The organism is Rhizobium sp. AB2/73 (assembly GCF_020871915.1).
GTDB classification, from domain to species: Bacteria; Pseudomonadota; Alphaproteobacteria; order Rhizobiales; family Rhizobiaceae; genus Rhizobium; species Rhizobium dioscoreae.
This window is the reverse complement of sequence record NZ_CP067071.1, coordinates 507,100-562,078: the sequence shown is the minus strand read 5'-3', so window position 1 is coordinate 562,078 and position 54,979 is coordinate 507,100. Positions and strand designations below refer to the sequence as shown.

62 protein-coding genes (2 of these 62 running past the window's edge) are annotated in these 54,979 nt (G+C 60.2%); 26 read left to right on the top strand and 36 right to left on the bottom strand.

Features of this window, described 5'->3' with window-relative positions; all coding sequences use genetic code 11:
* A protein-coding gene (locus I8E17_RS02840) for a DUF1499 domain-containing protein (protein ID WP_069613796.1) crosses the window boundary here: on the bottom strand, positions 1–172 show its 5' end (the start). 761 nt of this gene lie to the left of the window's left edge; the window shows 172 of its 933 coding nt (coding positions 1–172); it begins with the start codon at positions 170–172; the stop codon falls past the left edge of the window.
* Positions 173–517: 345 nt separating this feature from the next.
* Here I8E17_RS02840 and I8E17_RS02835 point away from each other — a divergent pair, with 345 nt between their 5' ends.
* Together I8E17_RS02835 and I8E17_RS02830 are read left to right on the top strand one after the other, a co-directional pair.
* Positions 518–934: a hypothetical protein gene (locus I8E17_RS02835; RefSeq protein ID WP_069613873.1), complete on the top strand. Its 417-nt coding sequence runs from the start codon at positions 518–520 to the stop codon at positions 932–934.
* A gap of 89 nt (positions 935–1,023) precedes the next feature.
* Positions 1,024–1,305 carry a hypothetical protein gene (locus tag I8E17_RS02830; protein WP_069613795.1) on the top strand — a complete coding sequence of 94 codons (282 nt, stop codon included), beginning with the start codon at positions 1,024–1,026 and terminating at the stop codon, positions 1,303–1,305.
* A gap of 24 nt (positions 1,306–1,329) precedes the next feature.
* Here I8E17_RS02830 and ppdK read toward each other — a convergent pair whose 3' ends face one another.
* The 7 genes from ppdK to I8E17_RS02795 form a co-directional block, all read right to left on the bottom strand.
* A complete protein-coding gene (ppdK, locus tag I8E17_RS02825) occupies positions 1,330–3,996 on the bottom strand; it encodes a pyruvate, phosphate dikinase (RefSeq protein ID WP_069613794.1) in 2,667 nt (888 codons plus the stop codon).
* A 168-nt stretch (positions 3,997–4,164) separates the two neighbouring features.
* Positions 4,165–5,490 (bottom strand): hemolysin family protein, encoded by a 1,326-nt coding sequence (locus I8E17_RS02820; protein WP_069613793.1) that lies wholly within the window; start codon positions 5,488–5,490, stop codon positions 4,165–4,167.
* Positions 5,491–5,615: 125 nt separating this feature from the next.
* Positions 5,616–9,077 (bottom strand): chromosome segregation SMC family protein, encoded by a 3,462-nt coding sequence (locus I8E17_RS02815; protein ID WP_069613792.1) that lies wholly within the window; start codon positions 9,075–9,077, stop codon positions 5,616–5,618.
* A gap of 186 nt (positions 9,078–9,263) precedes the next feature.
* Positions 9,264–9,953: a DsbA family protein gene (locus I8E17_RS02810; RefSeq protein ID WP_069613791.1), complete on the bottom strand. Its 690-nt coding sequence runs from the start codon at positions 9,951–9,953 to the stop codon at positions 9,264–9,266.
* A gap of 181 nt (positions 9,954–10,134) precedes the next feature.
* On the bottom strand, positions 10,135–10,407 hold the full coding sequence (locus I8E17_RS02805) for a type II toxin-antitoxin system RelE/ParE family toxin (protein WP_083258227.1): 273 nt from the start codon (positions 10,405–10,407) through the stop codon (positions 10,135–10,137).
* Entirely contained in the window at positions 10,391–10,615 is a 225-nt protein-coding gene (locus tag I8E17_RS02800; RefSeq protein ID WP_069613789.1) for a DUF6290 family protein, read from the bottom strand. The genes I8E17_RS02805 and I8E17_RS02800 overlap by 17 nt, the downstream gene beginning before the upstream one ends.
* A gap of 84 nt (positions 10,616–10,699) precedes the next feature.
* Positions 10,700–11,194 (bottom strand): DUF721 domain-containing protein, encoded by a 495-nt coding sequence (locus tag I8E17_RS02795; RefSeq protein WP_069613788.1) that lies wholly within the window; start codon positions 11,192–11,194, stop codon positions 10,700–10,702.
* Positions 11,195–11,289: 95 nt separating this feature from the next.
* Here I8E17_RS02795 and mutY point away from each other — a divergent pair, with 95 nt between their 5' ends.
* From mutY to I8E17_RS02780, 3 genes are read left to right on the top strand one after another with little or no spacing between them, the layout of a single operon-like run.
* Entirely contained in the window at positions 11,290–12,405 is a 1,116-nt protein-coding gene (gene mutY / locus I8E17_RS02790) for an A/G-specific adenine glycosylase (RefSeq protein WP_176728026.1), read from the top strand.
* Positions 12,402–13,016, top strand: a complete 615-nt coding sequence (locus I8E17_RS02785; protein ID WP_069613786.1) for an HAD family phosphatase — start codon at positions 12,402–12,404, stop codon at positions 13,014–13,016. Before mutY ends, I8E17_RS02785 begins: the two co-directional genes overlap by 4 nt.
* A 4-nt stretch (positions 13,017–13,020) precedes the next feature.
* Complete coding sequence (locus tag I8E17_RS02780; protein WP_069613785.1) at positions 13,021–13,386, top strand: nuclear transport factor 2 family protein; 366 nt, start codon at positions 13,021–13,023, stop codon at positions 13,384–13,386.
* Between the two features lie 131 nt (positions 13,387–13,517).
* Here the strand turns inward: I8E17_RS02780 and I8E17_RS02775 are convergent, their stop codons facing one another.
* The 3 genes from I8E17_RS02775 to I8E17_RS02765 all read right to left on the bottom strand — a co-directional run bounded on the left by I8E17_RS02775 (position 13,518) and on the right by I8E17_RS02765 (position 15,478).
* Positions 13,518–14,648: a site-specific DNA-methyltransferase gene (locus I8E17_RS02775; RefSeq protein WP_069613784.1), complete on the bottom strand. Its 1,131-nt coding sequence runs from the start codon at positions 14,646–14,648 to the stop codon at positions 13,518–13,520.
* A 156-nt stretch (positions 14,649–14,804) separates the two neighbouring features.
* Positions 14,805–15,152 carry an antibiotic biosynthesis monooxygenase gene (locus I8E17_RS02770; protein WP_069613783.1) on the bottom strand — a complete coding sequence of 116 codons (348 nt, stop codon included), beginning with the start codon at positions 15,150–15,152 and terminating at the stop codon, positions 14,805–14,807.
* The gene (locus tag I8E17_RS02765; protein WP_069613782.1) at positions 15,149–15,478 is read right to left on the bottom strand and encodes an NIPSNAP family protein; all 330 of its coding nucleotides are present in this window, start codon (positions 15,476–15,478) and stop codon (positions 15,149–15,151) included. The genes I8E17_RS02770 and I8E17_RS02765 overlap by 4 nt, the downstream gene beginning before the upstream one ends.
* Positions 15,479–15,550: 72 nt before the next feature.
* On the opposite strand from I8E17_RS02765, the gene I8E17_RS02760 reads away from it, so the two are divergent.
* Positions 15,551–16,288: a helix-turn-helix transcriptional regulator gene (locus tag I8E17_RS02760; protein ID WP_069613781.1), complete on the top strand. Its 738-nt coding sequence runs from the start codon at positions 15,551–15,553 to the stop codon at positions 16,286–16,288.
* Here the strand turns inward: I8E17_RS02760 and I8E17_RS02755 are convergent.
* The 3 genes from I8E17_RS02755 to I8E17_RS02745 form a co-directional block, all read right to left on the bottom strand.
* On the bottom strand, positions 16,285–16,710 hold the full coding sequence (locus tag I8E17_RS02755) for a DUF1284 domain-containing protein (protein ID WP_069613780.1): 426 nt from the start codon (positions 16,708–16,710) through the stop codon (positions 16,285–16,287). The two genes, I8E17_RS02760 and I8E17_RS02755, sit on opposite strands and share 4 nt — an antisense overlap.
* Positions 16,707–17,297, bottom strand: coding sequence for a biotin transporter BioY (locus tag I8E17_RS02750; RefSeq protein WP_069613779.1), 591 nt, complete (start codon positions 17,295–17,297; stop codon positions 16,707–16,709). Before I8E17_RS02750 ends, I8E17_RS02755 begins: the two co-directional genes overlap by 4 nt.
* Before the next feature lie 263 nt (positions 17,298–17,560).
* Complete coding sequence (locus I8E17_RS02745) at positions 17,561–18,229, bottom strand: GntR family transcriptional regulator (protein ID WP_069613778.1); 669 nt, start codon at positions 18,227–18,229, stop codon at positions 17,561–17,563.
* A gap of 230 nt (positions 18,230–18,459) precedes the next feature.
* Between I8E17_RS02745 and I8E17_RS02740 the strand changes: the two genes are divergently transcribed.
* Positions 18,460–19,152 (top strand): HAD family hydrolase, encoded by a 693-nt coding sequence (locus I8E17_RS02740; RefSeq protein ID WP_069613872.1) that lies wholly within the window; start codon positions 18,460–18,462, stop codon positions 19,150–19,152.
* A 104-nt stretch (positions 19,153–19,256) separates the two neighbouring features.
* On the opposite strand, the gene I8E17_RS02735 is transcribed toward I8E17_RS02740, so the two are convergent.
* A complete protein-coding gene (locus tag I8E17_RS02735; RefSeq protein WP_069613777.1) occupies positions 19,257–19,877 on the bottom strand; it encodes a hypothetical protein in 621 nt (206 codons plus the stop codon).
* A 313-nt stretch (positions 19,878–20,190) separates the two neighbouring features.
* Here I8E17_RS02735 and thrC point away from each other — a divergent pair, with 313 nt between their 5' ends.
* The 4 genes from thrC to I8E17_RS02715 are packed head-to-tail and all read left to right on the top strand — an operon-like array spanning position 20,191 to position 26,481.
* A complete protein-coding gene (gene thrC / locus I8E17_RS02730; protein ID WP_069613776.1) occupies positions 20,191–21,588 on the top strand; it encodes a threonine synthase in 1,398 nt (465 codons plus the stop codon).
* Between the two features lie 20 nt (positions 21,589–21,608).
* A complete protein-coding gene (locus I8E17_RS02725; protein WP_069613775.1) occupies positions 21,609–22,907 on the top strand; it encodes a pitrilysin family protein in 1,299 nt (432 codons plus the stop codon).
* A 50-nt stretch (positions 22,908–22,957) separates the two neighbouring features.
* The gene (locus I8E17_RS02720) at positions 22,958–23,572 is read left to right on the top strand and encodes a GNAT family protein (protein ID WP_069613774.1); all 615 of its coding nucleotides are present in this window, start codon (positions 22,958–22,960) and stop codon (positions 23,570–23,572) included.
* Between the two features lie 8 nt (positions 23,573–23,580).
* Positions 23,581–26,481, top strand: coding sequence for an EAL domain-containing protein (locus tag I8E17_RS02715; protein ID WP_113366906.1), 2,901 nt, complete (start codon positions 23,581–23,583; stop codon positions 26,479–26,481).
* Between the two features lie 24 nt (positions 26,482–26,505).
* Here I8E17_RS02715 and I8E17_RS02710 read toward each other — a convergent pair whose 3' ends face one another.
* The 3 genes from I8E17_RS02710 to I8E17_RS02700 all read right to left on the bottom strand — a co-directional run bounded on the left by I8E17_RS02710 (position 26,506) and on the right by I8E17_RS02700 (position 28,592).
* Positions 26,506–27,561 (bottom strand): putative zinc-binding metallopeptidase, encoded by a 1,056-nt coding sequence (locus I8E17_RS02710; RefSeq protein ID WP_069613772.1) that lies wholly within the window; start codon positions 27,559–27,561, stop codon positions 26,506–26,508.
* Positions 27,562–27,699: 138 nt separating this feature from the next.
* Positions 27,700–27,891, bottom strand: coding sequence for a CsbD family protein (locus tag I8E17_RS02705; protein WP_069613771.1), 192 nt, complete (start codon positions 27,889–27,891; stop codon positions 27,700–27,702).
* A gap of 95 nt (positions 27,892–27,986) precedes the next feature.
* Entirely contained in the window at positions 27,987–28,592 is a 606-nt protein-coding gene (locus tag I8E17_RS02700; protein WP_069613770.1) for a YqgE/AlgH family protein, read from the bottom strand.
* A gap of 140 nt (positions 28,593–28,732) precedes the next feature.
* Here I8E17_RS02700 and I8E17_RS02695 point away from each other — a divergent pair, with 140 nt between their 5' ends.
* Together I8E17_RS02695 and I8E17_RS02690 are read left to right on the top strand one after the other, a co-directional pair.
* Positions 28,733–29,560: a protein-disulfide reductase DsbD domain-containing protein gene (locus I8E17_RS02695; RefSeq protein WP_069613769.1), complete on the top strand. Its 828-nt coding sequence runs from the start codon at positions 28,733–28,735 to the stop codon at positions 29,558–29,560.
* Between the two features lie 78 nt (positions 29,561–29,638).
* Positions 29,639–30,124, top strand: a complete 486-nt coding sequence (locus I8E17_RS02690) for a peroxiredoxin (RefSeq protein WP_069613768.1) — start codon at positions 29,639–29,641, stop codon at positions 30,122–30,124.
* 49 nt (positions 30,125–30,173) lie between these two features.
* On the opposite strand, the gene I8E17_RS02685 is transcribed toward I8E17_RS02690, so the two are convergent.
* Positions 30,174–30,482, bottom strand: coding sequence for a type II toxin-antitoxin system RelE/ParE family toxin (locus tag I8E17_RS02685; protein WP_069613767.1), 309 nt, complete (start codon positions 30,480–30,482; stop codon positions 30,174–30,176).
* Positions 30,483–30,728 (bottom strand): type II toxin-antitoxin system ParD family antitoxin, encoded by a 246-nt coding sequence (locus tag I8E17_RS02680; RefSeq protein WP_069613766.1) that lies wholly within the window; start codon positions 30,726–30,728, stop codon positions 30,483–30,485. It abuts the gene before it with no gap.
* Between the two features lie 178 nt (positions 30,729–30,906).
* Here I8E17_RS02680 and I8E17_RS35270 point away from each other — a divergent pair, with 178 nt between their 5' ends.
* The 4 genes from I8E17_RS35270 to I8E17_RS02665 are packed head-to-tail and all read left to right on the top strand — an operon-like array spanning position 30,907 to position 33,605.
* Positions 30,907–31,035 carry a hypothetical protein gene (locus I8E17_RS35270; protein ID WP_257714000.1) on the top strand — a complete coding sequence of 43 codons (129 nt, stop codon included), beginning with the start codon at positions 30,907–30,909 and terminating at the stop codon, positions 31,033–31,035.
* Positions 31,032–31,814, top strand: coding sequence for an ABC transporter ATP-binding protein (locus tag I8E17_RS02675; RefSeq protein ID WP_069613765.1), 783 nt, complete (start codon positions 31,032–31,034; stop codon positions 31,812–31,814). The genes I8E17_RS35270 and I8E17_RS02675 overlap by 4 nt, the downstream gene beginning before the upstream one ends.
* Positions 31,811–32,683, top strand: a complete 873-nt coding sequence (locus I8E17_RS02670; protein ID WP_069613764.1) for a metal ABC transporter permease — start codon at positions 31,811–31,813, stop codon at positions 32,681–32,683. Before I8E17_RS02675 ends, I8E17_RS02670 begins: the two co-directional genes overlap by 4 nt.
* A gap of 19 nt (positions 32,684–32,702) precedes the next feature.
* A complete protein-coding gene (locus I8E17_RS02665) occupies positions 32,703–33,605 on the top strand; it encodes a zinc ABC transporter substrate-binding protein (protein ID WP_069613763.1) in 903 nt (300 codons plus the stop codon).
* Positions 33,606–33,661: 56 nt separating this feature from the next.
* Here the strand turns inward: I8E17_RS02665 and I8E17_RS02660 are convergent, their stop codons facing one another.
* Positions 33,662–33,970, bottom strand: coding sequence for a Dabb family protein (locus I8E17_RS02660; RefSeq protein WP_069613762.1), 309 nt, complete (start codon positions 33,968–33,970; stop codon positions 33,662–33,664).
* Positions 33,971–34,090: 120 nt separating this feature from the next.
* Positions 34,091–34,990 (bottom strand): LysR family transcriptional regulator ArgP, encoded by a 900-nt coding sequence (locus I8E17_RS02655; RefSeq protein ID WP_069613761.1) that lies wholly within the window; start codon positions 34,988–34,990, stop codon positions 34,091–34,093.
* A gap of 100 nt (positions 34,991–35,090) precedes the next feature.
* On the opposite strand from I8E17_RS02655, the gene I8E17_RS02650 reads away from it, so the two are divergent.
* Both I8E17_RS02650 and I8E17_RS02645 read left to right on the top strand, forming a co-directional pair.
* Complete coding sequence (locus tag I8E17_RS02650) at positions 35,091–35,699, top strand: LysE/ArgO family amino acid transporter (RefSeq protein ID WP_069613760.1); 609 nt, start codon at positions 35,091–35,093, stop codon at positions 35,697–35,699.
* A 111-nt stretch (positions 35,700–35,810) separates the two neighbouring features.
* A complete protein-coding gene (locus tag I8E17_RS02645) occupies positions 35,811–36,701 on the top strand; it encodes a dihydrodipicolinate synthase family protein (protein WP_069613759.1) in 891 nt (296 codons plus the stop codon).
* Positions 36,702–36,745: 44 nt separating this feature from the next.
* On the opposite strand, the gene rnhA is transcribed toward I8E17_RS02645, so the two are convergent.
* The 5 genes from rnhA to I8E17_RS02620 all read right to left on the bottom strand — a co-directional run bounded on the left by rnhA (position 36,746) and on the right by I8E17_RS02620 (position 40,539).
* Entirely contained in the window at positions 36,746–37,186 is a 441-nt protein-coding gene (rnhA, locus tag I8E17_RS02640; RefSeq protein WP_069613758.1) for a ribonuclease HI, read from the bottom strand.
* Complete coding sequence (locus tag I8E17_RS02635; RefSeq protein WP_069613757.1) at positions 37,183–38,148, bottom strand: homoserine kinase; 966 nt, start codon at positions 38,146–38,148, stop codon at positions 37,183–37,185. Before I8E17_RS02635 ends, rnhA begins: the two co-directional genes overlap by 4 nt.
* 33 nt (positions 38,149–38,181) lie before the next feature.
* Complete coding sequence (ispH, locus tag I8E17_RS02630) at positions 38,182–39,189, bottom strand: 4-hydroxy-3-methylbut-2-enyl diphosphate reductase (protein WP_069613756.1); 1,008 nt, start codon at positions 39,187–39,189, stop codon at positions 38,182–38,184.
* Positions 39,190–39,365: 176 nt separating this feature from the next.
* A complete protein-coding gene (locus I8E17_RS02625) occupies positions 39,366–40,127 on the bottom strand; it encodes an SURF1 family protein (protein ID WP_083258226.1) in 762 nt (253 codons plus the stop codon).
* On the bottom strand, positions 40,120–40,539 hold the full coding sequence (locus tag I8E17_RS02620; RefSeq protein ID WP_069613871.1) for a DUF983 domain-containing protein: 420 nt from the start codon (positions 40,537–40,539) through the stop codon (positions 40,120–40,122). The genes I8E17_RS02625 and I8E17_RS02620 overlap by 8 nt, the downstream gene beginning before the upstream one ends.
* A gap of 152 nt (positions 40,540–40,691) precedes the next feature.
* Between I8E17_RS02620 and I8E17_RS02615 the strand changes: the two genes are divergently transcribed.
* Complete coding sequence (locus tag I8E17_RS02615; RefSeq protein ID WP_069613754.1) at positions 40,692–41,342, top strand: chloramphenicol phosphotransferase; 651 nt, start codon at positions 40,692–40,694, stop codon at positions 41,340–41,342.
* A gap of 62 nt (positions 41,343–41,404) precedes the next feature.
* Here the strand turns inward: I8E17_RS02615 and I8E17_RS02610 are convergent, their stop codons facing one another.
* From I8E17_RS02610 to coxB, 6 genes are all read right to left on the bottom strand, one after another.
* Positions 41,405–42,283 carry a cytochrome c oxidase subunit 3 gene (locus I8E17_RS02610; RefSeq protein WP_069613753.1) on the bottom strand — a complete coding sequence of 293 codons (879 nt, stop codon included), beginning with the start codon at positions 42,281–42,283 and terminating at the stop codon, positions 41,405–41,407.
* Positions 42,284–42,346: 63 nt separating this feature from the next.
* The gene (locus I8E17_RS02605; RefSeq protein WP_069613752.1) at positions 42,347–42,958 is read right to left on the bottom strand and encodes a cytochrome c oxidase assembly protein; all 612 of its coding nucleotides are present in this window, start codon (positions 42,956–42,958) and stop codon (positions 42,347–42,349) included.
* A 9-nt stretch (positions 42,959–42,967) separates the two neighbouring features.
* Entirely contained in the window at positions 42,968–43,108 is a 141-nt protein-coding gene (locus I8E17_RS02600; RefSeq protein ID WP_015339051.1) for a hypothetical protein, read from the bottom strand.
* A complete protein-coding gene (locus I8E17_RS02595; RefSeq protein ID WP_069613751.1) occupies positions 43,105–44,064 on the bottom strand; it encodes a heme o synthase in 960 nt (319 codons plus the stop codon). Before I8E17_RS02595 ends, I8E17_RS02600 begins: the two co-directional genes overlap by 4 nt.
* Positions 44,065–44,122: 58 nt before the next feature.
* On the bottom strand, positions 44,123–45,817 hold the full coding sequence (gene ctaD, locus I8E17_RS02590) for a cytochrome c oxidase subunit I (protein WP_069613750.1): 1,695 nt from the start codon (positions 45,815–45,817) through the stop codon (positions 44,123–44,125).
* A gap of 13 nt (positions 45,818–45,830) precedes the next feature.
* Entirely contained in the window at positions 45,831–46,721 is an 891-nt protein-coding gene (coxB, locus tag I8E17_RS02585; protein WP_069613749.1) for a cytochrome c oxidase subunit II, read from the bottom strand.
* A gap of 337 nt (positions 46,722–47,058) precedes the next feature.
* Between coxB and I8E17_RS02580 the strand changes: the two genes are divergently transcribed.
* Positions 47,059–47,682 carry an invasion associated locus B family protein gene (locus tag I8E17_RS02580; RefSeq protein WP_069613870.1) on the top strand — a complete coding sequence of 208 codons (624 nt, stop codon included), beginning with the start codon at positions 47,059–47,061 and terminating at the stop codon, positions 47,680–47,682.
* Between the two features lie 62 nt (positions 47,683–47,744).
* Positions 47,745–49,160: a metalloprotease TldD gene (tldD, locus tag I8E17_RS02575; RefSeq protein ID WP_069613748.1), complete on the top strand. Its 1,416-nt coding sequence runs from the start codon at positions 47,745–47,747 to the stop codon at positions 49,158–49,160.
* A 12-nt stretch (positions 49,161–49,172) separates the two neighbouring features.
* Here tldD and I8E17_RS02570 read toward each other — a convergent pair whose 3' ends face one another.
* Together I8E17_RS02570 and I8E17_RS02565 are read right to left on the bottom strand one after the other, a co-directional pair.
* Positions 49,173–49,478 carry a pyrophosphatase gene (locus I8E17_RS02570; RefSeq protein ID WP_069613747.1) on the bottom strand — a complete coding sequence of 102 codons (306 nt, stop codon included), beginning with the start codon at positions 49,476–49,478 and terminating at the stop codon, positions 49,173–49,175.
* 107 nt (positions 49,479–49,585) lie between these two features.
* On the bottom strand, positions 49,586–50,905 hold the full coding sequence (locus tag I8E17_RS02565; protein ID WP_069613746.1) for a D-alanyl-D-alanine carboxypeptidase family protein: 1,320 nt from the start codon (positions 50,903–50,905) through the stop codon (positions 49,586–49,588).
* 227 nt (positions 50,906–51,132) lie between these two features.
* Here I8E17_RS02565 and I8E17_RS02560 point away from each other — a divergent pair, with 227 nt between their 5' ends.
* A complete protein-coding gene (locus I8E17_RS02560; RefSeq protein WP_069613745.1) occupies positions 51,133–52,188 on the top strand; it encodes a polysaccharide deacetylase family protein in 1,056 nt (351 codons plus the stop codon).
* Positions 52,189–52,191: 3 nt separating this feature from the next.
* On the opposite strand, the gene pdxH is transcribed toward I8E17_RS02560, so the two are convergent.
* Positions 52,192–52,812, bottom strand: a complete 621-nt coding sequence (gene pdxH / locus I8E17_RS02555; protein ID WP_069613744.1) for a pyridoxamine 5'-phosphate oxidase — start codon at positions 52,810–52,812, stop codon at positions 52,192–52,194.
* A 124-nt stretch (positions 52,813–52,936) separates the two neighbouring features.
* On the opposite strand from pdxH, the gene I8E17_RS02550 reads away from it, so the two are divergent.
* The 3 genes from I8E17_RS02550 to fabI all read left to right on the top strand — a co-directional run.
* Entirely contained in the window at positions 52,937–53,335 is a 399-nt protein-coding gene (locus I8E17_RS02550) for an RT0821/Lpp0805 family surface protein (protein ID WP_229002100.1), read from the top strand.
* A 316-nt stretch (positions 53,336–53,651) separates the two neighbouring features.
* The gene (locus tag I8E17_RS02545) at positions 53,652–54,806 is read left to right on the top strand and encodes a DnaJ domain-containing protein (protein ID WP_069613742.1); all 1,155 of its coding nucleotides are present in this window, start codon (positions 53,652–53,654) and stop codon (positions 54,804–54,806) included.
* Between the two features lie 121 nt (positions 54,807–54,927).
* Positions 54,928–54,979, top strand: the 5' end (the start) of a protein-coding gene (gene fabI / locus I8E17_RS02540) for an enoyl-ACP reductase FabI (protein WP_069613741.1). 767 nt of this gene lie beyond the right edge of the window; 52 of the gene's 819 nt are visible here — the first part of the coding sequence; the start codon lies at positions 54,928–54,930; its stop codon lies beyond the right edge, outside the window.

Below are 54,979 nucleotides of genomic sequence, written 5' to 3'. Positions count from 1 at the left end.
CCAGGATGGCGCAGCCGGCAGAAATCAAGAGCAGCAGAACGAAGTAAGGCGTTTCCAGCGGCCCGAAGCGGTGGCCGATCAGCGTCACTCCGCAGAGAACCAATGCAAACGATGCAATCAGACGCGCGGCGCGGGCGGCATGTGAAACAGGACGGTCGAAGCGAATGGTCATCAGGGGCTCGTCGGCGCGTCGGATCGGAAGCCGGACGCACCGAATCCCGGAAAGCGACTTATGTGTAGATCAAGAAACGACGAAAATAAATCGAATGTCACGGCACCAACACGTAATGTTCTCTCAAGGCTGAAACCAGTAACGCCTAAAGTGCGTCGCGATCTCTGAAATTCGCCCTTCGCGCTTCAGGCCCTCGTTTCTTCGCATGACGTTATCGCAAAACCGCTACGCACTTTTGCGCGCCACGCTTTAGACCAAAAACGTGAGCGCTTGCTTAAATTCCTAAAAAAGGCCATTCTTTAGCGTTTTATCGAGGCGTTGAAAGGACTTGATGAGATGGAACCGATGCTTTCTCAAGATGTCGCTGCCAAGGCCCCGCCGGGCGCGGCGATTGCCGGAGCCGATACGGTCGACCCTATTCTGCCGTTGGAGCTCCTGGAGCTGGAGCTTTCGCTCGAAGGTTTTTCCGGCGGGGAACCGGGCTTTTGCGAGGCTGTACGGCATGCCGCCTCGGCGGTGCACGGCGATTTCCTTTTCGATCTTCCCGCAGCAGGACTGATCTCCGATTGCCGCAGACTGGCCGTCATCCGGATTCCGGAAAGCGATGCGACGATGCGCACGCTCTTTGCCGCACTGGACGAAGACGGCGCGGAAATCCGTTTACTGCAGCCGGATGAAGAGACCGAGCACCTATTGCGCTTCGCCGATGCCTTCGTCGATCTCTTGCAAAGGCTGCCGGCAAAGCCCAAGGAAGCAGCGTAAGCTACCGGACTGCGGCGGTAATACGTCTTTCGCGCCATCAAGCGCGGCGCTATAATTCGTGCCGCACACCTGTATCAGGACATCAAGTCATGCGTATCGCTACTTCCGCCCTCTCTCTTCTCGCCATTATGCTTGTGCTCTCCTCCTGCCAGACGGCCGAGGAAATACGCGCGGCCGACGAGGCCAGATGCAGCGGATATGGCTTTAAGCCAGGCACCCAGAACTTCGCCAATTGCCTGATGAACCAAGACCTTAGCCGGCGGGCGGATCAGCGGGCTTTCATGGAAAGCAATGACGACTTCTTCTGGGGTCCGACCGTCATCGTCGGCGGTCCGGGATATTACTACCATCGCGGCTACTGGCGCCACTGACCTGCATATTTCAGAATTAGAGAATCAGGCTCGCCCCTTGATCGCGGCTTGCGCCGCCGCAAGCCGCGCGATCGGCACGCGGAACGGCGAACAGGATACGTAATCCAATCCGATATCCTCGCAGAAATGGATAGACGCGGGATCGCCGCCATGCTCGCCGCAGATGCCGAGCTTCATGTCGTTGCGCGTGCGGCGGCCGCGCTCCGACGCGATACGGATGAGTTCGCCGACCCCGTCGAAATCGAGCGATATGAAGGGGTCATGCTCGATGATGCCCTTGCGCTGATAGGTCGGGATGAAGGCGGCAGCGTCATCGCGTGACATGCCGAATGTCGTCTGCGTCAGGTCGTTCGTACCGAAGGAGAAAAATTCGGCGGCCTCCGCGATGATATGGGCACGCAAGGCCGCGCGCGGCAGCTCGATCATCGTGCCGACGAGGTAGTCGATCTTCATTTTCGCTTCGGTCATCACGGCGCGCGCCACCTCGTCGATGCGGGCCTTGACGTAATCCAGTTCCGAGCGCAGGCCGACGAGCGGCACCATGATCTCGGGCACAACGGCAGCCCCCGTCTCGCGTGCAGCGAGGACCGCCGCCTCGAAGATGGCGCGGGCCTGCATCTCGACGATCTCCGGATAGGAAATCGCCAGACGACAACCGCGATGGCCAAGCATGGGATTGAACTCGTGCAGCGCATCCACCCGCTGGCGCAGCGCGGCCGGCTCCATGCTCATGATGCCGGCAACCTCGGCAATCTCCTCATCCGTTTTCGGCAGGAATTCGTGCAGCGGCGGATCGAGCAGGCGGATCGTCACCGGCAAGCCGTGCATGATGGTGAACAGGCCGGTGAAATCGAGCCGTTGCATCGGCATGAGCTTGGCGAGGGCGGCACGGCGTCCCGCTTCGTCCTCTGCAAGGATCATCTCGCGCATCACATGGATACGGTCGCCTTCGAAGAACATATGCTCTGTGCGGCAAAGGCCGATGCCTTCGGCGCCGAAGGAACGGGCCGCGCGCGCATCGGCAGGTGTGTCGGCGTTGGTGCGCACCGTCATGCGGCGCGAGCGATCCGCCCAGGCCATGATGCGCCCGAAATCACCTGACAACTCCGGCTGGATCATCGGCACTTCGCCCTTCAGGACCTGGCCGGTAGAGCCGTCTATCGTAACGATATCGCCCTTCTTCAAGGTGACGCCAATGCCGATCAGCTTCTCATTGCGCATATCGATGCGCATGGTGCCGGCGCCGACGACGCAAGGAATGCCCATGCCGCGGGCAACGACGGCGGCATGACTGGTCATGCCGCCGCGCGTGGTCAGGATCGCCTCGGCGGCATGCATGCCGTGAATATCTTCGGGGCTCGTCTCGATCCGTACGAGAATGGCTTTGCGGCCTTCTTCCTCGGCAATAATCGCCTCTTCCGCGGTGAAGACGATTTCGCCCGTCGCAGCACCCGGCGATGCCGGAAGACCGGAGCCGATGACCTCGCGGCGGACACGCGGGTCGATCGTCGGATGCAAAAGCTGATCCAGCGACGTCGGATCGATGCGCGAAACCGCCTCGTCCTCCGTGATCAACCCTTCGTCGACCATGTCGACGGCGATCTTCATCGCCGCCTTGGTGGTGCGCTTGGCATTGCGCGTCTGCAGCATCCAAAGCTTGCCGCGCTCGATGGTGAATTCCAGGTCCTGCACGTCGCGGTAATGCGCTTCCAGCTGAGCGCAGATGTTCCGGAACTCGGCAAAGGCTTCCGGCATCAGCTTTTCCATCGACGGCTTGTCATAGCCGGAGGCGATGCGGGCAATTTCCGTGATGCTTTGCGGGGTGCGGATGCCGGCAACGACATCCTCGCCCTGCGCATTGACGAGGAACTCGCCGTAAAGCTCCTTCTCGCCGGTCGATGGATTGCGCGTGAAGGCGACCCCCGTCGCGGACGAATTGCCGAGATTGCCGAACACCATCGCCTGAATATTGACGGCGGTTCCCCAACCTTCAGGAATATTGTGCAATTGACGATAGGTGACGGCGCGCGCATTCATCCAACTGGCAAAAACGGCACCGACAGCACCCCAGAGCTGAACCTCCGGCTCCTGCGGGAAGGCCTCGCCCAATTCTTCCTCGATGACCGCCTTATAGATCGAGACGACATGCTGCCATTCGACGGCGGTGAGATCGGTATCGAACTCATGGCCGAAACGCGCCTTCTCATCCTCCAGGATCTCTTCGAAGACCTCATTGTCGAGACCCATGACGACATCGGCATACATCTGGATGAAGCGGCGGTAGCTGTCCCAGGCGAAACGAGCATCGCCGGCATCGTGGCCGAGCGCCTGCACTGTAGCGTCGTTGAGACCGAGATTGAGGACGGTATCCATCATGCCCGGCATGGAAGCGCGGCCGCCGGAGCGCACAGACACCAGCAGCGGTCGTTCCGTATCGCCGAACTTGCGTCCGGTAATGGTCTCCATCTGCTGCAACCCACGCATGACCTGCGGCTTCAGCTCTTCGGGAATCTTGCGGCCGTTCTTGTAATAGAAGGTGCAGACATCGCTGACGATCGTCAATCCCGGCGGAACCGGCAGGCCGAGATTGCACATTTCAGCAAGATTTGCGCCCTTGCCGCCGAGCCGTTCAAAATCGCCGGCGCCCCCCTCGGCCTTGCCGTCGCCGAATGTATAGACCCAATTCGTCATTGTCCCCGTCCAACTCCTCCGGTTGAACTTAATTCACTGCAGCACAAATGAAAATCGACAAATATGGCAAAATGTTGCAGTGCACAATAAATATGGCCAAGAGGCTCGGGATTTCAATCGATTGATCGAAATCGGGAGCCTCCGGGTCCATCCAGAGCGACTTGGCGGCTAAGCTTGCGGCTCGCGCTTGGCGAGAATCTTGTCGATGCGCATACCATCGAGATCGACAATCTCGAAATGCCAGCCGCCGAAGGAGAAACTTTCGCCCACTTCGGGCAGATGGCCGAGCTGGTAGAGCGCAAAGCCCGCGAGAGTATGGAAATTGACCTCCTCCTCGCTGAAACGCAGTCCCAGCCGCGCGAAGGCATCATAGACGGGCATCATGCCCTCCATCAGCAGCGATCCATCGGCGCGCTCAACGACATCGGGCGTTTCGTTTTCCATATCGGGCAGATCGCCGGCGATCGCCTCCAGCAGGTCCGTCTGCGTGACGATGCCTTCGAGACTGCCATATTCGTCGATGACCATGGCGAGGCGGACTGGCGCACGCTTGAAGTTTTCCAGCACTTTGAAGACGGCCGTGGATTCATGAACGACCAGCGGCTGGCGGATGACGGCCATCGGGTTCAGCGGCTCGCCGTTCAAAAGCTGATCGAGGAGATCCTTCTTCAGGATCATGCCGATCGGCTCGTCGATCGAGCCGCGGCCGACGAGAAGCTGCTCGAAGCGGCTTTCGCGGATGGTCTTCTGCATTTCCTCCGGCGGATCGTCGGCGTCAATCCACTCGACCTCGAGCCGCGGCGTCATGATGTCGGAGACGTCGCGATCACCGATATTGAAGACGCGTTCGACCAAATCCTGCTGTGCCTGTTCCAACAGGCCGGCCTCCTGGCTTTCGGCGATCAGGAGCTTGATCTCCGCCGGCGAATGCAGCGAACCCTCGCCGGCACCGGGACGCAGCCCGAAAAGACGAAGCACGAGATTGCCGAGGCCGTTCAGCACGGTGATGGCCGGGCGCAGCAAGAAGAGGAACAGGCCGAGCGGGCGCACGACACCAAGCGCAGTGCCTTCGCTGCGCTGCAACGCCAGGCTCTTCGGCGCAAGCTCGCCAAGGACGATATGAAGCGCCGTGATGATGATGAAGGAAATGGCGACGGCGATCGCATGCGACCCAGCCGCAGCCCATGTTCCGGGGAGAAAATCGAGCAGCGGCTCGAGCAGATGAGCAAGAGCGGGTTCGCCGACCCAGCCAAGCGCCAGAGATGAAATGGTGATGCCGAGCTGCGTGGCGGCAAGGTTGGCATCGAGATTGTCAACCGCCTTCTGCAGCGCCTTGGCGTTCATCCGTCCTTCGGCAACAAGCTCCGTCACGCGGCTGCGGCGGACGGACACCAGAGAGAACTCCGCCGCAACGAAAAAGCCGTTGGCGGCGACGAGCAGCAATACGGCAAGTATTCCGAGGATATCGAAAACACCGCCAGTCGAGTCAGACATACTTCCCTTCCGGGCGGATCAACGCCCATGTTGTTGATTTAAAGACGACGCTAGCACGCTTTAGGGCTGTGCGGCAGACGACGGAGCAATTTCTTGTCGAAACGGGAACAGTTTTATCATCGCGCTCAAGCGATTTCGCGCAGCCGTTCGGCGGTCTGCAGGTCGACGGAGACGAGCTGCGAGACGCCCTGCTCAGCCATCGTGACGCCGAAGAGCCGGTTCATGCGGGCCATGGTGATCGGATTATGAGTGATGACCACGAAGCGGGTCTCGGTGGAAGCAGCCATCTCGTCCATGAGGTTGCAGTAGCGCTCGACATTGTGGTCATCGAGCGGTGCATCCACTTCGTCCAGAACGCAGATCGGCGCGGGATTGGTGAGGAACACCGCAAAAATCAGCGCCATGGCCGTCAGGGCCTGCTCGCCGCCGGAAAGCAGCGTCATTGTCTGCGGCTTCTTGCCTGGCGGGCGAGCAAGGATTTCGAGGCCCGCCTCCAGCGGATCGTCCGACTCGATCAGCTGCAGCTCGGCCGTGCCGCCGCCGAAGAGATGAGTGAACAGGCGCTGGAACTGCGCATTGACGATGTCGAAGGCGACGATCAGGCGTTCGCGGCCCTCGCGGTTGAGGCTCTGAATCGCGCCGCGCAGCTTTCGGATGGCGTCGATGACGTCATCGCGTTCCTTGATCAGCGCCTGCAGCCGCTCCGTCAGCTCCTTGCTCTCCTCCTCGGCGCGCAGATTGACGGCACCGAGACGCTCGCGCTCGATCTTTAGCCGCTCCAGCTCGCGTTCGACTTCGCGGAGGTCAGGCATGCTTTGCGATACTGAAAGGCCGGTCAGGCGCATCGCCTCATGCGGCTCGACGTTCAGGGCTTGGCGGATGCGCAATTCGCTTTCCTGCCGACGCTCACGCGCCGACACCAGCCGCTCCTCGACGCGGCCGCGCTTTTCCCGGCTTTCGGCTAGCTCGGAGAGTGCCGTCGCCGCATGACGATCGGCTTCGCGCTGGATGCCTTCAGCTTCGGCAAGACGGTCTGCGGCCTGCCGGCGGGCATCCTCAGCCTTCTGCAACTCGTTCATCAAGGCGCGGCGCTTGTCATCGAATTCATCGGGTGCCAGATCGAGCTCGGCCGCCTCTTCGCGCGCTTCCTCTTCACGGTCGCGCAGCGTCTGAATGTGCTCCTCGGCGCTGGCGGCGCGCTGATGCCAGGTATCGCGCTCCTGCCGGATCGCCAGGATACGACGTTGACGTGCCTCGTTTTCGCGGTTCAAGCCCTCGTGGCGGGCGCGTGCTTCAGCCAGCACGCCACGATCCGTTGCGACTTCGGCCTGCTGGTCGCGCAACTTCAGATCGATAGCGTCGAGATTCGGCGCATCTTCCAGTTCGATGCGGGCATTCTCATCCTGCATGACAATGTCTTCCAGCTGCTCCTGCAGCCGGCTGACAGCCTCGACGATGACGTCGCGGCGGCGGATAAGATCGCCGGAAGCGCGCTCTGCGGCAGCGAGCGCTTCGCGCGCCTCGACCAGATGCCGCACGGCAAGGCGGCTGGCGTCACGGGCGGTCGCGAGATGTCCTTCTTCTGCGCGGATCGCATCGGCGGCTGCCGACAGGCGCTCCTCGGCTTCGGCTAGCACGTCGCGCGCAAGCTCCGCTTCAGCTTCCAGCTCGGAAAGACGGTTCTTCTGGGCGAGCCGCAGGGCAGCCGCACTCGGCGCATCCGCTCCGGTCACGTGACCATCCCAGCGAAACACGGCGCCATCCCTGGTCACCAGCCGCTGTCCCGGCTTCAGCTCGGGCATCAGCCGCAGCGCGTCTTCCACCGAGACAATGCCGATCTGGCGCAGACGCCGCGTCAATGCCGCCGGCGCGCCGACATGGGCAATCAGCGGCGCGGCACCTTCCGGCAAGGCCGGGTCATTCGCACCGCTGCCATTATCCGACCAATAGACGGGTGCCTCGGAGCTGAGCGAGGATTCCAGATCATCGCCAAGGGCTGCGCCAAGCGCCGTTTCGAAGCCACGGTCGACACGCAGCTCTTCGGCGACAGGGGAAAAGGCACCGGACGTGTCGCCGGCCGCCAGCATCTTGGAAATGGTCCGCGCCTCGGTTTCCAGCGCATTCACACGCGCCCGCGCCTGCTCGACCGGGCCACGCGACAGCGCCTCGGTTTCACGCGCCTTGGCAAGAACGGCTTCGACACGCTGGATCTCGCTTTCCGCATCCGCAACGACGTTTTCCGCCGCCTCGACCATGTCGCGCTTTTCACTCGGGTCGGGCAGATCGGCCATCTTTTCGTCAATGGCGGCAAGCTCGCGGTTCGCTTCATCGGCCTGACGCTCCAGCCGCATCTTGCGATCGGCCAGATCGCGAATGGCACGCTCCAGCTGATGACGGGCAGCGGCAGCTTCGGCGCGTTCTGCGGTCAGCATCGTAAATATCCGCTCGCTTTCGGCGAGCTTGGTGGCCGCTTCCTCGAAGGCTAAGCGCGTTTCTTCGGCAAGCCTGCCGGAATCGGCAAGAATATCGGCGAGATCGGCTTCTTCTGCGTCGAGTTTTGCCAAAATAGCAGCGTTGTCGGCAACAAGCCGCTGCTCGCGGCTGATGTCCTCCGCCAGCTGTGCCAGCCGACGAATCAATTCATCCCGCCGGCGGAGGATGCGGTTGACATCTTCCTCCAGCTGGGAGCGGGCGATCTGCAGACGCTGCAAAGCGGCGGCGGCTTTCGCCTCTTCGTCGCGCAGTTCCGGCAGCTTGAAGCTGGCGATGCCCTGTGCTTTTGCCGCTTCCATCTGGATCTGCGCCTTTTCGGCGACGAGCACTGTTGCCTGGTTGAGCGCACTATCGGCTTCGGCTTCGGCTTCCTTCGCCTGTACCCAGCGAATATGCAGCAGCATCGCCTCGCGGGCACGGATATCGGCCGAGAGCATCTTGAAACGGTTGGCCTGTCGTGCCTGGCGCTTCAGGCTCTCGATCTGGCTTTCGAGCTGCGAGGTCACATCGTCAAGCCGCTCGAGATTGCTTTCGGCGGCGCGCAGACGCAGCTCAGCTTCATGGCGGCGCGAATGCAGGCCGGAAATGCCCGCCGCCTCTTCCAGCAACTGGCGACGCGCCTGGGGCTTTGCCTGGATCAGCTCGCCGATGCGCCCCTGCCCGACCATGGAAGGCGAACGGGCACCGGTGGAAGCATCGGCAAACAGCAGCTGCACATCCTTGGCACGCGCTTCCTTGCCGTTGATACGATAGACCGAGCCCTGCTCGCGTTCGATGCGGCGCGTGACCTGGATTTCGTCGCTATCGTTGAAAGCGGCGGGCGCGGTGCGATCGCTATTGTCGAGGTAGAGGCCGACTTCGGCGGTGTTGCGAGCCGGGCGATTGCCGGATCCGGAGAAGATCACGTCGTCCATGCCGGAGGCGCGCATGTTCTTGTAGGAATTCTCGCCCATCACCCAGCGCAGGGCTTCGACAAGATTGGATTTGCCGCAGCCGTTCGGGCCGACGACACCGGTCAGTCCGCGCTCGATGACGAATTCCGCCGGTTCGACGAAGGATTTGAAGCCGACAAGTCTCAGCCTGTTGAATTTCATCGGCTGATCTCCGCCCTCCCCTTGAAGGGGAGAGTCGGACCGGAGGTCCGGGGCGGGGTAATCATGCGTTCACCTCGGAAATCACCCCCACCCGCGCGTTTCACGCGACCTCCCCCCTCGAGAGGGAGGTAATGGAAAACAGGCGTGCGATCCCGGCCGCCCGCCTGTGATGTAAAAAGGCGCGGATCAGAGCAGGCTGTCGATAAGCTTCGACATGGCAGCAACAGACATGTCCCCTGCATAGCGCTTGCCATTGATCAGGAAGGTCGGCGTGGCATTGACGCCGAAATCCTTGGCTGCGCGTTCCCGTACGGAATTGACATCATCCAGAAGCTTCTGGTTCGTCAAGCATTTCGTGAAGCTATCCTCAGTAAAACCAGCGAGTTTCGACATCTGGAGCAATGCGGCACGGCCGTCGACATCTGGAGAAGCCCAGGCGATCTGCTGCTTGAAGAGCATTTCGACCATCGGCATGTACTGTTCCTGCGGGGCGCAGCGGGCCAGCATGAAGGCTGCGGCAGCACGCGGATCGAACGGGAATTCGCGGATGATGAAGCGAACCTTGCCGGTATCGACATATTTCTGCTTGATCGTGTCGAAGGTCGTGACGGCAAAATGCGCGCAGTGCGGGCAGGTCAGCGACATGTATTCCACGATCTTCACCGGCGCATCTTCCTTGCCGAGTGCGATCTCCGGCAGCGGGCCGGGCTTCAGCACTTCATTCATGTCGACATTGCCGTCCGACGGCGGCACTTCGTCTTCTGCAGTTGCGGCGGATGCGGTACCTGCAACGGCAGAAAACGCCACGGAAAGGGCTGCAACGGCAGAACCGCCCAGCAGGTGGCGTTTGGTCAAGAGCATGTCGGACATCGGCATTGAGTCACCCGTCGTTAAAGAGGCTTCGAATATTTCATGCGATATAACGGCAGCTTGCCGCTAACAAGGCACGGTTGGCCAACTTTCTTCAAAGAATTGTGACCGGGGAAAGACAAAGAGCCAAAATTGCTGCTGGAATCGCAACGAGACAATTAGCTGTATCGAATACAGCATGGTCGGATTATTTTCGATAGACTTCACGTCCGTTGCCGATTCGAACGATCAGTATCCGCACGGCTCTATCTTCTATGTGCGCGATAATACGATAATCCCCTACTCTGTATTTCCAGAAATCGCCGAGTTCCGAGCCCTTCAGCGCCTCTCCGATGGCACGCGGATCATCCAGCTTGGCAACACGGTCGTAAAGAAACTTCAAGATTCGGCGGGAAACCTCATGTCCGAGTTTGTCTAGTTCGCGCTCGGCGGCTCGTTGAAATTCAATCCGCCACGCCATAACGCGCCATCAGTTCGGCCAGCGAAACGGTGTCACTCTCACCACGGCGAAGCTCTTCGAGACGCTTTTCCGCCAAATAGATATCCTCAAGATCATCAAGATGCTCGAGAATTGCTTCGCGCGCATAAAAACTCTTGCTACGCCCCGTACGCTTGGCGAGCTCATCGAGCCTTGCTTCAATTTCCGGCGGAAGCCTCAGGGCCAGCATAACATTGAACTCCGTTTGCTATACAAATATAGCAATTCGGGAACGGATATCCAACCGGATTTCGAAATTCAGCTTCGCTATCTTCTAGCGCCGCTTCCAAGCCATGGCCGTTCCTAAACGCTGGACGGCGGCCCTGATCTTCTCATCTTCAATGCCGTCCATCATGTCAGCCAGCTTGCGCGCGGCCTCGCCCTTCAAAGGCGGCGGAGTGCGGGAGCGTTTCGAGGCGATCGATACCGGCTTCTGCACGATGCGGATCTGGTTGACGGCATAGAAACCGAAGAAGCTGTTGATGCGCTGGATGAGTTCACCCTGGGCATGGGTCAGGAAGAGCGCGCGGGCGCCCTCGCAGGCGATCGTCAGCACGCCGGGCTGATAGCGATCGTCCATGCCGGGACCGGTTCGCTTCGCCCACGCGATCTTCTCCGGCCGTGTGCAATCGGCAAAATCCTCACCGGCGATCTCGTCCCAGCAGCCGAGCAGCGTCGTATTGATGCCGGCCCGCTTTGCCAGCACCGGATCGACGATGCCGTTGGTCAGCTCGGAAATCTGCTTTTCGCCTTTTCGGGGATAACTCATTTCAACCGGGTCTCTACACAGGCTTTATGCGTCCGGCACCTTGATCGTCCGACGCAGCTTGGCCAAGTATAGAGCACTTCCCTTCGACGCGGCAAATCATGACGACGACTTTAGAATCCCCCACGGCCGCATCGCTGCTTGCCTGGTACGACCGCCATCATCGCGACCTGCCCTGGCGGGTCTCGCCGCCGATGGCCGCGCGCGGCGTCAAACCGGACCCCTATCGCGTCTGGCTGTCGGAAGTGATGCTGCAGCAGACGACGGTGCCGGCGGTCAAAGCCTATTTCGCGAAATTCCTGGAGCGCTGGCCGACCGTCAATGATCTCGCCGCCGCTGTGAATGAAGACGTCATGGCCGCCTGGGCGGGGCTCGGCTATTATGCGCGCGCCCGCAATCTGAAGAAATGCGCCGAGGCGGTTGCCGCAGACCACGGCGGCCGCTTTCCAGACACCGAGGAAGGGCTGCGGGCGCTTCCAGGCATCGGCGATTATACATCCGCCGCCGTCGCCGCCATCGCGTTCAATCGCCAGGCAGCCGTGATGGACGGTAATGTCGAGCGGGTCATTTCCCGCCTCTACGCGATTTCGGCGCCGCTGCCCGGCGCCAAACCGCTGATGAAGCAGAAGGTAGCTCTGCTGACACCTGCCGACCGGCCGGGCGATTTCGCCCAGGCGATGATGGATCTCGGCGCGACGATTTGTACGCCCAAGCGTCCGGTCTGTTCGCTCTGTCCCTTCAACGGCGCCTGTCAGGCGCTGGCTGCACATGATCCTGAACGTTTCCCGGTCAAGGCAGCCAAGAAAGAGAAGCCGGTGCGCCAGGGCGCGGCCTTCGTCGCCGTCAATGACGAGGGGGAAATCTTCCTGCGGCGGCGTGTGGAAAGCGGGTTGCTCGGCGGCATGACCGAGGTTCCGACGACCGGCTGGACGGCCCGGATCGACGGCGAGACCGGCATCGAGGCTGCGCCCTTTCCGGCCGACTGGCAGCCGGCAGGCACGGTAACGCATGTCTTCACGCATTTCGAATTGAGATTGTCGATCTGGCGTGCCAAGTCAGTGACGCAGAATGACAACCATGACGGATGGTGGGCGCCGGTTACAAATCTTGAAGAGCAGGCACTCCCGACAGTCATGAAAAAAGCAATCGCTCAGGCTATTCCCAATGCGTTCGCAAAAATGCCTTTAGAGCAAAAATCAGGAATTCATTCATGACGACGGAAATACGGCACATCGTTTTCGATATCGGCAAGGTTCTCCTCCACTATGATCCAAACCTTCCCTACAGCCGGATCATTCCGGACGATGCCGAGCGTGAATGGTTTTTCGCCAATGTCTGCACTCATGAATGGAACCTCGAGCAGGATCGCGGTCGCACCTGGAGCGATGCCGAAGCGTTGCTGATCGCCGATCATCCAGAGCGTAAGGAGCAGATCCGCAGCTTCCGTAAATATTGGCATGAGATGGTTCCGCATGCCTATGACGACAGCGTCGCCATTCTGGAACAGTTGATCGCGGAAGGCCGCGACGTCACCATGCTGACCAATTTTGCCTCCGATACCTTTCGCGAGGCGCAGGAGCGCTATCCCTTCCTCAAAAAGCCGCGCGGCGTGACGGTTTCGGGCGATATCGGCCTGATCAAGCCGGATGTCGCGATTTATGATACCCACGCCAAGAGCTTCGGTCTCGACCCTGCCTCGACGATCTTCATCGACGATTCCTATCCGAACGTCGAAGGCGCGCGGGCTGCCGGCTGGCATGCTGTTCACTTCACCGGCGCCGAGAAGCTGCGCAGCGATCTCGCCGCCCATGGCATAAAGGTTTGAGCCGATGACCTTCGATCCCGCAGAACGCATCGATCTGTTTCATGACGCAATCAATCGTCTGGACTATGAGGCGATCGAGAATTTCTTCGCCGAGAATGCCACCTATGTTTCGAACGGCGTCGGCAGCCTTGCCGGCCGCGCGGCGATCATGGAGGCCTTTCGCGGCTATTTCGATACCTATCCGGACCAGACGGCATCCAACTCCCTGGTGGAGACGCTGACGCCGCTGTCCGGCCGCGCCGTCTGGTCGGTACGAGCCACTAACAGCAAGACGGGCAAGCCGCTGATTCGCGAGGGCGAGGAAACGATCACCTTCGATGAGGAAGGCCGCGTCGTGCGCGTCGATGTCACGGATTACCAGGACTTCTAAAATCTGAAGCTCAAGACGCGCAGGGCCTTGCCGGATAGATCGTCCGGCAAGGCCCTGCGCATTTCACCTTCTTCCCTGACTGGAGGTACACGGCGGAAGAAGGCGGATATGTTTGCCGGAAATGGCTGAGGCTACTCAACCTTCGCCAGATCGCTGCGGATGATAGCTCTGAGTTCGTCGATCGGACGCAGGGCACGGCCGTCGTCGAAGTGCCAGAACATCCACCCATTGCATGCATCAAGGCCCTGAACTTTCGCGCCAAGGCGATGAATGGAGCCGGCCTCGCCGCCGGAAGCGACCGTGCCGTCGGCACGCACGATGGCGCTATAGCGACGCTTTGCATCGGTCAGCACCTGGCCGGGTTTGATGAGGCCGCTTTCGATGAGAACGTTGAACGCAACGCGCACTTCCGCCTTCTTGCCGGTCATGACGGTCAGTTCCGCCTTGCCGAGCGGTTCGACGGCCGCAATGCGGGCGCTGGCCGCATCGATATAATCCTGCTCGCGCTCGATGCCGACGAAGTGGCGGCCGAGACGCTTGGCAACCGCGCCCGTCGTGCCCGATCCAAAGAAGGGATCGAGAATGATGTCGCCGGGCTTGGACGAGGCCATGATGACACGGGCCAGCAGCGCTTCCGGCTTCTGCGTCGGATGCACCTTCTTGCCGTCGTCGCCCTTCAGCCGCTCATTGCCGCTGCAGATCGGGAACAGCCAGTCGGAGCGCATCTGCACGTCGTCGTTGGCGGCCTTCATTGCGTCGTAATTGAAGGTATAGCCCTTCGCCTTGGCGTTCGGGCTCGCCCAGATCATCGTCTCATGCGCGTTCTGGAAGCGGCGGCCCTTGAAATTCGGCATCGGGTTGGTCTTGCGCCAGACGATGTCGTTGAGGATCCAGAAGTTCAGATCCTGCAGCGTCGCGCCGACGCGGAAGATGTTATGATAGGAGCCGATGACCCAGATCGTGCCCGTCGGCTTCAGCACGCGGCGGCAGGCGAGCAGCCAGGCGCGGGTGAAGGCGTCGTAGGCTTCGAAGGAGGCGAACTGGTCCCATTCGTCATCGACAGCGTCGACCAGCGACTGGTCCGGACGATGCAGCGTGCCGCCAAGCTGGAGATTGTACGGCGGGTCCGCGAAGATGACGTCGACGGATTGATTGGGCAGTGCCTCAAGAGCGGCCACGCAATCGCCCTTGATGATCGTGTCGATCCAGGACCCCGGAACGGCTGAAGTCCTGAGGTCGGCAAGCGGGAAAACTGACGCCATTTGATACTCGCTGTTACACTTACTCGGTGCTCTTAACTGAGTGTTATGGTTACCCAACTTGGTTACCAAAGGCTAAAGCGACGTCATATTTTCTGCATTCCCGGCGAAACCGCCGGGAATACAGGTCTCTCGAAAGGCGCTATCGCGCCGAAAGCCTTAGATGTCGTGGACTGCGTGGCTATCGTTGGGCGCTTCGGCCCGTTCCGTCATCCCGTAATCGCGAAGCACCTGAGCGACACGCAAACGATAGTCGGCAAAGACAGTCTTGCGCCCCGCTTTCTGGGCGGCGCGATGCGCTTCGCGGTTTCGCCATTCGCGAACTGCGGTCTCGTCGCGCCAGAAGGACAGCGACAAGATCTTGCCCGGCTGGGTCAGGCTTTCGAAGCGTTCGATGGAGACGAAACCGTCGATCGCTTCCAGTTCCGACCGCAGCCCTGCGGCAATATCGAGGTAGTGCTGGCGTTCGTCGGGATGGGGAATGACTTCGAAAATGACTGCGATCACGGCGATATCCTCAGAGCATGCGGCAGCGAGACATTCTTCAGGAAAATGCGGTCTTCCTGCAAGATGAAGCGCTCGCGGCGGGCAAAATCGAGATTGGCCTGCGCCAGGGGATCGGCGGCGAGGCTCTTGCGATAGGCCTCGTAGGCGGCGAGATTTTCGATGTTGTAGATGCCATAGGCCGTTGTCAGCGAGCCTTCATGCGGAGCGAAATAGCCGATCAGGTCCGCGCCATTGCGTGGGATGACCTGGCCCCAGGCTTTGCCATACTCTGCGAAGGCGTCGTGCTTGAACGGGTCGATCTGGTAGCGGATGAGACAGGTAATCATGGATTTTCTCCTTTGCTGATGCCGCTGTTTTCGCACATTGCAGCACGGAGATGGTTCGGTTACGATCGAAGTATGAAGGAAGGTCCAGACATAGCACAGATCGGCTCGCTGATCGGCGATCCCGCGCGAGCGAACATTTTGACAGCGCTGATGGGCGGCCGGGCGTTGACGGCAACGGAACTGGCGGCGGCTGCCGGCGTGACGTTGCAGACCGCCAGCGCCCATCTTGCCAAACTTGAAGCGGGAGGCCTGCTGACACAGCGCAAGCAGGGCCGCCATCGCTATTTCACGCTGGCGGACGATCGGGTCGGCAAGCTGCTTGAGGGTATCATGGGTTTTGCAGCCAGCCGTGGCCATCTGCGCCATCGTCCCGGCCCGAGGGAGCCGGCCTTGCGCAAGGCACGCATCTGCTACGACCACCTGGCCGGCGATTACGGCGTGCGCATGCTCGACAGCCTGATCGAGGCCGGGTCGATCTCCGCGGTGGGCGAAGGTCTGAACCTGACAGCCGATGGCGAAAGGCATCTTGGAACGATCGGCATCGACGTCTCCGGATTGCGCTCGAGCCGCCGCCCGCTTTGCCGATCCTGCCTGGATTGGAGCGAGCGGCGCGCGCATCTCGCCGGCAGTCTCGGCAAGGCGCTGCTTTCGAACTTCCTCGATAAGGGTTGGGCGCGGCGCACCGAAAACAGCCGCTCGATTTTCTTCACGCCCGAGGGCGAGCGCCGCTTTCTGGCGCTCTTTCCACTTGAGTTGAGCGATGGCGCCCGGCAGCCAGAGGCCTCATCAGAGCTGGATAACACGCCTTAAGCTGCCTTGATCAGGACACCGCTGAAATTGCTTGCAGCAATGCGGCTGCAGAGCTCACCCCATTCGCAGCCGATGCAGGCGTGACGGATCTCACCGCTGGCGAAATTCCGGCGGAGTTTTGCAAGCAAGCTGGCATCAGGCACCAGCACCGCGCCTATGCCGATCTCTTCGCCCAGCAAGGCCGCGACATCGGTAAGGGCAGCCGTATCCCGCTCGATGACCGAGGCCTTGAAGCAGTGCGGCTCCTCCCCGTTCAGGAGCGGAGCGCAGATGTCATCAGGGCCGGAGACCAGTTTGATCTCCTCCCCTTCCGACAGCCGCTCGGCGATGCGGCGATAATTGTCGGTGAAGGCCGAGGTATAGCCTTCACCGACAAAGGTCAGCATGCAGAGCAGATGGTGGGCGCGAAGCCTGACGGTCAATTCAGACGCGCCTTGCCGCTATAGGTTTGGATGGTCTTCAGTACTGCGGCTGCAAGTGCGGACTTGAGGACGGCGCCGAGGATGAAAGGCGCCACGCCAAGCAGCCAGCCTTTTTCCGCGCCGATCAGCGCTGCAAGCCATGCGCCGCCGATCGCAAGGCAGAGAATGTTGGCCGAGAGATGCGCCAGGAAGCTGCGCACGACACGGTTGCCGCTCCAGCCTCGTTCGGTAAGCCAGCCGACGAGGGCGGCAATGATCGGGAAGGAGGCGAGATAACCGGCCGTCGGACCCATGAAGGGCGCAATGCCGCCTGCCCCGCCGGCGAGCACCGGAAAGCCGATCGCAGCTTCGCCCAGCCAGGCGAGAACGGTGACCGCACCGAGACGCCAGCCATAGAGAGCGCCGATCATGGTAATCGCGAATGTCTGCATGGTGATCGGCACCGGCACCATCGGCACCGAGATTCGCGATGCCAGTGCCAGGATCAGTGTTCCGGCGAGAACGAACACAGTCTTGGCAACAAGCGAACGCTGCCCGAGGCGAAGCGGATCGAAAGCGACTTCATCGTGATGCTGCAACAGGGACATAGGCTCTCCTTTCAAAATTATAGATAATTTTTAAGTCTCATCTATTTTATGAGAGAGATTGCGAAATCAGGCAAGTGGCAAGCTCCGGATATTTTGAGTAAGCGCGAAATACCATTGAAAATTAAGAGTAATAAATCAAAAAGTGCGGCGCACCGCAGCTGAAATGCCGATCGGGATGCAGCCGCGGCAAAACGAAGAAACTCCGCGCGGAGCACAGCTCGCGAGGCACGCCCTACAAGGCATCTCAAAATTATCTATAATTTTTAGCCGACGATTGCGAAAGCGTCGCGTGTCGATCCGGTAGGCGTGCGCACCGGCGCGCGGCCGATCCATTGCACATGTTTCTGCAGAATAGCAGCCGCCTCGTCGGCCCGCCCTTGGCGCAGCGCCGCCAGAATGGCGCGGTGGTCATGATCCGTTCGTTTTTCCCAGCCGGATTGCCAGGCAGAAAAGAGAAAGCGGGCGCTCGCCGCATGCAAGTCATCGATGGCGGCAAGAAGACGCGCCATGCCGCAGGGCGCCAGAATCAGGCGATGGAAACGACGGTTTGCTTCCTCCCAGGCGTGGACATCACCGGCAGCATCGCCATCGCGTGTCGCCTGCTCGGCCTCGTCCAGAATGGCTGACGTCAGATGCGGGGTCGCATGCTTGAGTGCAAGACCTTCAAGGGCTGCGCGCATCTCCGCGACCTCGCGGACTTCCTTGAGATCGAAGGAGGCGACGCGCACGCCGCGACGCGGGAGGCTGATCGCCAGCCCCTGCGCCTCGAGCCGCCGGAACGCCTCGCGCACGGGCACATGGCTGGTGCCGAACTCCTCGGCGATGTGATCCTGCCGCAGGCGGGCATCGGGCGCGATCTCGCCGCGGATGATGCGGTCGGCAAGCACCCGGCTGATGCGGCTGGCAATGGTGTCGTCGCGCTCCTTGGCCATGGCCGATCCTTAATGGCGACCCTGTCCGATGTCGAGCGACAAGCAACAGTCATCACCTCTTTTGCGAATTTTGACCCTTTCGCTCACTGCAGCGCAGCCATGCCCGCCGATTGGTTGAGCTTTGCTCACATATCGTGTAAAGCCCGGCGGTCATTTTTCAGAGCATGTCCCGAAACACCAATGGTTTCCTGGAGCGTGCCGAACCCAGCCACATCAAAGGCAGCAATTTCATGAGCAATGGCTTCGACCTCATCATCTTCGACTGCGACGGCGTTCTGGTCGATTCGGAAATCATCGCGGCACAAGTCGAATCCAAACTGCTGACCGATGCGGGCTATACGATCAGCACCGAGGAAATGGGTGAACGCTTCGCCGGCATGACCTGGCGCAACATCCTGTTCGAAGTCGAGCGCGAGGCCAGCATTCCCCTCTCCGCTTCGCTGCTCGACAAATCGGAAAAGCTGCTCGACCTGGCGCTTGCCAGCGACGTTCAGCCTATCCCTGGCGTTCCGCTGGCGCTGTCACGCCTGCCGATACCGCGCTGCATCTGCTCGAATTCCAGCTTCGCCCGCATCGAGATGATGCTGACGAAGGTCGGCTACCTCAAACTGTTTGCGCCGAATATCTTTTCCGCCAAGGATCTCGGCGCCGACCGCGTAAAGCCCAAGCCGGACATCTTCCTGCATGGCGCCAAGCAGATGAACGTCAGCCCGGCCAATACGATTGTCGTCGAGGATTCGGTTCACGGCGTTCAGGCGGCGCGCGCCGCCGGCATGCGCGTCATCGGCTTCACGGGAGCATCGCACACCTATCCTTCGCATGCCGACCGTCTGACCGATGCTGGCGCCGAAACCGTCGTCAGCCGCATGGCCGACTTGCCGGGCGTGGTCATGGCGCTCGCCGAATGGGACGGCGTGCTCTGAGGAATAGGCAATAGATGTTGCGGCCATAGTGCCGGCGGCAGCAAGGACAAGGTGATCTTTTCCTACTGCCTACTGCCTACTGCCTACTGCCTACTACCCCAACCTTAGTGACGCTTCTTACGCGCCGGCTTTTCGCCCTTTGCCGGCTTCTGCGGGCCTTGATCGAAGCCGATCTGGACGATGGTGAAGCCGCCCGAGCCGCCGGCAACCTGGATGTCATCGTCCGTGAAGAGGAACTGCGCCGTGCTTTCGCCCGGCGGGATTTCCGCCGTATACATGATGGTCTTGCTGTAGAGTGCGTTGTCATTGTCCATGACCGCAACATGGATCGGCAGGGTTACCTTGCCGGAGCTGCCCATGGGACCAGCAACCAGGCGCCCCTGCGCCACGACGTGAATGCCGAGGCTTGTTCCGTCCGTGGTGCACTGGCGGGTCGCCTGAGCCAGCGAAGCCTGGTAGACCAGCTGTTTCGGATCATCCTTGGCGCCCTTGGTGTAGGTGCGATAGACCGAATCCTCGTCACGGATGACAGCTTGCGGGCACTTGCCGGCGACATAGGTCTGACCGCCCGTAGGTGCGGCAGTCGTGGTTCCGGTTTGCGGCGCTACCGTTACATCCGTTGCCGGCTGTTTTTCACTGTTGCCGCCGATGCCGAGAGTGCTGCAGCTCGTCAGCAATGCCAGAAGCGAAGCGGAGAAAAGACGACGCGAAACCTTGCCAAACACTATAATTCCACCCTCTCCATATAATTCACATTATCGGCCTGCAGCCTGTCAAACGGGCCTTTTATGACACTTGGCGATGGTCTATACCAGCGACGCAGCGAAAAATCGATTGGGTAGACACCGTTTTGGCTCACTTTTCGAGATCGACACATTGCCACAAGCAGACGCTACATGGCGCCGATCCCACGCGCCTTGCGCAAACGCGAAAACCACGCGGCTGATCCGACGCAAAAAGACCGGCCGCCGTCGCTTCGTTCCTCTACCCTCTCAATCGATCACTCAGGCAATTTTGCGACCAAAGGAATTCTAGACCGTGGACTACATTTCAACGCGGGGAGAAGCCCCTGCCCTTGGCTTCTGTGACGCTCTTCTGGCCGGCCTTGCTCGTGACGGCGGGCTGTATGTTCCCCGTGAATGGCCGGTCCTGACGAAGAAGGAAATCCGCGCCTTTCGCGGCAAGAGCTATCAGGATGTCGCCTTCGCCGTGCTTTCGCCCTTCACCAATGGCGAAATCCCGGCCGATGTCTTCCGCGGCATGATCGACGATGCCTATGCCACCTTCCGGCATCCGGCGGTGGCGCCGCTCGTCCAGACGGGGCCGAACAGCTTCGTCATGGAGCTTTTTCACGGCACGACACTCGCCTTCAAGGATGTCGCCATGCAGCTGCTGGCGCGGTTGATGGACTATGCGCTGGAGAAGCGCGGCCAGCGGGCGACCATCGTCGGCGCGACCTCGGGCGATACCGGCGGCGCGGCAATCGACGCCTTTGCCGGCCGCGAGCGCACCGACATCTTCATTCTCTTCCCGCATGGAAAAGTCTCGCCGGTGCAGCAGCGGCAGATGACCACCTCGACGGCAGCAAATGTGCATGCGCTGGCCATCAAGGGCAATTTCGACGATTGCCAGAACCTCGTCAAAGCCATGTTCAACGATGCCCCCTTCCGCGACAAGGTGAGGCTCTCCGGCGTCAATTCCATCAACTGGGCGCGAATCATGGCGCAGGTGGTCTACTATTTCACCACCGCTGTTGCTCTTGGCGGTCCTGACCGAAAGATTTCCTTCACGGTGCCGACGGGCAATTTCGGCGATATTTTCGCCGGCTACGTCGCCAAGCGCATGGGCCTGCCGATCGAAAAGCTGGTCATCGCCACCAACGAGAACGATATCCTGGCGCGCATGCTGAAGTCAGGCCGCTATGAGATGCGCTCGGTAAAAGCCACCACCTCGCCGTCGATGGATATCCAGATCTCCTCCAATTTCGAGCGGCTGCTCTTCGAGGCCAACGGCCGGGATGCCTCCAAGGTGCGCGCCGCCATGGAAAGCCTGAAGCAGTCGAACGGATTTTCAGTCAGCGAAGAAGCCTTGAAGTTTATCAAGAAGGACTTCCGAGCCGGCCGCGCCAGCGAGAAGCAGGTGGCCGAAACGATCCGCAAAACCCTTGCCGACACAGGCTATCTGCTCGATCCGCATACGGCGATCGGCGTCTTCATTGCGGACAAGAACGAGCGTCCCAGCAGCCCGATGGTAACGCTTGCGACAGCACACCCGGCAAAATTCCCTGCCGCAGTAAAATCCGCATCCGGTATTGACCCGGCGCTTCCGACGTGGCTTGCTGGTCTGATGACCAGGGAGGAGCGTTTCGACATTCTCGATCCGGAACTTAAAGCCGTTGAAAGCTTTATCGGCAAGCATGCCCGGACCGGCGAATAACAGACGCGGAAAGACAGGCGATGACAGTGGAGTGCACCCGGCTAGCGTCCGGGCTGACAGTAGCGACCCAATCGATGCCACACCTCGAAAGCGTGGCACTCGGCGTTTGGATCAAGTCGGGTTCGCGTAACGAAACCGAGGCAGAACACGGTATCGCGCATCTGCTCGAACATATGGCGTTCAAGGGCACGGCGCGGCGCTCCGCCCGGCAGATCGCCGAGGAAATCGAGAATGTCGGCGGAGAAGTCAATGCCGCCACCTCGACGGAAACCACGTCTTATTATGCCCGCGTGCTGAAGGATCATGTGCCGCTCGCCGTCGATATCCTTGCCGATATCCTGACGGAATCCGCTTTCGACGAGGAAGAGCTGGCGCGCGAAAAGCAGGTCATCCTGCAGGAAATCAATGCCGCGAACGACACGCCCGACGATGTCGTATTCGACAAGTTTTCCGAGGTCGCCTATCGCGGCCAGACGCTTGGGCGCGCCATTCTCGGCACACCGGAGACCGTCGTCTCCTTCTCACCGGAACAGATCCGCCATTATCTCGGCCGCAACTATACGACCGACCGCATGTTCGTCGTGGCGGCCGGCGCTGTCGACCATGAAAGCTTCGTGCGTCAGGTCGAGGAGCGCTTCTCCAGCCTGCCGATCAAACCGTCCGCTCCGCCCGTTATCGAACCGGCGCGTTATATCGGCGGCAACATTCGCGAAACCCGCGACCTGATGGATGCGCAGATCCTGCTCGGCTTCGAAGGCCGCGCCTATCATACCCGCGATTTCTATTGCTCGCAGATCCTCGCCAATATCCTCGGCGGCGGCATGTCCTCGCGCCTTTTCCAGGAAGTGCGCGAATTCCGCGGCCTCTGTTATTCGGTCTATGCCTTTCATTGGGGCTTCTCCGACACGGGCATCTTTGGCATCCATGCGGCAACCGGCGGCGAGAACCTGCCGGAACTGCTGCCCGTTATCGTCGACGAGCTGCATAAATCCTCGCATGACATTCAGCAGCAGGAAATCGAGCGCGCCCGCGCCCAGATCCGCGCACAGCTGCTGATGGGCCAGGAAAGCCCGGCCGCCCGCGCTGGCCAGGTCGCAAGACAGATGATGCTTTATGGCCGCCCCATCCCGAACCAGGAGATGCTGGAGCGCCTGGAAGGCATCACGATCGACCGCCTGACGGATCTTGCCGGCCGCCTGTTCTTCGATACAGTACCGACGCTTTCTGCGATCGGGCCGCTGGAGCAGCTCGCGCCGATGGAGGACATCGTAACCTCGCTGTCGGCGCCGGTCCCTGCCTCCAGAAGCGCAAGCGGCTAAGGGCACGCCGCGAGCCTATGGGTGCAATTCTCGGGGGAGTGCTTGGCAGCATGCAAAAATCTGTCTTTCGGTTTCTCTCACGTCATACGGACGCGGTTGAACTCGAAAACGACAGTTATTTGCTGCGTCTGCCGCGCTACTCCGATTTCAATCAATGGCATAAGCTTCGGGCGGAAAGCCGGCGCTTTCTCGAACCCTGGGAGCCTACCTGGCGACATGACGAGCTGACCGAGGGCGCTTATCGGGCACGCATCATCCGCGGAAAGCAGGAATACAGCTCCGGCCAGGCCATACCGCTCTTCATTTTTCTCAGGGAAAACATGACGCTGGTTGGCGGCATCACGATCGGCTATATTCGCCGCGGTGCCGCGCAGAGCTGCATGATCGGATATTGGATGGGCGAGCGCTACTCCGGTCAGGGCCATATGTTCGCCGCACTTCAGTTGGTTATACCCTATATCTTTTCCGGACTTGAGTTGCACCGAATTGAAGCAGCCTGTATTCCGGATAACGAGCGTAGCATGCGGCTTTTGGAAAAAGCCGGTTTCCAGCGGGAAGGTCATTTGCGCGGTTATCTTAAAATCAACGGTCAGTGGCGCGATCATGTGATGTTTTCAAGGTTGGCATCCGACACCAACCCGAACCGAAGCTTCGACCAGCGATGATCGCCGGAATGATGCAGACGTGGCCAACGGCCCGCCGGCTATGCGCCGTGATCGCAACGCTTGCGGCCGCCATGCTGCTGTTGATCGCCGGGATGGCCGATGCAGCCGAGCCCGTGAAGATCTCGCGCGACGATACTGCTCTCGATCTCACAGCGACGACCGAAATCTACACCAATCAGGGTGAAGCCTTCCAGGTTTCGACGGCGGCCGGCGCCGACGGCATCCGCCGCCGCATCGAGGTTCGCTCCTCTTCGCCCAATCATCAGGGCGACTGGGCGGTTTTCGCGCTCGCCAACGTTTCCGAAGAGCAGCTTGAGCGCGTCATCGTCGCGCCGCATTTCCGTCTCGTGAATTCAAAGGTCTTCTGGCCCGATCTCGGCTCGCAGCGCATCGTCGCGATCACGCCGAGCGAAGGTTTTGCGCTCGATCGTCAGCCGAGCGACGAGGCTGACGTCTTCCGTATCACGTTGAACCCCGGCGCCGTTGTCACCTTCGTCGCCGAACTTTCGTCACCGAACCTGCCGCAGCTCTATCTCTGGGAACCGAATGCCTACAAGGATACGGTCAACGCCTTCACGCTGTATCGCGGCATCGTGCTAGGGATTGCCGGCCTGCTGGCGGTGTTCCTGACCATTCTTTTCGTCGTCAAGGGCACGTCGATGCTGCCGGCGACGGCCGCGCTCGCCTGGGCAGTACTCGGCTACATCTGCGTGGACTTCGGCTTCCTCGGCAAGCTCATCAGCATCACGTCAAGCGACCAGCGAATATGGCGCGCCTGTGCGGAGGTGGCGCTCGCGTCTAGCCTGGTGATCTTCCTGTTCACCTATCTCAATCTCAATCGCTGGCACGCCCATCTCGGCTATGTAACGCTTGCCTGGGTGCTCGGCCTTGCCCTCCTCTTCGGCGTGGCGATCTACGATCCGTCGATTGCGGCAGGCATTGCGCGGCTGTCGCTGGCGCTGACGGCAACAGCCGGCCTGCTGCTCATCATCTATCTCGGCTTCAGCCGTTATGACCGGGCCATCCTGCTCGTGCCGGCCTGGGCGCTGATCCTCGTCTGGTTGTTCGGCGCCTGGATGACAGTCATGGGCAAGCTCGACAATGACATCATCCAGCCGGCACTCGGCGGCGGCCTCGTTCTCATCGTCCTGCTGATCGGCTTCACCGTCATGCAGCACGCCTTTGCCGGCGGCGCCTTCCAGCAGGGCCTGTTCTCGGATCTGGAGCGGCAGTCCCTGGCGCTGACGGGCTCCGGTGATACCGTATGGGACTGGGACGTGGCGCGCGACCGCGTGGTGACGACGCCCGATATCTCGGTGAAGCTCGGCCTCTCGCCCGGAACCATGCATGGCGCGGCGCGCAACTGGCTGCCGCGGCTGCATCCCGACGACCGCGACCGCTTCCGAGCGACGCTCGACGTCCTTCTGGAGCATAGGCGCGGCCGATTGAACCATGAATTCCGCATCCGTGCGGAGGATGGACATTTCCACTGGCTGTCGATCCGCGCCCGGCCGGTGCTGGGGTCGAACGGCGAGATCATTCGCTGTGTCGGCACGATCGTCGATATTACCGAACAGAAGAATTCAGTCGAACGATTGCTCCACGACGCCGTGCACGACAATCTCACGGGATTGCCGAACCGTCAGGTCTTCCTCGATCGCCTGCAAGCCGTTCTGACGCTGGCTTCCGATGGAAATCAATTGCGGCCGACGGTCATGGTCATCGACATCGATCGCTATAAACTCGTCAACGATACGCTTGGCTTTGCCGCAGGCGACAATATCCTGATCGCGTTGACCCGTCGCCTTCGCCGCCTGATGAAGCCGCAGGATACGCTGGCGCGTCTTTCGGGCGACCAGTTCGGCCTCATCCTCGTTTCCGAACGCGATCCCGCCAAGGTCGCCGACTTCGCCGACGCGATCAGCAAGGCGATCATGGTGCCGATCAATTTCGCCAACCGCGAGATCATTTTGACGGCATCGGTCGGGTTGACCTCGTGGGTCGACCAGCAGGAAAATGCGGCCGGGATGCTGAGCGATGCGGAACTCGCCATGTATCGCGCCAAGCGCGCCGGCGGCAACCGCGTCGAACCTTTCCAACCTGCCTTCCGCAGCTTCGGCACCGACCGGCTGCAGCTCGAAACCGATCTGCGCCGCGCCGTCGAACGCAAGGAGCTTTCGCTCGTCTATCAGCCGATCGTTCGGCTTGAGGATGCAGAAATCGCAGGCTTCGAGGCGCTGATGCGCTGGGAACATCCGAAGCGCGGCAACATTCCGCCATCGGAATTCATCCCGATCGCGGAGGCTTCCGACATCATCGGTCCGCTCGGCATGTTCGCACTGGAGCAGGCAACGAACGACCTCAAGGCATGGCAACGACAGACTGGCGACCTGCCGCTGTTCGTCTCCATCAATCTTTCCAGCGTACAGCTGCTCAACAACGAGCTTTACGACGATATCCGCGCCCTGCTCGCCAAGACCCATTGCGATCCAAGCCGCATCAAGCTGGAGCTGACGGAATCGCAGGTGATGGAGAATCCGGAACAGGCGCGGCTCGTGCTCGACAAGCTGCGCGAAGCCGGCATCGGTTTGGCGCTCGATGATTTCGGCACCGGCTATTCCTCGCTCGCCTATCTCACCCGCTTCCCCTTCGATACGATCAAGCTTGACAAGGCGTTGGTCCGCGACGATAGCGACAAGAAGGCGGTGCTGCTGCGTTCGGTCATTTCCATGGCGCGTGAACTCAACATGCGCGTCGTCGCCGAGGGCATCGAATCGGAAGAGGACGCGCTGGAGCTCGCCAAGATCGGCTGCAGCTACGGCCAGAGCTTCATCTTCGGTCCGCCGATGGGCTCGGATTCGGTGGTCCGTCTGCTCAAGGAACGCTTTCCGCTGACGAAGCGCGCTTAGCGTCATCAGTAACGGCAGCGCCGATCAGGCGTTGTCGATCAATTCCCTGATATAGTCGAGCTTGGCGACCACCGGCGGCGAGAGAATGAAGGGATAGGAATCCGGCTGCCCCATGCTGCGCTGGATGGAATTGATCGCTACGCTCAAAGGGATCCAGGCGCTGACGAGCTGCTCGGCGCTTTCTGCCTTGTAAGGATTGAAATCCACCTCGGCCGCCATGTCGTGATAGCGATGGGGATCGATTGCCAGGCCGAAGGAACGAGCCGTTTCCAGCGTATCCACGATGTGCAGATAATGCGCGAAGCACTCGGCAAAATCCTCCCAGGGATGGGAGCTGGCATAGGCGCTGATGAAACTTTCCTGCCAGTTTGCAGGCGGGCCATGGTCGTAATGGGCCTGTAGTGCGGCGCCATAATCGGCGCGCTCGTCGCCGAAGACGGCGCGAAAAGCATCGAATTGTCCACGATCGCGGACAAGCTTGTTCCAGATGAAATGACCGGTCTCGTGGCGGAAGTGGCCGAGCAAGGTGCGATAGGGCTCGTTCATCAACGTGCGCGCCTGTTCGCGCGTCACATCGTCGGCCTCGGCGGCCCGAATGGCGATCAGTCCCTCCTCGTGACCGGTCATCGCCGGTACCACGGTATTGCCCTGCACCTCATCCTCCAGGAAATCGAAGACGAGCCCACCTTCGGGGTCCTGCTGCCGATCGGGATGCGGTAGGTTCCACCTCAAGAGCGAATAAAACAAATGCCGCTGCGCCTGGCTGATGCGCCGCCAGCGATCTATACCCTGTTGCGTGCCGGTGTTCGGCACGAGACGATTGTGCCGGCATGCAACGCAATAGGGCTGCGGATCGTCCGCATCAATGAGCCAATTGCAGATATCGAGTTCGGCATTCGCGCAGAAGCGAAGATGCCGCGTCTGTTCGGAGACCGGATGCCAGTTCGTCTCAGTTTCTGCTTCCAGGGCATATATCGCCAAGTGATCCGGGACGAAACCGAGCTGATGACCACATCGAATACATTGCCTGTTATCGAAATGAACAGGCTGTCCGCAATGATCGCACGTGAAAAGCCGCATGCTCCCCCTCGGAAAACTTATTGGCCGGCAATAAAGAGCCTGCCACGTTTCCGTAACAGGCTCTTCCTCCCAACATCGCCGCTTCGACGTCAATTCAGACGGAGCAGCGACCATGGATTGACAAAAACAAGCAGCCGGTCACATCCGGTCCACCGCCCCCTTGACCTTATCCTTGGCCTTGCCAACGGCGGTTTGCACCTTCCCCTTGGCTTCCTGTGCAGCGCCCTTGGCGCGCATTTCCTTGTCATTCGTCGCCTTGCCGGCCATCTGCTTGGCCTTGCCGGCAATTTCGTTCGCCTTACCGGACACCTTGTCGGTCGTGCTGCTCATGTCTGACGCCTCCTTGGCTGCGACAGCGGAATTGCCGTCGCTCTGTCGGGAAAACGTCAGGCACGCTATTTCGTTCCGAAACAAGGCAAATCGGCTCAGCTATGACCGGCATGCGGTGATAGCATGACCGGATTGATACCCATGAGAGCCAGCGCACGATCATACTTGTTCTCGAGGCTGCGATCGAAGATCAATTCTTCGTTTGCAGGGCAGTTCAGCCAGCCATTGTTGCCGATCTCCGCCTCGAGCTGGCCAGCGCCCCAGCCGGCGTAGCCGAGCAACATCGTCGCGCGCTTCGGACCGCTCCCCTTGGAAATCGCCCTGACAATGTCGAGCGTCGCCGTCAGGCTGATATCGTCACTGACCGGGATGCTGCTGTCGCTGATGTAATCGTCGGAATGCAGGACGAAACCTCGGCCGCTTTCGACTGGACCGCCGGTCTGGATCGGGAAATCGCGCGCCATCTGCGGAAGCACGATAGCATCGTCGTCCTTGATCATTTCGAGATGCAAGAGGACGTCGGTGAATGTCAGCTTCTGAGCCCGGTTGATGACGAAGCCCATGGCACCGGCATCGGAATGGGCACAGATATAAACAACCGTGCGATGAAAGTTCCGATCCTCCATGCCGGGCATGGCGATCAGGAACTGACCGTCGAGAAAACCTCTTTCGCGTCTATTCTTCAGCGTCGATAGGGACATCGTGCCTCCTGACCGCAGTTCGCAACTGCGCCGCCTCATACCAAGATGGGGCAATGTCATAAATCAATCAACTGAAAATGATCATTTACTTCTTCGGTCGTGCTGGCTCCCGGCGACCCAATCCGCTAAATCCTTGTTGCATGATCGAAATAAGTACCGTTGCCCGCCTGTCGGCGCTTTTCGCCACTTTGTTTTTCAGCACCGCGGCGGCTCATGCCGCAACGAGTGAGTGGATAGACAATCAGGGCGGCAGAATGCGTCTGATCGCACTGGCACCGGACGCAGAGGGGCATATCCGCGCCGCCTTGCAGATCGAGCCGGAGCCGGGCTGGATCACCTATTGGCGCGAGCCGGGTCAGGGCGGAATTCCGCCGCAAATAATGCCGGCAGCCGGCAGCGGCGTAACACTGGAAAGGACAGACTATCCTGTGCCGAAGCCGATCCGCATCGGTCCGATCCAGGAAATCGGCTACGACGCGCCGGTCACGTTTCCGCTCGATCTGCGCGTCACCGGCAAGGCGCCGGCAAAGCTTGAGCTGACGGCCTTCATCGGCCTCTGCAAGGATATCTGCATCCCTTTTCAGGCCGAATACTCCCTGCCCTTGCCGGCAGATGTGCAGTCAACCTCGCATGAACTGGCTTTGCTCGATGCGGCAAAGGCCGTGCTACCTCAGCCTCCTTCCCCGGATTTCGCCGTCCAGAGCCATAAGTTCTCCAAAGACGGCAAGAGCCTTTCCCTGCATCTCACACTGCCGGAAGCGAGCGGAAATGCACCCGAGATCTATGTCACGGGGCCATCCGGCTATGTGTTCTTTCAGCAAGCGAATGCGAAGCGGGAGGGAACTTCCTTCTCGGCCGATATAGTAATCGGCAAACTACCAAAGGATTATGATCCGAAGGGCCAAAGCTGGGGTATTCTGGTCGTCGATGGCGATCGGGCGATGGAAACCACCCTTGCGCTCGAATAGGCCGGATCTATAGTTCTCTGAACCGTCTTCAAACCATCGGCGGCGAGCGCCCCGAAACAACGACCCAAGGAGAGAGCCATGACTATCGCCATCGGCGACACGCTGCCTGCCGCCACCTTCAAGGAAAAGACCGCCGACGGCCCGGTCGAGATCAGCACCGAGCAGCTCTTTGCCGGCAAGCGCGTCGTCCTCTTCGCTGTTCCCGGCGCGTTTACGCCCACCTGCTCGCTCAATCACCTGCCGGGCTTCCTCGAAAACCGCGACGCCATTCTTGCCAAGGGCATCGATGACATCGCCGTCGTTTCCATCAACGACTGGCACGTCATGGGCGCTTGGGCGCAATCGTCCGGTGGCCTCGGCAAGATCCACTTCCTCGCCGACTGGGACGGCGCCTTCACCAAGGCGCTCGGCCTCGACGTCGATCTCTCGGCCGGCGGTCTCGGCATTCGCTCCAAGCGCTATTCCATGCTGGTGGAAGACGGCGTGGTGAAGAGGCTGAATATCGAGGAAAGCCCCGGCCAGGCAACGGTTTCGGGTGCGGCTGCGATGATCGAGCAACTTTAAGATTTTTGATGGATATAAGAAACTGGGCGCCTCAAAGGCGCCCATTATTTTATTCTTCCTCGTTGAAATGAGTATCGAAATCCCGATGTCCTTCAAGCACGTTCAAAACCTCGAAGACATCGTCGATATAGCGGAAAAAGATCACGTACCCTCGAAATGCGAAGCTGCGGATATCGTCTCTCAACTCCGGCCGTAGACGGCCCATTTGACCGGGTAAGACCGCAGGACTTGCGCATTTGCGGCGTAGCTCTTCGGTAAGTTTCAAAGCGACCTTTGGGCTGCCGCTTTGGCGCGTTATAAATGCGAGAATGTCCAGGATGTTATCCTGGGCTGCGGCCTTATAACGAAGCCGCGGCACTCAATGGCCTTCCTTTGCCAGCTCGGCAGCCTTGGCTTCCAAAGCGGCACCAAGCTCATCATCAGATATATCGCCGCCCCGAGCAATCGATGCGTCCAGAGTACGCCGTAGCGCTGCGATTTTCGCCTCACGCTCCTCTACGAGCCGAAGACCCTCGCGCACAACTTCGCTGGCGGAGCTGTAACGGCCCTCTTCCACGGTTTTCTCAACGAACTTTTCCCAGCGTTCACCGATAGAAACATTCATATGCCACCTCCTACCGGCTCGATGAACCGTCGAATAACAGATAATGCGCGATATATAGCATCACCAGTGAAAAGCACCAATTGCCGGCGCTCACATTCCCAATTCACCGCTCGCCTCTTTTTCGCCGCATTTTATCGACTACTAGGCGTAATGTTATTACATAAATGAAAGCCCCGAAATGCCCTTTGACCGTGATCCCTTCGCTTCGTCCCTCATGGGGCGCTCGGCCTTGACGCGCCTTGCCTATGTTGCGGTGGGCATTGCAGTGCTTTGGGCTGCTATCGGCTGGGCGGTGGCTTTGGCATGAACGATCTGATCCGCCTCAACAATCTCACCGTAACCTATGAACGTCATCCAGCCGTACACCATCTCTCTGGCGGCTTTGCTGCCGGCAGCCTCACGGCGATCGCCGGGCCGAACGGTGCCGGCAAATCGACCTTGCTCAAGGCAATCGTCGGAGAGCTGCGGCCGGCGGAAGGCTCGATTGATCGCGGGGCGCTGATACGCAACGATTTCGGCTATCTGCCGCAGGCGGCCGATATCGTCAGACGCTTTCCGATCTCGGTTGCCGATACCGTCATGCTCGGTGCCTGGAAGAATGCCGGCGCCTTTGGGCGGTTCTCGCGGAAAGACGCCGAGCGGGCGCGCGAGGCGCTCGGCATCGTCGGGCTTTCGGGCTTCGAACGGCGGCATATCGGCTCGCTTTCGGCCGGACAGTTCCAGCGCGTGCTGTTTGCGCGGCTGCTGCTGCAGGATGCCCGCGTCATTCTGCTGGATGAACCCTTCACCGCGATCGACCAGCGTACGACGCGCGATCTTCTCGACCTCGTGCTGCGATGGAACCGGGAGGGACGCACGGTCATCGCCGTGCTGCACGATTTCGAGCAGGTGCGAAGCTATTTCCCCGAAACGCTGCTGATCGCCCGCAAACTCGTGGGATGGGGCAGGACGGAAGATGTCATGAGCCCAACGAACCTCATCAAAGCGCGCGCCATGGCCGAGCGCTGGGATGAGGAGGCCGCGACATGCCTGCCCGAAGAAGAGCACGACGAAGGCGGCCTCGTGAAGCGGGAGCCGGCCGAATGACCGTCTACGATATCTTCCTCGCGCCCTTTGCGGACTATGGTTTCATGCGGCGCGCGCTGATTGCCTGCGTCTGCCTCGGCCTCGGCTCCGGGCCGATCGGCGTTTTCCTGATGCTCAGGCGCATGAGCCTGATGGGCGATGCCATGAGCCATGCCGTTCTGCCTGGCGCCGCTATCGGCTACCTCATTGCCGGCTCGCTGTCGCTGACCGCAATGGGGCTTGGCGGGCTCGTGGCCGGCCTTACGGTGGCGCTGCTCTCCGGGCTCGTCAGCCGCGCAACCGTGCTACAGGAGGATGCGAGCTTTGCCAGTTTCTATCTGACCTCGCTGGCGCTCGGCGTCCTCATCGTGTCACTACGCGGCTCCAACATCGATCTGCTGCATGTGCTCTTCGGCACCATTCTCGCAATCGATGCGCCGGCCCTCTACCAGATCGGTGCGATTACGACGGTGACGCTGCTGGCTCTCGCCGTCATCTACCGGCCGCTGGTCATGGAGTGCTTCGATCCGGGCTTCCTGCGTGCCGTAGGCGGGCGTGGACCGCTTTATCACTTCCTCTTCCTGCTGCTGGTCGTGCTCAATCTCGTCGCCAGCTTCCAGGCGCTCGGCACATTGATGGCCGTCGGGCTGATGATGCTTCCGGCCGCCGTGGCGCAGCTCTGGTCGCGCAGCCTGCCCGCCATGATGGCGATCGCGGCGGGTACAGCGACAGCGTCCGGCTATCTCGGCCTTATCGCCTCCTACCACCTCGAATTCGCCTCTGGCCCGACGATCATCATCACTGCCAGCCTGATCTACGGCTTCTCCATTCTCTTCGCACCCGCGGGCCTTGCCCGGCGGCTCTTTCCCCGTCCCCATCTCCGGGGCTAATCCGAACAAGGAGACTCGCATGAACAAACAAAGACTGCTTCTCTCAGCCGCCGCGGCAGCCTTCGTCGCCTTCGGCGTCGCTGCACCAGCCTCCGCCGAGACACTCAATGTCGTTGCGTCCTTCACCGTGCTTGCCGATGTCGTCAAGCAGGTCGGCGGCAATCATGTGAAGGTGTCGAGCCTCGTCGGCCCGAATGGCGACCCCCATGAATTCGAGCCTTCGCCAGCCGATGCCAAGACGTTGAATGCCGCCAAGGTCGTCTTCGTCAGCGGCGAAGGCCTGGAAGGCTGGATGGACCGGCTGATTACCGCGTCCGGCTACAAGGGAACGCCCGTTGTCACCTCCGAAGGCGTCCACACCCGCACCATGATCGACGATGGCAAGACCGTCACCGATCCGCATGTCTGGAATAGCCCGGTCAATGTGAAGGTCTGGGTCGCCAATATCGAAAAGGCTCTTTCCGCCGCCGATCCGGCTGACGCCGCCGACTTCAAGGCCAATGCCGAGCGCTATACGAAGGTGCTGACCGAACTCGACGCCTATGCGCACGGCAAGTTCGACAAGATCCCGGACGATCGCCGCAAGGTGCTGACCAGCCATGACGCCTTTGGCTATTTCGGCCGCGAATACAAGGTCAACTTCCTCTCGCCGCTCGGCGTTTCGACGGAGACGGAAGCGTCGGCCGCCGACGTCGCCAAGCTGATCGAGCAGATCAAGACCGAGCATGTGAAGACCTATTTCTTCGAGAATTCCAACGATCCGCGCCTCGTCAAGCAGGTCGCCAAGGCAACCGGCGCCGAGCCCGGCGGCGAGCTCTATGTCGAATCGCTGTCAAAGGCCAACGGACCGGCTTCGACTTACGAAAAAATGTTCCGTTATAACGTTGACCAACTTGCCGCTGCGATGGCGAAATCGAGCTGATCGACCGGATCCGGTCGGAGGCTTACCCCGTCTGCGGCCGGATCCTGGCGACTATTTCAAAGATTGAAATCAAAAACCATTAGGCCGGCCAGACCGCCGTCGGTGGAGGAAACGATGCGTTCGCCGACAGCCACATGTTCGGGATGGATGAGATAGGCATCACGCGCCTCCACACTCTCGAATGTGACGACAAATCCGTCTGCGAAGCCGCCATGCAGGCCCTCTGGCGAGACGTTCGGCCCATATTTCACGTCGACGATGCCCGGAACGACCTTCTGCAAGGCGATGACGGAGTCGAAGAGCGCGGTCTTCTCATCCTGTGTCAGGGCGGATTTGAGTCTAAGAAAAACGCAATGCAGGATCATAAAACAATCTCCCTGGAAGTCGGGGGCAGCATAGAGGGAAAGGACAGCCGGGCAAGGCACCAATTCGCGAACATTGCGTTCCGGCAGCGAGGCGAATGGCAAGGTGTTTAGAAGCATTGCTCATGCTGACAGATGAGCTTTGGCTGCCGCTGTGATCTCGCGCGTCAGCTCGGCAAGCCGGTCGGCTGCGAGACGATTCACCTGCCAATATAATGGAATATCCAGCGGCGTGTCGGGGATCAGTTCCACCAAGCGCCCAGCCTCCAGATGCTCCCGCACAAGCTGGATGGGATTCATGCCCCATCCCATGCCTGCAAGGCTGGCATCGACGAACCCCTGCGTTGAAGGCAGCCAGTGGCTCGGATAGGCAAAATCCTTTCCGAAAGCCTGGCGTAACCACCGGCTTTGAAGCCTGTCCTTCTGGTTGAAGGTCAGGGCCGGCGCATTCCGGATCGCTTGCGGGGTAACGCCCTGTGCAAAATGCCGGGCAACGAAATCCGGGCTCGCCGTCGCATGGTAGCGGAGTGCGCCGAGGGACATGCGCCGGCATCCCTGAATCGGCTTCTCCAGGCCGGTGACGGCGGCGATGACCCGTCCCCGCTGCAGCCATTCGGCGGTATGATCCTGGTCGTCGATGGCGATATTCAGCAGATAGGGGAAGCGTTTGGCAAAACCCGATATGGCTTCCACGAACCACGTCCCGAGACTGTCGGCATTCGTGGCAATGTGAAGCGTCACCCTTTGCTTGGGCTCGCCGGGATCGACGAGCGCCGGCAAACGTCCGAACAGCTCGTCTTCCAGCATGCCGACATTCTCCATATGGCGGCAGAGCCATTCGCCCTTCTCCGTCGCGGTGCATGGATTGCCCCTGACGACCAGGACGATGCCCAGGCGTTCTTCCAGCTGCTTCACCCGCTGCGAGACGGCCGAAGGCGTGACGTTGAGAAGGGCTGCCGCCTTTTCGAAGCTGCCGGTCTGGACGACGATGGAAACGGCACGGAGAGCAGAATAATCGAGCATGGATTAGTTTTTCTTAATCAGGATTAGCAACATTAACTAGCCTAAATCTTCTTATGCCGATACCGGAAATGCTCATTGGTTTTGGAGCATTTCGGCCAGGATGAATTTTTCGATCTATATGACGGGCCTGATGATGGGGCTCAGCCTGATTGTCGCGATCGGCGCGCAAAATGCCTTCGTCCTGCGTCAGGGCCTCCGCAACGAGCATGTATTCGCCGTATGCCTTGCATGCGCGCTCTCCGATGCAGCACTCATCATCCTCGGGGTGACGAGCTTCCGCCAGATCTCGGCGCTTTTGCCCTGGCTCGATCCTGTCATGCGCTATGCCGGGGCAGCCTTCCTCATCTGGTACGGAGCCAGGAGCCTCTACTCCGCCTTTCGTTCCTCCGCGGTGCTGGCTGCCGGAGAGGCGAAGTCATCGAGCTTCCGGCAGACGCTTGCCATGTGCCTAGCACTCACCTGGCTCAACCCGCATGTCTATCTCGACACGGTCGCGCTGCTCGGCACGATTTCGACCCGCTTTCCGGGAAACGAGGCTTCATTTGCGGCGGGGGCCATGACCGGCTCTTTCATGTTCTTCTTTTCGCTTGGCTTTGGCGCGCGGTGGCTAAGGCCGATCTTCGCGAAGCCCGCCTCCTGGCGCGTTCTGGAAACACTCATCGCGCTTACCATGTGGATGATCGCCACCAAGTTGCTGAGCGGAGTATGATTTTACAACATATTCCATCGACAGCCATACGGCGCTCAGCATAGGAGGATTCCAGGCTCTGCTTTTCGGACGCTACCGCTGCTCATAGCCTGACAGAGAAGGAAAACAATTGTGACGCTCTTTACAGGACTTTCGGCCTTTCCAATTACTCCGACCGACGCTTCCGGACGGGTGGATGTTGCAGCACTCACCCGCCTGCTTGAACGCATTCAACGGGCGGGCGCTGATTCCATCGGGTTGCTCGGCAGTACAGGCGGTTACGCCTTTCTGTCACGCGACGAGCGCCGGCGGGCAGTACAGGCGGCGATGACAAGTGTCGGTGGCAAGATCCCGGTCATCGTCGGTGTTGGAGCGTTGCGGACCGACGAAGCGCAGGCATTGGCGCGTGATGCCAAGGCGGCCGGCGCGGATGGGCTGCTGCTGGCCCCGGTATCCTATACTCCACTCACGGAGGAAGAGGTCTACCAGCACTTCGCAGCCGTCGCGGAGGCCGGCGAGCTGCCGCTCTGCATCTACAACAATCCCGGCACGACGAAATTCACATTCAGCGATCGACTGATTGTACGGCTGGCAAAGGTGGCGAACATCGTGGCGGTGAAGATGCCTCTGCCGCAAGATGGCGATTTCAAGGGAGAGATAGGGCGCCTGCGCCAGGAAACGTCAAAGGGTTTCGCCATCGGCTATAGCGGCGATTGGGGAGCGGCGGCCGGGCTACTGGCCGGCGCCGACGCCTGGTACAGCGTGGTTGCCGGCCTTCTGCCCGCCGAGGCGCTGGCGCTCACACGAGCTGCCCAAGCCGGCGACATCGCCGAAGCGGAGCGGCTCGATCAAAAATTCCAGCCGCTATGGAGCCTGTTCAAGGAGTTCGGCAGCTTCCGCGTCATGTACACGATTGCCGAAGCGCTCGATCTTTGCAGGGCCGATCCGCCGCGTCCGATCCTGCCCTTGCTCCCCGCCGAAAAGTCGCGCGTGAGAAGCGCGCTCGATCATATCTTGGCGTGATCGAGCTCTATGTGACGCGGGTAGTCCGAGTTCATTGCCACGAGCTACTTCCGCTTAAACGGCTCCATGCCCTTGCGCGCCAGCTCGTCGGCGCGCTCGTTCTCCGGATGTCCGGCATGCCCCTTGACCCAATGCAGCGTCACCTTGTGGCGGTTATAAGCCTCGTCCAGCGCCTGCCACAGCTCGGCATTCTTCACCGGCTTCTTGTCCGCCGTCTTCCAGCCGTTCTTCTTCCAGCCGAAAATCCACTTGGTGATGCCGTCCTTGACGTAGACGCTGTCGGTATAGAGATCGACCTCGCAGGGGCTTTTCAGGGCGCCGAGTGCCGAGATCGCGGCCATCAGCTCCATGCGGTTGTTGGTCGTCTCCCCCTCGCCGCCGGAGAGCTCCTTCTCCACCTCGCCGTAACGAAGCACCGCCCCCCAGCCGCCGGGGCCGGGATTGCCGGAGCAGGCGCCGTCGGTAAAAATGTCGACGTGCTTCATGCCTTCAGCCCATATTCGGCAGCCGAGGCAATCTGGCGGTGGAAGCGCAGCTTCCGCAGATATTCGATCGGGTCTTTCTTGGTGACGAGAGCGCCGGCCGGCGTCGTCAGCCAATCATAAAGCCGCGTCAGGAAGAAGCGCAGCGCCGAACCGCGGGCCAGCGTCGGCAAGGCGGCAATTTCAGCAGCGCTCAGTGGCCGCACGCTTTGATATCCTTCCAGCAGCGCCATACCCTTGGTGATGTTATAGGCATGATCCTTCTCGAAGCACCAGGCATTGAGGCAGATCGAGACATCGTAGGCGAGCTGATCGTTGCAGGCGAAATAGAAATCAATCAAGCCGGACAGGGTGTCGCCGAGGAAGAAAACATTGTCCGGAAAGAGATCGGCATGGATGACGCCCTCGGGCAGACCCCTCGGCCAATGCTTTGCGAGGAAATCGAGTTCGTCGCGGATCTCACCCTGCAGGCCGGCCTCGACTTTGTCGGCGCGCGCTTCGGATTTCTCCCAGAGCGCTTGCCAGCCCTCGAGCGACAATGCATTGGGGCGACGGATCCCAAAACCTTCACCGGCGATATGCATGGCGGCCAGCGCCTTGCCGACTTCGCGGCAATGATGCGGTTCGGGCTTGCGCAGCCACATGCCTTCGAGGAAGGAAATCAAGGCGGCGGGGCGCCCGGAGAGATGGCCGAGCAAGGCACCGTCCCGGCGCGGCAGGGGCAGCGGGCAGGACAGGCCGCGGCTCGCCAGATGCTGCATCAGCCCCAGGAAGAACGGCAGATCGCCCTTATCGACGCGCTTTTCATAGAGCGTCAGGATCAGCGGATCGCGGCTCGTATGCAGCAGGAAATTCGAGTTCTCGACGCCCTCGGCAATGCCCTTGTAGGAGAGCAACTCGCCGACATCATATTCGGTCAGGAACCACTTCAAATCGTCTTCGGTAATATCAGTATAAACGGCCACGAAACAGTCCCGAACTTGAGCGCCTTAGGTCGGCTATTCGCCGTTGACGAAAGCCATATCAGCCGTCGTCAGCTCTATACTGCGAAGCTCGCGATTGACGAGGAAATTCTCGGTTTCCTTCACAGTTTCAGCGAGTTCCACCACAGCATTATAGCGGGCGCGAAAAGCTTCGATGATCTCGTTGACGATGACTTCTGGCGCAGATGCACCAGCCGAGAGGCCTACCGTCTTGATATCGCCGATATCGTCCCAATCGATCTCGGCGGCGCGCTGGACGAGAACGGATTTCTTCGCCCCTGCCCTCAACGCCACTTCGACGAGGCGCTTGGAATTCGACGAATTCGGCGCACCGACCACGATGAAGAGATCGCAGCCCGACGCCGCCTCCTTCACCACCTCCTGGCGGTTGGTCGTGGCGTAGCAAATCGAGTCCGCCGCTGGCGCAGTCAGGTTGGGGAAGCGCTCCTGCAGCCGCGCGATGACGCCGGCGGTATCGTCAACAGAGAGCGTCGTCTGCGTGACGAAGCCGAGATTGTCCGGGTCGGCAGGCTGATAGACGTCGGCATCTTCCACCGTCTCGATCAGCGACACGGCACCCTCCGGCAGCTGGCCCATGGTGCCGATCACCTCCGGGTGGCCGGCATGGCCGATCAGGACGACGTGGCGGCCAAGGCGATTGTGGCGCATGGCCTGCTTGTGCACCTTGGAGACCAGCGGACAGGTGGCATCGAGATAGAAGAGATTGCGCGCATCGGCATCGGCCGGCACGGATTTCGGCACGCCATGGGCCGAGAAGACGACGGGCTGTGCGCGATGCTCGGCCGGGATTTCATCCAGCTCCTCAACAAAGATGGCGCCCTTGGCTTCCAGACCTTCAACGACATAGCGATTGTGCACGATCTCGTGGCGAACATACACAGGCGCGCCATAGGCCTTCAGCGCCAGAACGACGATCTGGATGGCGCGGTCGACACCGGCGCAGAAGCCGCGCGGCCCGCAAAGCCGGATGGTCAGGTCAGGTTTGGAAACGGCTATGTTCATATCTCTTCCGAAATGCACGACACTGGCTTGAGCCATAGATAGGGCTGCCCTGCCGCCTGCTCCATTCAGTCCGCATGATCTTATCCAAAAACCGCTGCGCACTTTTGGGATGATGCTCTAGCGGAATATTCCATCGAAATGAAGCTATTCTATTGCATGTCTCTATTGTGGGGCCTCTATTGTGAGGGCGCGTCCGGATGGCGTTTGCGCCACCAGGATATGGCGACGATCGCTGCCAGCGCCACCGCCAAGCCATACCAGGTCACCGCATATTGCAGGTGATTGTTCGGCAGATCGATGATGGTGACGCCGCCGATGGGCAAACCTGCCGGATTGGACGTCTTGTCGGCGTCGATGAAGAAGGGGAGCACCTTGTCCTTCGGCAGGCCGACACTGGCAGCCATGACGTCCAGGTCCTTCCAGAAGAAGATGTTCTTGCCGAGATCATTGTCCGGCATGCCGTCGGGCCGCCCGGCAAGTTTGGCGCGGGCAAGACCGGTGACCGTCTGTTCGCCCGTCAGTTCGCCTTGCTTGCGCTTTTCTGGGTCCTTCGCCTCTGTGGGAACGAAGCCTCGATTGACGAAGATGAAGCGGCCGTCATCCAGCTGCAGCGGCGTATAGATGTGATAGCCGGGATCGCCATCGTAGGTGGCGAGGAAATGCCGCTCCTTGTCGTTGAGGTAATGGCCGGTGGCGGTTACGACGCGATATTCGATATCGCCGCCGGATGCCGCCATCGTCTCGATCGCCGACAAGGGCATAGCCGGTGCGTCCTTGCGGGCGGCGATGTCAGCCAGCAGGCCCTCTTTCCATTGCAGCCGCTCGACCTGCCAGGTGCCGAGCCCGACCAGGATGACGAATGCCACAAGCAGAAGTAGCGCCTTGGCGATTTGCCACAAGGGATTGGCACGGCGCACAGGCACTGCGGACTCAGTCACGGTGGACGCGCCCTTCGGCGGCGTTGTTGCGATATTGCAGGGCGATCAGGATGCCCTTGCACCAGCGTAAAGATAGAAGCGAAAGGATGATCGTCAGCGGCGCGAACAACACGATATAGACCCAGATCGGCGGCGCATAGTTGATCTGCATCCACAGGACCGAGCCGATAATGATGAAGCCGACGATCAGGATGACGAAGACCGCCGGGCCATCGCCCGCATCCGCGAAGGCGTAATCGAGATCGCAGGCGGCACAGCGCGGCTTCAGCGACAATAATCCATCGAAGAGCTTGCCTTGGCCGCAACGCGGGCAACATCCCTGTATGCCGACCTTAAAGGGATCGACGGGCGCAAAGAGGGCGCTGTCGCTATGGGATGCCTCGTTTGGCGTCTTGTCTTGCTCTGAGCTCAAAGTTCTGTCTCGATCGGTCTGCCATTTGCGGGCGAGCCTATCGATCTCGCCCCTGTCATTATCAGTAACCGCGATGCAGGCATCCGTCCAATCGAAAAGCGCGGTTAGCCGCGTAAGCAACCCGGGAAAAGCATGCAGAAAGGATTGGATTTATGGCCCCTAGTGAAGGCTCGGCACGCGGCCAGATCATCATTCTCAACGGCGCACCGCGATCCGGAAAAAGCAGCATCGTCGAGGCGATACAGGCCGAATTTGAAGGCGTGTGGGTCAATCTCGGCGTCGACGCCTATGTGCGGCATATCACGCCTCCGCGCTATCGTCCGGGCATCGGCCTGCGTCCCGGCGGCGAGCGGCCCGATCTCGAACCGTTGGTCCAGCGCTTTTATGCCGCACTCTATGCCTCGATCGCCGCACATAGCCGCATGGGATTGAATGTCATCGCCGAGTTCGGTCATCATGACAGCTATTCGCGACCGTTGGGCATTCTCGCCGATTGTGTCCGGCTGCTGACGGGGCTACCCGTTCTGTTCGTCGGCGTGCGCTGCCCACTCGATGTCGTGATGGGGCGGCGGCTGGCCGAAGGGCCGGAAAGACGAGACGCTTACGTCAAGGTCGAGGCTGGCATGCCTGTCCCCGCGCCGGTCATTGCCTGGCAGGAACAGGTACACCGGCCCGGCATCTATGATCTGGAGGTCGATACGTCCGTGAGCAGCCCCAAGGCATGCGCCGAGCAAATCCGACAATTGCTCGCTAGAGATCTGCCTCATCCGACGGCATTCGAGAGGATTGCCTCAAGGGATTGATGGCAAAAAATAAAAGGCGGACGTCCAGCGCCCGCCTTTTGTTTTCCAGAGATCGATACCGATCAGCCAGCTGCGAGCGGTGCACCCCAGCTGCCCCAGACATAGATGCAGAAGAACAGGAACAGCCAGACGACGTCGACGAAATGCCAGTACCAGGCGGCCGCTTCGAAGCCGAAATGCTGCTTGGGCGTGAAGTCACCCCTGATGGCGCGAACGAGGCAGACCAGCAGGAAGATCGTCCCGACCAGAACGTGGAAGCCGTGGAAGCCAGTCGCCATGAAGAAGGTCGCGCCGTAGATCGAGTTTCTGAACTCGAACGGAGCGTGGGCATATTCATAGGCCTGTACGCAGGAGAACAACGCGCCGAGCAGGACGGTGAGCGTCAGGCCCTGGATGAGGCCCTTGCGATCACCATGCAGCAACGCATGGTGAGCCCAGGTGACGGTCGTGCCCGACAGCAGCAGGATGATGGTGTTGTAGATCGGCAGGTGCCAGGGGTCGAGAACCTCAACGCCCTTCGGCGGGAACTGGCCGCCGAGGAAAGCCGTGCGCGATGCCTGGATCGCCTCGTTCGGGAATAGGCTGACATCGAAATAGGCCCAGAACCAGGCGACGAAGAACATCACTTCGGAAGCGATGAACATGATCATGCCGTAGCGCAGATGCAGCGAGACGACGCGGGTATGCGCGCCCTCATGCGCCTCCTTGATCGTATCGGCCCACCAGCCGTACATGACGTAGAGGATCACGGCGAGGCCGATGAAGAACAGCCAGGGCTGCGCGAAATTGATCCCGAACAGATGCAGCGCGCCGCCATTCAGGTAGCGCATGAAGCAAACGCCGCCGAAGGTGATCACGAAGGCCCCAAAGGCCGCAATGATCGGCCACGGGCTGGGATCGATAATGTGATAATCGTGTTTTCTCTGATGCGCCTCGGCCATATCAGCAATCCCCGAATAACTTTTTCCCATATTGCTTCCGGTCAAACCGAGAAGCACTCTCCATCAAAGTTTCTTTTCCACCGGCTTCGTACCGCCGTCATTGGAAGCCACGGGCTTTGCGCCTTCCCGTGGGTAATAGGTATAGGACAGTGTCAGCGCATTGATCGTCTTGGTTTCCACAGCCTTGGTGATCTCAGGATCGACATAGAAAACCACCGACATCTCGCGCTTTTCGCCGGGCGCGAGATCCGTCTCATTGAAGCAGAAACACTGGACCTTGTTGAAATAGACACCGGCTTCCAGCGGCGTGACATTGAAGATCGCCTGACCACGCTCCATCTTGTCCGACTTGTTCTCGATCTGGAACTTGACCTCGACCGTCTCGCCGATCTTCGGGTTCACCGACTTCTGCAGCGGCTTGAAATCCCACGGCAGGCCCGGCGCGACATTGGCGTCGAACGAAACCTGGATCTGCTTGTCGAGGATGACGTTCGAGACCTGCTCGACGCGCTGCGTCGTGCCGTTATAGCCTGTTACCTGGCAGAACATGCGATAGAGCGGCACGGCGGCGGCGCACATGGCGCTCATGCCGACGACGAAGCTCAAGCACATGGCAACGATCATGCCGTTGTTACGGCCGCCGCTTCTCGCGCTCTTTGTGACCTCCCCCTCCATGACGCCTCCTCAAACGTGTCCGGAACCGACCTTGATAATGGTGATTGCGTAGAACAGCACCACCAGACCGGCAAGCACCAGCCCGAGCGCGATATTGCGCCCTCGCCGCGATTTCTTCTGCGCCTCGGTCAGCTTGACGAGTTCGATCATAGCCAGCCTCCGGCACCGCCCGACATCATCACAGCAATCAGCCGGTCGATCAGCAGCGCGGAAAAGATCGCGAAAAGATAGAAAATGGAAAAGCCGAAGAGCTTCTTTGCCGGCACCATCTTCATGTCGCCATCGGCCATGCGCCAGACGGCGATGGAACAGTGCACGAAGATCACGCCGAGGGTCGCGGCAACAACACCATAGCCAAGGCTCGCAAAGCCCATGAAGGCCGGCACGACGCCGACGATCGCGGTCAGCACCGCATAGATGACGATCTGGTTCTTCGTCGTCTGAATGCCGGAGACATTCGGCAGCATCGGGACGCCGACGGCCTCGTAATCTCCCATTTTGAACAAAGCCAGTGCCCAGAAATGGGCCGGCGTCCAGAGGAAGATGATGAGGAAGAGGACGATGCTTTCGACCGGTACGCTGCCGGTCACGCAAGCCCAACCGATCACGGGCGGGAAAGCGCCGGCGGCACCGCCGATGACGATGTTTTGCGGCGTCGAGCGCTTCAGCCACATCGTGTAGACGACGGCATAGAAGAAAATGGTGAAGGCGAGAATGCCGGCGGAAAGCCAATTGATCGCAAGACCGAGAATCGTCACCGAGAAGCCCGACAGCACCAGGCCGAAGGCCAGGGCTTCCGACGGATTGATACGGCCTGAAGGTATCGGCCGGCTCTTGGTGCGGGTCATGACGGCGTCGATATCGGCGTCGTACCACATGTTTAAGGCACCGGATGCACCGGCACCGACCGCAATGCAGAGGATAGCGATGAAGCCGAGAACGGGGTTGATATGACCGGGGGCCAGCACCAGGCCCGTGAAGGCGGTAAAGACGACCAGCGACATCACGCGTGGCTTCAGAAGCTCGAAATAATCGCGCGCACCCGCTTCCGACAGGCCGGTTTCGCCTTGCTTCGCGAGCGCTTCGTGATTGTCGATGACCGTCATTCTCTCTTCCAATTATCCGTTGAGCCGGACGCCGCTCACCACGGCGTCCGGAAATGAGCTACTTGATGCGCGGCAGCTCTTCCCACTGATGGTGCGGCGGCGGCGACGACAGCTGCCATTCCAGCGTGGTCGCACCATCGCCCCAGGGATTATCGCCTGCGACGCGCTTCTTCGCGAATGCATCTATAACGCCCCAGAAGAAGAAGCAAAGGCCTACGGCTGCGACATAGGAGCCGATGGAGGAGACGAAGTTCCAGCCGGCGTAGGCATCCGGATAGTCGATATAGCGGCGCGGCATGCCCGCACGGCCCAGGAAGTGCTGCGGGAAGAACACCATGTTGACACCGATGAAGGTGATCCAGAAGTGCCAGTTGCCGATCCGCTCATTGTACATGTAGCCGGTCATTTTCGGGAACCAGTAGTACCAGGCGGCGAAGATGGCAAAGACGGCGCCGAGCGACAGAACGTAGTGGAAGTGAGCCACCACATAATAGGTCGCATGCAGTTCGCGGTCGAGGCCCGCATTGGCGAGCTGGACGCCGGTGACGCCGCCGAGCGTGAACAGGAAGATGAAGCCGAGCGCCCAGATCATCGGCGTGCGGAACTGGATCGAACCGCCCCACATGGTCGCAATCCACGAGAAGACCTTCACGCCTGTCGGAACCGCGATGACCATCGTCGCGAAGACGAAGTAGCGCTGCGTGTCGAGCGAGAGGCCGGTCACGTACATGTGGTGGGCCCAGACGACGAAGCCGACGGCGCCGATCGCGACCATGGCGTAGGCCATGCCGAGATAGCCGAAGATCGGCTTGCGCGAGAACGTCGAGATGATGTGGCTGATCATGCCGAAACCGGGCAGGATCAGGATGTAGACTTCCGGATGACCGAAGAACCAGAAGAGGTGCTGATAGAGCAGCGGGTCGCCGCCGCCTTCCGGCGCGAAGAAGGTCGTGCCGAAGTTGCGGTCCGTCAGAACCATGGTGATGGCACCAGCCAGAACCGGGAGCGACAGCAGCAGCAGGAAGGCGGTGATCAGAACCGACCAGGCAAACAGCGGCATCTTGTGCAGCGTCATGCCGGGAGCGCGCATGTTCAGGATAGTGGTGATGAAGTTGATCGCACCGAGGATCGATGAGGCACCGGCAATGTGCAGCGCGAAGATGACCAGATCGATCGCCGGGCCTGGATGGCCGACCGTGCCAGACAAGGGCACATACATCGTCCAGCCGCCGCCTGCGCCGTAGGCGCCTGCCGGGCCTTCGACGAACATCGAGAGGATGAGCAGCAGGAAGGCCGGAACGAGCAGCCAGAACGAAATGTTGTTCAGGCGCGGGAACGCCATGTCTGGCGCGCCGATCATGATCGGCACCATCCAGTTGGCAAAGCCGCCGATCATCGCCGGCATGACCATGAAGAAGATCATGATCAGCGCGTGGGCAGTGACGAAGACGTTGTACATCTGCTTGCCGCCATCAATGGCAGCATCGCCCGAAAAGCCGTAGACCATCGACGCCAGACCGCTGAAGATCTGGATACCGGGCTCCTGCAATTCCATGCGAATGGCAACGGAGAGGAGGAAGCCGATCACGCCCGCGAAGATCGCGAAGATCAGATAGAGCGTGCCGATGTCCTTGTGATTCGTCGAAAACAGCCAACGTTCAGCGAAGGTCTGCTTGTGTGCGTGATGATCGTCGTGCGCGTGAGCGTCGTGAAGCTCATGCGAGTGATCGTCGTGTGCCTTGGATCCAGCCATTGTTCCTACCCTCTTACTTCGCCGTGTTTTCCGCGACATTGACGGTCGTCGGTTGATCGACGGCGGCCATCAGAGCCTTGTTCGCCTTGCCGACGTCGGTTGCAGCAGCGGCAAGCCACTGCTTGTACTGATCATCGGAGACGACGCGGATGGCGATCGGCATGAAAGAGTGATCCTTGCCGCAGAGCTCGGAACACTGTCCATAATACAGGCCTTCGCGGTCGGCGTTGAACCAGGTTTCGTTCAGACGGCCCGGAATGGCATCGATCCTGATGCCGAAGGCGGGCATGGCGAAGGAATGGATGACGTCGGCCGGTGCGGCGGTGACAAGAAGGCGAACGTTCTTGCCGACAGGCACGACCATTTCATTGTCAACAGCAAGCAGCCGCGGATATTTCGCCTTGTCATCCTTGCCGGCGGCGGTGCGGTCCTGCTCCTTCAGCATGAAGGAATCGAAGGCAACCGGCGTCGCGCCGCTGCCCTCATATTCATAATTCCACTGCCATTGCGTCGCCGTCGCCTTGACGGTGACATCCGTCTTCTCCGGGAAGGTCAGCTGATCGGTCAGTAGATTAAAGGAGGGAATGGCCAGGAAGAGAAGAATTAGGACCGGTCCGATGGTCCAGATGACTTCGATCAGCGTGTTGTGGCTCGTCTTGGACGGAACCGGGTTCTTGGAAGCCCGGAACTTGACCATGACCACCACCAGGAGGACCAGAACAAGCAGCGTGATCGGAATGATAAACCAAAGCGTGTATGCCTCAAACCAGCGGATTTGATGCATGTTGCCGGTTGCCGCCTGCTGCATACCGGTTTCCCAAGGTCTCGGCTGATCGGCGTAGCTACCTGTCGCAAAAAGCAGACAGATCATAGCTGCCAGAGCCGCGTAAGCTCTCTTAATCACGATGTCTCTCCCTCCAGCGTTTGATCCCAGATCTTCCTCAAACGCAGTATCCCTACAATCCATTGCGCTTCAAACCACAGTTTGGGGTGCTCCGCAACAACTCAAGACATTTGTTAGTGCGGCATTTTTGCGCGAATATCCCCCCATGCTTGTCCCGGACATGGCAAGCATTTCATCATCATACGAAAAATTGCATCGCGGTCCATGGCGTCGCCGGGACAAAATGGAGTAGACGTCGTATTTCCGCCGTAGTCGGTTGGAATCCAGCAGCCGGGGCTTTTCATTTGCCGGCCTGGGCTTCAACAATAGCGGCACTGATTCGAATCTAGAGGTTTCCATGGGTTTTCGTTCCCTCGCCCGGCTTTTGCTTGTTACCGGCAGCGTCGCTGCCGCAGTTGCCGCACCCGCATGGGCGCAACAGGCACAGCAGACTCAGCCGCCGGCGCAGCAGACCCAACAGTTGCAGCCGGACCAGCCGGGCCAACAGCAGCCGCATACGCAGCAGGTGCCAACGAGCCAGGTTCCGCAACCGCCGGGTACGGTTCGCTCCAGCCATGGCGCATGGTCCGTCGTCTGCGACAAGCCGGCAGGCGCCTCGACCGAGCAATGCGCGCTGATGCAGAACGTGATTGCCGAGGATCGTCCGGAAATCGGTCTGTCCGTCGTCGTGCTGAAGACGGCTGACCGCAAATCCAAGATCCTTCGCGTGCTGGCGCCGCTCGGCGTGCTGCTGCCGAACGGTCTCGGCCTCAATATCGACGGCAAGGATATCGGCCGCGCCTATTTCGTGCGCTGCTTCTCCGACGGCTGCTACGCAGAAGTCGTGCTGGAGGACCAGTTGCTGAAGACGCTGCGCAGCGGCGCCACGGCAACCTTCATCGTCTTCCAGTCGCCGGAAGAAGGCATCGGCATTCCTGTGGACTTGAAGGGCTTCGCGGACGGCTACGACGCCCTTCCCTGACCGGATGGGCTTGCTCTTGCGTCATGCGAAGCCTACATCGGCTCTGAACGGAGCACCTGACCATGAATACCGATCTCCTTACCCTTTTCGATGCCGATGAAGCCAAGCTGCGCGGCATTGTTGCCGAGGCGTTGTCCGGCGCCGACGACGGCGAACTCTTCGTCGAGCATGTCCAGGCGGAATCGCTGACATTCGACAATGGCCGGATGAAGGGCGGCAGCTTCAACACCGAACAGGGCTTTGGCCTTCGCGCCGTTGCCGGCGAAGCGGTGGGCTATGCCCATGCGGGCGACCTGTCCGAAGCCGCCCTCAAGCGCGCCGCCGATGCAGTACGTGCGGTGACATCGGGCTATGCCGGCTCCTATGCAGCCGCGCCACAGCGTACCAACAAGGTGCTCTATGGCGACGAGAACCCGATCGGCACGCCGAGCTTCGAGGAAAAAGCAAAGCTCCTGCAGCGGATCGACAGCTATCTGCGCGACAAGAACGACAAGGTGCGCCAGGTGACGGCATCCATCGCCGCAAGCTGGCAGGTGGTCGACATTCTGCGCGCCGACGGTCATCGCGTCCGCGATGTCAGGCCGATGACGCGCGTCAATATCTCTGTCATCGTGGGTGACGGCGACCGGCAGGAATCCGGCTCCTTCGGCACGGGCGGCCGCATCGGCTTCGGCGATTTCGTCACAGAAGACAATTGGCATCACGGCGCCGACGAGGCGCTTCGCCAGGCGCTCGTCAATCTCGAGGCGATCGAGGCACCCGCCGGCACGATGGATGTCGTGCTCGGCTCCGGCTGGCCGGGCGTCATGCTGCACGAAGCCGTCGGCCACGGGCTGGAAGGCGATTTCAACCGCAAGAAGACATCGGCTTTCGCCGGCCTGTTGGGTCAGATGGTGGCCGCTCCCGGCGTTACCGTCGTCGATGACGGCACGATCGAGAACCGCCGCGGCTCAATCACCGTCGACGATGAAGGCACGCCTTCGGCCTACAACGTGCTGATCGAGAATGGCAAGCTGGTCGGCTACATGCAGGACCGACAGAATTCCCGGCTGATGGGCATGAAGGCGACCGGCAACGGCCGTCGTCAAGGCTATGCCCATACGCCGATGCCGCGCATGACCAACACCTATATGCTTGGCGGCGACAAGACGCCGGACGAAATCATCGCCTCGGTGAAAAAAGGCATTTACGCCGTTTCCTTCGGCGGCGGTCAGGTGGATATCACCTCAGGCAAATTCGTCTTCGGCTGCACCGAAGCCTATCTCATCGAGGATGGCAAGCTCGGCGCTCCGATTAAGGGAGCTATGCTGATCGGCAACGGGCCGGATGCGATGAAGCGCGTTTCGATGATCGGCAACGACATGAAGCTCGATACCGGCATCGGCAATTGCGGCAAGGCCGGCCAATGGGTTCCCGTCGGCGTCGGTCAGCCGCATCTGCGCATGGACCAGATCACGGTGGGCGGCACCAAGGCTTAACCGCCCGGCCTGCTATGCCTGAGGGCGAAAGAGCCATTTGCGCTCGATGGCAGCCGGCAGATCGAGGCGGCTGCGATGCGCGAATAGAAGAATATGGCCGAGCACATCGGCCGTTTCATCGGCAAGCGCCGTCGCAAGATCCGCGTCGCTCATGCCCTTGCGCCGCCCGCGGCCGGTGACCCTGTTCCAGATCTGGACCAACTCGCCCATTTCTTCCTGGAGTTTCAACACGAACCAGTCGTCGTCACGCTCCATGCCGTTGTCGGCGGCGTAGCGTGCCGAAGCCGTTTCGAATTGCTCCATCAGATCTTTCAGCATCGAAATCGTTCCCTTTATGTTCTATTCATCAATGAACGATTCCCGCAAAAAAGTCGAGCCGGCGGAGATTTGCTCCGCCGGCTCGCTTCTATCCAATAAGATTATGTTCAGCCCTTGCTCGGCAGGAGCATGCAATCGAAGTCCTTGCGCTTCAGAGCGGAGCACGCCGAACTTGCATCGTCGCGGCTCGCAAAGCCGGTGAAGCGGGCGCGATAGACCGTGCTGGCGCCCTTGCCGACGGCTTCGGTATAGGGCGAGGCATTGGCGAGCGCATTGCCGCCCTTGGACTTCGCTTCCGAGAGCAGATCCTTGGCAGCCTGGGCGGTTGGGGTCGCGGCGATCTGTACCTGCCAGCTTCCGGACACCACCGGCTTGCTGGCGGCTGCCGCCTGCTTGCTGTCGACGAGGATCTCGTCCATCGCGGCCGGGCGATCCATTGGCACGGTGACGTTCGAGGCGGCGGCGAATGCCATTGGGACGACCTCGGTACGCTTGCGCGCCGGCGCAGGTGTCGTCGTGGCAGTGGTCTGGGTATCGACATCGACGGCAACATCGTCCGACGCAGACGCCACTTCAACCTGCTTGCCCATCTTGCCGCCGCCTACGCTCGCCATCAGGCGCGATGTTGCGATGGGGGCTGCCTTGGGCACATAGCGGTCCAGCAGCGACGCCATCATCGCATCGCGGCCGCGCGCCGTGGCACCGCCCATGACGACGCCGATCACCCGGCGATTGCCCTGGCGCACGGCGCTGACAAGATTGAAGCCGGAGGCATTGGTATAGCCGGTCTTGATGCCGTCCATGCCTTCATAGCGATACATCAGGTTGTTATGGCCGCGCACGTAATGGCCACGGTAGTTGAAGCTCGTCTGCGAGAAGAGCCGGTACTCCTGGGGATAATTGTTGATGAGCGCGACGGCGAGCGTCGACATATCTCGCGCCGTCGTCCACTGCTGCATGTTCGGCAGGCCCGAGGCATTCAGGAAGGTGGTGCGGCGCATGCCGAGTTCGCGCGCCTTCTGCGTCATCATCCGCGCAAAGCCGCTTTCGCTGCCGCCGAGCGCTTCCGCCATGGCGGCTGCGGCATCGTTCGCGGATTTGATGATCATGCCATCCACGGCTTCGCGGACAGTCACCGTACCGCCGGGCTTGAGGCCCAGCTTGGTTGGCGGCTTGGCGGCGGCGAAGCGCGAAACCGGGATCCGGGTATTCCAGCTCAGCTTACCGCGATGGATCGCCTCGAAGGTCATGTATAGGGTCATCATCTTCGTCAGCGATGCCGGATGGTTGAGGTCATCCGCATTGCTCGATGCCAGCACTTTGCCGGTCTTCGCATCCATGATGAAATAGGCGCTGCCGGCGAAGCTCGCTACAGGAGCGCTCAACAGCAAGACGGCCGCAGACAAAGCCATCAGAAGTCGTTTCATAATTGTCCCCAACCGAAAGAATGCCAACACACCGCATCAATCCCTGTATGATTTTGCGACAAAAAGCCTGATACCGGTGCGATATTGAGGCAACAGCCTCGATAGTTCTTCAATTTTGCCTTTCCTGGTAAAATAAGCATTAACGCATTGGGAATTATGACGAAGATTCAGTAAGGTTTAACGGGGATGCGCTACAGCGTTGACATTGGTCAACCGGGTCGAGCCGTATGGAACAGGGCATCGAGGTCCGCCTCAAGCGCACAATGATCTTAAGCGGGCTTGAGGCTGCCGCGCTTTTGAAGGGTGCGGGGCTGATGCGCGATGTTGCCGGCCTCGGCACGATCTTTACTCTTCATCACGTCCGCCCTGCCCTCCCCCGCCGTTTTGCGCCCAATGCGCATCTGGAGGTCTCGCCCGACTTTCTCGATCAGGCGATCGCCCGGCTGAAACGGGACGGTTATGAGTTCATCGCACTCGACGCTCTTACATCACGGGTAAAAGAGGCTGCCGGCAGGCCACCTTTCGTCGCTTTCACGCTCGACGACGGCAACCGGGACAATCTTGACCACGCCCTGCCAATCTTCGCACGTCACGATGTACCCTTCACCGTCTTCATCGCCCAGGGACTTTCGGAGCGGACCCATAGCATATGGTGGGAGACGCTGGCCGAACTGCTGGGCCGGCTTGAGCGTCTGACATTCGATTTCGGGTCGGGAGAAGAGTTCTTGCCACTCGGCAAGGACAGCCAGAAGCATGCCGCATTTGCCCGCTTCGCCGCCTTTGTCCATAGTCATGAGGAAAGTGAAGCTGTCGGCCGGATCGATGAGCTTGCCCGGCGTCATGGCCTGGCACCGATCGATATCGTCCGTGCATTTATCATGGATCGGAACGAATTGCGGCAGCTCGCCCGCCATCCCCTTGCCTCGCTCGGCGCCCATACGGTGAGCCATCGGGCCTTGGCAAGGCTCCCCGAAGCGGAGGCTGTCGCGGAGATGGCGCTCTCGGCCGATTATGTCGCCGACATCACCGGAAAGCGGCCAACCACGATCGCCTACCCCTATGGCACGAACGAGGCAGTCTCGGCGCGCGAGGGACGGCTTGCGGCCGAACTCGGCTTTTCTGTCGGAGTCACCACCCGCCCCGGCACCATCGAGGCATCGAGCGGCGGCACACTGATGCTGCCGCGGCTATCGCTGAACGGCCATTACCAGAAGCCCCGCTATGCGTCGGCGCTTGCATCCGGCATCCCCATGCGGCTGATGGGACGCCGGGAAACGGCATAGGATTTACGGATACATCCGCACCTTTTGCCAGGCTCCCTCCGGTACATCACGGCGAAATTCGATACGGTCGTGCAGGCGGAACTGGCGGTCGTGCCAGAATTCGATCGACAGCGGCCGGATGCGGAAGCCGGACCAGTAAGGCGGGCGCGGGATATCGCCGATCGCGTAACGGGCGGTATATTCGGCAACGGCCTTTTCCAGCGCGAAGCGGCCTTCCAACGGTCGCGACTGCTTCGAGGCCCAAGCGCCGATGCGGCTGCCGCGAGGCCTTGTCTTATAATATTCGTCGGCTTCCTTATCGCTCACCACTTCAACCAGGCCACGCAGGCGCACCTGGCGACGCAGCGACTTCCAGTGGAAGCACATGGCCGCTTTCTTCTGGGAAAGAATTTCTTGGCCTTTCTGGCTCTCGAAATTTGTATAGAATACGAATCCGTCGCTATCGAAACCTTTTAGAAGAACCATGCGGACATTTGGCAAACCATCCTTATCCACCGTTGCCAGCGCTACCGCATTCGGATCGTTGAGTTCGGTGGTCTCCGCCTCACGCAGCCAGGACGCAAAGAGACTGAAAGGTTCATTCTGCTCGGTGAAGTCACCGCTTGTTAACTCGTTTTCCGACATATTAATTCAAAAGCTCCGCAATTCCTAATAACCGCCGGCCCCTCTGGCTGGCCAAGACGTTCGGGTGGAAGTCATAGCAAAGTCGATCGTTCATACAAAGCGCAAGCTTGCAAAAGGCGTGACGATGGCTGTCGCCCTAGTCTCCCTTTTCACCCTTGGCGGCTGCGTCGGCGGCGGCATGGACTATCTGAGCTCGGCCAAAGTAGATCGCAGCGTATCGACGGGCACCGTACCGACGGCTCCCGTAACGACGGACAGCATCTCCGACGAGACCACGGTGCGCAATGCCGTTACCTCGGCGGATCTCCACAAACTCAACGGCCAGCCCATACCCTGGGCAAATACCTCAACCGGCAGTGCCGGTGTCATCGACACGATTGTCGAAAGCAATGCGTCCGGCGTGGTCTGCCGCCAATTCCGCACCAGCCGGCACTCTTATCAGGGCGTTGCCAATTTCTCGGGCAGGACTTGCCTTGTCGGCCTTGGCGAATGGCAGTTGCTAAGCTTCCAGCAGGCGGGCTGACCACCTTTCTCCCTTTTCATCCCGCCCTCAAATCAGTTCACGCTGATAGGCATTCTATTATCATCGGCGATCTGGCTCCGACTGCAAATCCCAAGCATCGGCCGTTAGCGATCGGCTAACCATGCCTTGAAATGCAGGCCTTCAGGTTCCATCCGCCGTAACGCCTGATTAGCAACTCTTCCCGCAGGATCGGCTCATCGGCGCACCAGCCTTGCCTCCCATGACAGGGGGGCAGGATGGCGAAGCGCTACCAACTGGTTCTTTGCTTGGGGTGCTGCGATGGGACTCGGCACACCCACGAATGATGGCGGGAAAGATGCGCGATCCGTATAAGGTGCTGGGCGTTCGGAAAGATGCGGAGGCGGACGAAATCAAATCGGCCTGGCGCAGTCTGGCAAAGACCGCCCATCCCGATCACAATCTGGGCGATCCAACCGCGTCGGAGAGGTTTGCCGAAATCGGCCGGGCCTACGAGACGCTGAAGGATCCGCAAAAGCGCAGCCGCTACGATCAGATCGCGCGCATGGCAGAGGCAAAGGGTCAGAGCCAGGAACAGACGATTATGCAGCAGCGGCAGGCGGCTCGCGAGGCAGCCGAACGAGCCAAGGCCGCGCGTGCCAATGCCGACAAGATCATGGAAGAACTTGCCAGGGCTAATGCCCGCAAAGCGGCAGCATCTGCTGCATCCGGCCAGCAGGGCAATGCCACCGAATCTCCGGAAGATATGGTCGAACGCATTTTCGGAGTGAAGACCGGCCAGGCGCAGGCCACGGCGGCAGCAGGCGCAAAGCAGGTCGAAAAACCGCAGGAGCAACCCGACACCGCGGCACCGGAAGAGCCGCAAGTGGAAGAGGAGCAGCTTGCCACGGTTTCGGCAGCTGCCGGCTCGCGCTCCGCCTTCGGCATCCTCGGCTCTCTGGTACGACGCATCACGGGCGGCAGTGCGCCCGAAAAGCCGCCGGAGAAAACCCCGGAGGTCGCCGCCGAAGCCACGGTAACGCTCGACGACATGCTGAAGAGCCGCTGGATTGCCGTACCGTTGCCCGACAACCGGGAGGCACGCTTCCAGGCGACGACTGATATCTCCAATGGCCAGGTGCTTCACCTCAAGGGTCAGGGACTGAAACTGCAGGGCATGTTGCGGGGCGATGTCGCCGTCACCGTCCACCTGTCGACCGACGGACGCTTCACGCTCGACGGCAGTGATGTGCGTACAATATTACCCATTACTATAGAGAATGCCGTTCTCGGTTGTGAAACCACGGTCGAAGGCTTGAACGGGCCAGTGAAGCTTACGGTGCCGGCCTGGTCCGGTTCGGATCAGGTCGTACGCATTTCCGGCGAGGGATTGCCCGACGGCAATGGCGGAAAAGGTGATCTCATTGTCGAATTGCGGCTGATGCTGTGGGAAAAACCCGACGATAAGGTCACGGATCTCATGCGCAGCATGCGCGAGGGGCTTTTCCTGTGAAATTTTGGTGACAACAGCACCCTTTGTTACGATCCCTAACAGTTGATGATCTTTACGATGCTTGAACAGGGGAACGGCCTATGCCATAGGCAGGTTCATCTAAAGTTCAAGGGAGCAGAATATGGCTCAATCCACTGGCCTCATGGCAGGCAAACGCGGCGTCATCCTCGGCG

Bases quoted from the DNA above. Each gene is read 5' to 3' on its own strand.
- I8E17_RS02800 (WP_069613789.1), bottom strand. From the start codon at position 10,615: ATGCTGGCCCTGAGGCTTCCGCCGGAAATTGAAGCAAGGCTCGATGAG.
- ispH (WP_069613756.1), bottom strand. From the start codon at position 39,189: ATGAACATAGCCGTTTCCAAACCTGACCTGACCATCCGGCTTTGCGGG.
- I8E17_RS02675 (WP_069613765.1), top strand. From the start codon at position 31,032: ATGAACGATCTGATCCGCCTCAACAATCTCACCGTAACCTATGAACGT.
- ctaD (WP_069613750.1), bottom strand. From the start codon at position 45,817: ATGGCTGGATCCAAGGCACACGACGATCACTCGCATGAGCTTCACGAC.
- ppdK (WP_069613794.1), bottom strand. From the start codon at position 3,996: ATGACGAATTGGGTCTATACATTCGGCGACGGCAAGGCCGAGGGGGGC.
- rnhA (WP_069613758.1), bottom strand. From the start codon at position 37,186: ATGAAGCACGTCGACATTTTTACCGACGGCGCCTGCTCCGGCAATCCC.
- I8E17_RS02815 (WP_069613792.1), bottom strand. From the start codon at position 9,077: ATGAAATTCAACAGGCTGAGACTTGTCGGCTTCAAATCCTTCGTCGAA.
- I8E17_RS02805 (WP_083258227.1), bottom strand. From the start codon at position 10,407: ATGGCGTGGCGGATTGAATTTCAACGAGCCGCCGAGCGCGAACTAGAC.
- I8E17_RS02570 (WP_069613747.1), bottom strand. From the start codon at position 49,478: ATGCTGAAAGATCTGATGGAGCAATTCGAAACGGCTTCGGCACGCTAC.
- pdxH (WP_069613744.1), bottom strand. From the start codon at position 52,812: ATGTCGGAAAACGAGTTAACAAGCGGTGACTTCACCGAGCAGAATGAA.
- I8E17_RS02610 (WP_069613753.1), bottom strand. From the start codon at position 42,283: ATGGCCGAGGCGCATCAGAGAAAACACGATTATCACATTATCGATCCC.
- I8E17_RS02705 (WP_069613771.1), bottom strand. From the start codon at position 27,891: ATGAGCAGCACGACCGACAAGGTGTCCGGTAAGGCGAACGAAATTGCC.
- I8E17_RS02760 (WP_069613781.1), top strand. From the start codon at position 15,551: ATGAAGGAAGGTCCAGACATAGCACAGATCGGCTCGCTGATCGGCGAT.
- I8E17_RS02605 (WP_069613752.1), bottom strand. From the start codon at position 42,958: ATGGAGGGGGAGGTCACAAAGAGCGCGAGAAGCGGCGGCCGTAACAAC.
- I8E17_RS02700 (WP_069613770.1), bottom strand. From the start codon at position 28,592: ATGTCCCTATCGACGCTGAAGAATAGACGCGAAAGAGGTTTTCTCGAC.
- I8E17_RS02560 (WP_069613745.1), top strand. From the start codon at position 51,133: ATGGAACAGGGCATCGAGGTCCGCCTCAAGCGCACAATGATCTTAAGC.
- I8E17_RS02580 (WP_069613870.1), top strand. From the start codon at position 47,059: ATGGGTTTTCGTTCCCTCGCCCGGCTTTTGCTTGTTACCGGCAGCGTC.
- I8E17_RS02835 (WP_069613873.1), top strand. From the start codon at position 518: ATGCTTTCTCAAGATGTCGCTGCCAAGGCCCCGCCGGGCGCGGCGATT.
- I8E17_RS02715 (WP_113366906.1), top strand. From the start codon at position 23,581: ATGATGCAGACGTGGCCAACGGCCCGCCGGCTATGCGCCGTGATCGCA.
- I8E17_RS02695 (WP_069613769.1), top strand. From the start codon at position 28,733: ATGATCGAAATAAGTACCGTTGCCCGCCTGTCGGCGCTTTTCGCCACT.
- I8E17_RS02655 (WP_069613761.1), bottom strand. From the start codon at position 34,990: ATGCTCGATTATTCTGCTCTCCGTGCCGTTTCCATCGTCGTCCAGACC.
- I8E17_RS02710 (WP_069613772.1), bottom strand. From the start codon at position 27,561: ATGCGGCTTTTCACGTGCGATCATTGCGGACAGCCTGTTCATTTCGAT.
- I8E17_RS02795 (WP_069613788.1), bottom strand. From the start codon at position 11,194: ATGAGTTATCCCCGAAAAGGCGAAAAGCAGATTTCCGAGCTGACCAAC.
- I8E17_RS02725 (WP_069613775.1), top strand. From the start codon at position 21,609: ATGACAGTGGAGTGCACCCGGCTAGCGTCCGGGCTGACAGTAGCGACC.
- I8E17_RS02665 (WP_069613763.1), top strand. From the start codon at position 32,703: ATGAACAAACAAAGACTGCTTCTCTCAGCCGCCGCGGCAGCCTTCGTC.
- I8E17_RS02595 (WP_069613751.1), bottom strand. From the start codon at position 44,064: ATGACGGTCATCGACAATCACGAAGCGCTCGCGAAGCAAGGCGAAACC.
- I8E17_RS02670 (WP_069613764.1), top strand. From the start codon at position 31,811: ATGACCGTCTACGATATCTTCCTCGCGCCCTTTGCGGACTATGGTTTC.
- I8E17_RS02775 (WP_069613784.1), bottom strand. From the start codon at position 14,648: ATGGCGTCAGTTTTCCCGCTTGCCGACCTCAGGACTTCAGCCGTTCCG.
- I8E17_RS02720 (WP_069613774.1), top strand. From the start codon at position 22,958: ATGCAAAAATCTGTCTTTCGGTTTCTCTCACGTCATACGGACGCGGTT.
- I8E17_RS02745 (WP_069613778.1), bottom strand. From the start codon at position 18,229: ATGGCCAAGGAGCGCGACGACACCATTGCCAGCCGCATCAGCCGGGTG.
- I8E17_RS02765 (WP_069613782.1), bottom strand. From the start codon at position 15,478: ATGATTACCTGTCTCATCCGCTACCAGATCGACCCGTTCAAGCACGAC.
- I8E17_RS02690 (WP_069613768.1), top strand. From the start codon at position 29,639: ATGACTATCGCCATCGGCGACACGCTGCCTGCCGCCACCTTCAAGGAA.
- I8E17_RS35270 (WP_257714000.1), top strand. From the start codon at position 30,907: ATGCCCTTTGACCGTGATCCCTTCGCTTCGTCCCTCATGGGGCGCTCG.
- I8E17_RS02830 (WP_069613795.1), top strand. From the start codon at position 1,024: ATGCGTATCGCTACTTCCGCCCTCTCTCTTCTCGCCATTATGCTTGTG.
- I8E17_RS02545 (WP_069613742.1), top strand. From the start codon at position 53,652: ATGCGCGATCCGTATAAGGTGCTGGGCGTTCGGAAAGATGCGGAGGCG.
- I8E17_RS02550 (WP_229002100.1), top strand. From the start codon at position 52,937: ATGGCTGTCGCCCTAGTCTCCCTTTTCACCCTTGGCGGCTGCGTCGGC.
- I8E17_RS02785 (WP_069613786.1), top strand. From the start codon at position 12,402: ATGACGACGGAAATACGGCACATCGTTTTCGATATCGGCAAGGTTCTC.
- tldD (WP_069613748.1), top strand. From the start codon at position 47,745: ATGAATACCGATCTCCTTACCCTTTTCGATGCCGATGAAGCCAAGCTG.
- I8E17_RS02750 (WP_069613779.1), bottom strand. From the start codon at position 17,297: ATGTCCCTGTTGCAGCATCACGATGAAGTCGCTTTCGATCCGCTTCGC.
- I8E17_RS02600 (WP_015339051.1), bottom strand. From the start codon at position 43,108: ATGATCGAACTCGTCAAGCTGACCGAGGCGCAGAAGAAATCGCGGCGA.
- I8E17_RS02565 (WP_069613746.1), bottom strand. From the start codon at position 50,905: ATGAAACGACTTCTGATGGCTTTGTCTGCGGCCGTCTTGCTGTTGAGC.
- I8E17_RS02650 (WP_069613760.1), top strand. From the start codon at position 35,091: ATGAATTTTTCGATCTATATGACGGGCCTGATGATGGGGCTCAGCCTG.
- I8E17_RS02780 (WP_069613785.1), top strand. From the start codon at position 13,021: ATGACCTTCGATCCCGCAGAACGCATCGATCTGTTTCATGACGCAATC.
- I8E17_RS02820 (WP_069613793.1), bottom strand. From the start codon at position 5,490: ATGTCTGACTCGACTGGCGGTGTTTTCGATATCCTCGGAATACTTGCC.
- I8E17_RS02660 (WP_069613762.1), bottom strand. From the start codon at position 33,970: ATGATCCTGCATTGCGTTTTTCTTAGACTCAAATCCGCCCTGACACAG.
- I8E17_RS02740 (WP_069613872.1), top strand. From the start codon at position 18,460: ATGAGCAATGGCTTCGACCTCATCATCTTCGACTGCGACGGCGTTCTG.
- I8E17_RS02680 (WP_069613766.1), bottom strand. From the start codon at position 30,728: ATGAATGTTTCTATCGGTGAACGCTGGGAAAAGTTCGTTGAGAAAACC.
- I8E17_RS02615 (WP_069613754.1), top strand. From the start codon at position 40,692: ATGGCCCCTAGTGAAGGCTCGGCACGCGGCCAGATCATCATTCTCAAC.
- I8E17_RS02810 (WP_069613791.1), bottom strand. From the start codon at position 9,953: ATGCCGATGTCCGACATGCTCTTGACCAAACGCCACCTGCTGGGCGGT.